40 protein-coding genes (1 of these 40 running past the window's edge) are annotated in these 43,941 nt (G+C 41.6%); 36 read left to right on the plus strand and 4 right to left on the minus strand.

Annotation, left to right across the window (positions count from 1 at the left end; genetic code table 11):
* The 27 genes from rplN to AC27G9_RS14870 form a co-directional block, all read left to right on the plus strand.
* Window positions 1–359, plus strand: the 3' portion of a protein-coding gene (rplN, locus tag AC27G9_RS14740; RefSeq protein WP_487075196.1) for a 50S ribosomal protein L14. The gene continues 10 nt to the left of window position 1, outside the view; only the last 359 of its 369 coding nucleotides appear in the window; its start codon lies beyond the left edge, outside the window; it ends in the stop codon at window positions 357–359.
* Between the two features lie 12 nt (window positions 360–371).
* Window positions 372–686, plus strand: a complete 315-nt coding sequence (gene rplX, locus AC27G9_RS14745; RefSeq protein WP_487075197.1) for a 50S ribosomal protein L24 — start codon at window positions 372–374, stop codon at window positions 684–686.
* Between the two features lie 16 nt (window positions 687–702).
* Window positions 703–1,242 (plus strand): 50S ribosomal protein L5, encoded by a 540-nt coding sequence (gene rplE / locus AC27G9_RS14750; RefSeq protein WP_487075198.1) that lies wholly within the window; start codon window positions 703–705, stop codon window positions 1,240–1,242.
* Window positions 1,243–1,253: 11 nt separating this feature from the next.
* A complete protein-coding gene (rpsN, locus tag AC27G9_RS14755; RefSeq protein ID WP_487075199.1) occupies window positions 1,254–1,559 on the plus strand; it encodes a 30S ribosomal protein S14 in 306 nt (101 codons plus the stop codon).
* A gap of 12 nt (window positions 1,560–1,571) precedes the next feature.
* Window positions 1,572–1,964 (plus strand): 30S ribosomal protein S8, encoded by a 393-nt coding sequence (gene rpsH, locus AC27G9_RS14760; protein ID WP_487075200.1) that lies wholly within the window; start codon window positions 1,572–1,574, stop codon window positions 1,962–1,964.
* A gap of 13 nt (window positions 1,965–1,977) precedes the next feature.
* Complete coding sequence (gene rplF / locus AC27G9_RS14765; RefSeq protein ID WP_487075201.1) at window positions 1,978–2,511, plus strand: 50S ribosomal protein L6; 534 nt, start codon at window positions 1,978–1,980, stop codon at window positions 2,509–2,511.
* 12 nt (window positions 2,512–2,523) lie between these two features.
* Window positions 2,524–2,877 carry a 50S ribosomal protein L18 gene (gene rplR / locus AC27G9_RS14770; RefSeq protein ID WP_487075202.1) on the plus strand — a complete coding sequence of 118 codons (354 nt, stop codon included), beginning with the start codon at window positions 2,524–2,526 and terminating at the stop codon, window positions 2,875–2,877.
* A gap of 12 nt (window positions 2,878–2,889) precedes the next feature.
* A complete protein-coding gene (gene rpsE / locus AC27G9_RS14775; protein WP_487075203.1) occupies window positions 2,890–3,390 on the plus strand; it encodes a 30S ribosomal protein S5 in 501 nt (166 codons plus the stop codon).
* Window positions 3,391–3,396: 6 nt separating this feature from the next.
* Window positions 3,397–3,576, plus strand: a complete 180-nt coding sequence (rpmD, locus tag AC27G9_RS14780; protein ID WP_487075204.1) for a 50S ribosomal protein L30 — start codon at window positions 3,397–3,399, stop codon at window positions 3,574–3,576.
* Between the two features lie 3 nt (window positions 3,577–3,579).
* The gene (gene rplO, locus AC27G9_RS14785) at window positions 3,580–4,014 is read left to right on the plus strand and encodes a 50S ribosomal protein L15 (protein WP_487075205.1); all 435 of its coding nucleotides are present in this window, start codon (window positions 3,580–3,582) and stop codon (window positions 4,012–4,014) included.
* A gap of 5 nt (window positions 4,015–4,019) precedes the next feature.
* Entirely contained in the window at window positions 4,020–5,339 is a 1,320-nt protein-coding gene (secY, locus tag AC27G9_RS14790) for a preprotein translocase subunit SecY (RefSeq protein ID WP_487075206.1), read from the plus strand.
* Window positions 5,340–5,363: 24 nt separating this feature from the next.
* Window positions 5,364–5,480 carry a 50S ribosomal protein L36 gene (rpmJ, locus tag AC27G9_RS14795; protein ID WP_487075207.1) on the plus strand — a complete coding sequence of 39 codons (117 nt, stop codon included), beginning with the start codon at window positions 5,364–5,366 and terminating at the stop codon, window positions 5,478–5,480.
* Between the two features lie 162 nt (window positions 5,481–5,642).
* Window positions 5,643–5,999, plus strand: coding sequence for a 30S ribosomal protein S13 (gene rpsM / locus AC27G9_RS14800; RefSeq protein ID WP_487075208.1), 357 nt, complete (start codon window positions 5,643–5,645; stop codon window positions 5,997–5,999).
* Window positions 6,000–6,015: 16 nt separating this feature from the next.
* Window positions 6,016–6,405, plus strand: coding sequence for a 30S ribosomal protein S11 (gene rpsK, locus AC27G9_RS14805; RefSeq protein ID WP_487075209.1), 390 nt, complete (start codon window positions 6,016–6,018; stop codon window positions 6,403–6,405).
* A gap of 24 nt (window positions 6,406–6,429) precedes the next feature.
* Window positions 6,430–7,050 (plus strand): 30S ribosomal protein S4, encoded by a 621-nt coding sequence (gene rpsD / locus AC27G9_RS14810; protein WP_124029296.1) that lies wholly within the window; start codon window positions 6,430–6,432, stop codon window positions 7,048–7,050.
* A 19-nt stretch (window positions 7,051–7,069) separates the two neighbouring features.
* Window positions 7,070–8,059 carry a DNA-directed RNA polymerase subunit alpha gene (locus tag AC27G9_RS14815; RefSeq protein WP_487075248.1) on the plus strand — a complete coding sequence of 330 codons (990 nt, stop codon included), beginning with the start codon at window positions 7,070–7,072 and terminating at the stop codon, window positions 8,057–8,059.
* 41 nt (window positions 8,060–8,100) lie between these two features.
* The gene (rplQ, locus tag AC27G9_RS14820) at window positions 8,101–8,502 is read left to right on the plus strand and encodes a 50S ribosomal protein L17 (protein WP_487075210.1); all 402 of its coding nucleotides are present in this window, start codon (window positions 8,101–8,103) and stop codon (window positions 8,500–8,502) included.
* A 251-nt stretch (window positions 8,503–8,753) separates the two neighbouring features.
* A complete protein-coding gene (locus AC27G9_RS14825) occupies window positions 8,754–10,310 on the plus strand; it encodes a hypothetical protein (RefSeq protein WP_487075211.1) in 1,557 nt (518 codons plus the stop codon).
* 2 nt (window positions 10,311–10,312) lie between these two features.
* Window positions 10,313–12,568: a hypothetical protein gene (locus AC27G9_RS14830; RefSeq protein WP_487075212.1), complete on the plus strand. Its 2,256-nt coding sequence runs from the start codon at window positions 10,313–10,315 to the stop codon at window positions 12,566–12,568.
* 105 nt (window positions 12,569–12,673) lie between these two features.
* On the plus strand, window positions 12,674–12,991 hold the full coding sequence (locus tag AC27G9_RS14835; RefSeq protein WP_487075213.1) for a hypothetical protein: 318 nt from the start codon (window positions 12,674–12,676) through the stop codon (window positions 12,989–12,991).
* Window positions 12,988–14,118, plus strand: a complete 1,131-nt coding sequence (gene wecB / locus AC27G9_RS14840; protein ID WP_487075214.1) for a non-hydrolyzing UDP-N-acetylglucosamine 2-epimerase — start codon at window positions 12,988–12,990, stop codon at window positions 14,116–14,118. Before AC27G9_RS14835 ends, wecB begins: the two co-directional genes overlap by 4 nt.
* Window positions 14,108–15,328 carry a UDP-N-acetyl-D-mannosamine dehydrogenase gene (gene wecC, locus AC27G9_RS14845; protein ID WP_487075215.1) on the plus strand — a complete coding sequence of 407 codons (1,221 nt, stop codon included), beginning with the start codon at window positions 14,108–14,110 and terminating at the stop codon, window positions 15,326–15,328. Before wecB ends, wecC begins: the two co-directional genes overlap by 11 nt.
* 100 nt (window positions 15,329–15,428) lie before the next feature.
* A complete protein-coding gene (locus tag AC27G9_RS14850) occupies window positions 15,429–18,869 on the plus strand; it encodes a glycosyltransferase family protein (protein WP_487075216.1) in 3,441 nt (1,146 codons plus the stop codon).
* A gap of 2 nt (window positions 18,870–18,871) precedes the next feature.
* A complete protein-coding gene (locus tag AC27G9_RS14855; protein ID WP_487075217.1) occupies window positions 18,872–20,956 on the plus strand; it encodes a glycosyltransferase family 4 protein in 2,085 nt (694 codons plus the stop codon).
* Window positions 20,956–22,551, plus strand: coding sequence for a heparinase II/III domain-containing protein (locus AC27G9_RS14860; RefSeq protein WP_487075218.1), 1,596 nt, complete (start codon window positions 20,956–20,958; stop codon window positions 22,549–22,551). The genes AC27G9_RS14855 and AC27G9_RS14860 overlap by 1 nt, the downstream gene beginning before the upstream one ends.
* A gap of 50 nt (window positions 22,552–22,601) precedes the next feature.
* A complete protein-coding gene (locus AC27G9_RS14865; protein WP_487075219.1) occupies window positions 22,602–23,423 on the plus strand; it encodes a class I SAM-dependent methyltransferase in 822 nt (273 codons plus the stop codon).
* A 12-nt stretch (window positions 23,424–23,435) separates the two neighbouring features.
* Window positions 23,436–26,015 carry an asparagine synthase-related protein gene (locus AC27G9_RS14870; protein ID WP_487075220.1) on the plus strand — a complete coding sequence of 860 codons (2,580 nt, stop codon included), beginning with the start codon at window positions 23,436–23,438 and terminating at the stop codon, window positions 26,013–26,015.
* Window positions 26,016–26,386: 371 nt separating this feature from the next.
* On the opposite strand, the gene AC27G9_RS14875 is transcribed toward AC27G9_RS14870, so the two are convergent.
* From AC27G9_RS14875 to AC27G9_RS14885, 3 genes are all read right to left on the minus strand, one after another.
* The gene (locus tag AC27G9_RS14875) at window positions 26,387–27,073 is read right to left on the minus strand and encodes an acyltransferase (RefSeq protein WP_487075221.1); all 687 of its coding nucleotides are present in this window, start codon (window positions 27,071–27,073) and stop codon (window positions 26,387–26,389) included.
* Between the two features lie 15 nt (window positions 27,074–27,088).
* Window positions 27,089–27,994 carry a glycosyltransferase gene (locus AC27G9_RS14880; RefSeq protein WP_487075222.1) on the minus strand — a complete coding sequence of 302 codons (906 nt, stop codon included), beginning with the start codon at window positions 27,992–27,994 and terminating at the stop codon, window positions 27,089–27,091.
* 220 nt (window positions 27,995–28,214) lie between these two features.
* The gene (locus tag AC27G9_RS14885) at window positions 28,215–29,303 is read right to left on the minus strand and encodes an alginate lyase family protein (protein WP_487075223.1); all 1,089 of its coding nucleotides are present in this window, start codon (window positions 29,301–29,303) and stop codon (window positions 28,215–28,217) included.
* 382 nt (window positions 29,304–29,685) lie between these two features.
* Between AC27G9_RS14885 and AC27G9_RS14890 the strand changes: the two genes are divergently transcribed.
* The 9 genes from AC27G9_RS14890 (at window position 29,686) to AC27G9_RS14930 (ending at window position 42,852) form a co-directional block, all read left to right on the plus strand.
* Entirely contained in the window at window positions 29,686–31,476 is a 1,791-nt protein-coding gene (locus AC27G9_RS14890; protein WP_487075224.1) for a glycosyltransferase family 2 protein, read from the plus strand.
* A 17-nt stretch (window positions 31,477–31,493) separates the two neighbouring features.
* Window positions 31,494–34,325, plus strand: a complete 2,832-nt coding sequence (locus AC27G9_RS14895; protein WP_487075225.1) for a glycosyltransferase — start codon at window positions 31,494–31,496, stop codon at window positions 34,323–34,325.
* On the plus strand, window positions 34,325–36,157 hold the full coding sequence (locus tag AC27G9_RS14900; RefSeq protein WP_487075226.1) for a hypothetical protein: 1,833 nt from the start codon (window positions 34,325–34,327) through the stop codon (window positions 36,155–36,157). The genes AC27G9_RS14895 and AC27G9_RS14900 overlap by 1 nt, the downstream gene beginning before the upstream one ends.
* A 121-nt stretch (window positions 36,158–36,278) precedes the next feature.
* The gene (gene rfbA / locus AC27G9_RS14905) at window positions 36,279–37,160 is read left to right on the plus strand and encodes a glucose-1-phosphate thymidylyltransferase RfbA (RefSeq protein WP_487075227.1); all 882 of its coding nucleotides are present in this window, start codon (window positions 36,279–36,281) and stop codon (window positions 37,158–37,160) included.
* Window positions 37,161–37,235: 75 nt separating this feature from the next.
* Window positions 37,236–37,781: a dTDP-4-dehydrorhamnose 3,5-epimerase gene (gene rfbC / locus AC27G9_RS14910; RefSeq protein ID WP_487075228.1), complete on the plus strand. Its 546-nt coding sequence runs from the start codon at window positions 37,236–37,238 to the stop codon at window positions 37,779–37,781.
* 22 nt (window positions 37,782–37,803) lie between these two features.
* The gene (rfbD, locus tag AC27G9_RS14915; RefSeq protein WP_487075229.1) at window positions 37,804–38,673 is read left to right on the plus strand and encodes a dTDP-4-dehydrorhamnose reductase; all 870 of its coding nucleotides are present in this window, start codon (window positions 37,804–37,806) and stop codon (window positions 38,671–38,673) included.
* Between the two features lie 35 nt (window positions 38,674–38,708).
* A complete protein-coding gene (gene rfbB, locus AC27G9_RS14920; protein WP_487075230.1) occupies window positions 38,709–39,791 on the plus strand; it encodes a dTDP-glucose 4,6-dehydratase in 1,083 nt (360 codons plus the stop codon).
* A 74-nt stretch (window positions 39,792–39,865) separates the two neighbouring features.
* The gene (locus tag AC27G9_RS14925; protein ID WP_487075231.1) at window positions 39,866–41,584 is read left to right on the plus strand and encodes a glycosyltransferase family 2 protein; all 1,719 of its coding nucleotides are present in this window, start codon (window positions 39,866–39,868) and stop codon (window positions 41,582–41,584) included.
* Between the two features lie 80 nt (window positions 41,585–41,664).
* The gene (locus AC27G9_RS14930; protein WP_487075232.1) at window positions 41,665–42,852 is read left to right on the plus strand and encodes a nucleotide sugar dehydrogenase; all 1,188 of its coding nucleotides are present in this window, start codon (window positions 41,665–41,667) and stop codon (window positions 42,850–42,852) included.
* 34 nt (window positions 42,853–42,886) lie between these two features.
* Here AC27G9_RS14930 and AC27G9_RS14935 read toward each other — a convergent pair whose 3' ends face one another.
* Complete coding sequence (locus tag AC27G9_RS14935; protein ID WP_487075233.1) at window positions 42,887–43,651, minus strand: hypothetical protein; 765 nt, start codon at window positions 43,649–43,651, stop codon at window positions 42,887–42,889.
* Window positions 43,652–43,941: the final 290 nt, after the last annotated feature.

Below are 43,941 nucleotides of genomic sequence, written 5' to 3' on the forward strand. Positions count from 1 at the left end.
TGCAAACTAACCTGGATGTAGCCGACAACAGCGGCGCTCGCAGGGTTCAGTGTATTAAGGTTCTTGGTGGCTCGCATCGCCGTTATGCACATATCGGTGACATCATCAAAGTTACTGTGAAAGAAGCAATTCCTCGCGGTAAAGTTAAAAAAGGTGACGTACTGAATGCAGTGGTGGTGCGTACTAGAAAAGGCGTTCGTCGTGCAGATGGTTCTACTATCCGTTTCGATAACAACGCAGCGGTCTTGTTGAACAGCAACAAGCAACCTATTGGTACGCGTATCTTTGGCCCGGTTACACGTGAGCTTCGTGGAGACAACTTCATGAAGATTATCTCGTTGGCCCCAGAGGTACTATAAGGAGTCACGATAATGGCTAGAAAAATTCGTCGTGATGATGAAGTAGTCGTATTGGCGGGCAAAGACAAAGGTAAGCAAGGCAAAGTTCTTAGCGTACTAACGTCTGAAGACCGTGTAGTAGTTGAAGGTGTAAACCTTGTCAAGAAACATCAGAAGCCTAACCCTCAGTTGGGTGTTGCTGGTGGCATCGTTGAGAAGGAAGCATCAATTCACGTTTCTAATATTGCGATTGTTAACCCAGCTACTGGGAAAGCAGATCGCGTTGGTTTCCGTGTTGAAGGCGAGAAGAAAGTTCGTTTCTTCAAGTCTAACGGCGAACTTGTTTAATTAATTGGAGAGTACGATGGCGAAACTGCATGATTTCTATAAAGAAACAGTAGTAGCTGAACTTGCTAAGCAGTTCGGATACAAAAGCGTCATGCAAGTCCCTCGGATTGAAAAAATCACTCTAAACATGGGTTTAGGTGAAGCAGTTGCTGACAAGAAGGTTCTTGAAGCAGCGACAGCCGATATGGCTGCTATCGCTGGTCAAAAGCCTATTGTTACAGTTGCACGCAAATCTGTCGCGGGTTTCAAAATCCGTGAAGGTTATCCGATTGGCTGTAAAGTAACCCTGCGTGGCGAGCGTATGTGGGAATTCTTTGAGCGTTTAATCTCAATTGCAATTCCACGTATCCGTGACTTCCGTGGCTTGAATGCTAAGTCATTCGACGGCCGTGGTAACTATAGCATGGGTATCCGTGAGCAAATCATTTTCCCTGAAATCGATTTCGATAAAGTGGATAAGGTTCGCGGTATGGATATCACAATCACTACCAGTGCTAACACGAATGATGAAGCTAAAGCGCTTTTAGACGCTTTCAACTTCCCATTCAAAAAATAAGGTGTAGGGTTATGGCAAAAGAATCAATGAAAGCCCGCGAAGCTAAGCGTTCTAAGCTAGTTGCTAAGTACGCACAAAAGCGCGCGGCTCTAAAAGCGATTATCAGCGATGTTAACGCCTCTGAAGAAGAGCGTTGGGATGCTGTGCTTAAGCTACAACAACTACCACGTGACTCTGCTAAGTCTCGTCAACAAAACCGTTGTCGTATTACTGGCCGTCCACATGGTTACCTACGTAAGTTCGGTCTAAGCCGTATCAAGTTGCGTGAAGCAGCGATGCGCGGTGAAGTCCCTGGCTTGAAAAAAGCCAGCTGGTAAGGAGTAGCTGATATGAGCATGCAAGATCCTATCGCGGATATGTTTACCCGCATCCGTAACGGCCAGATGGCACAGAAAGTTGCGGTTACTATGCCTTCTTCAAAACTTCGCGTTGCAATCGCTGAAGTATTGAAAGCAGAAGGTTACGTGGCTGACTACGCTGTATCTGGTGACGTTAAGCCTGTACTTGAAGTAACACTTAAGTACTTTGAAGGCAAACAAGTAATTGACACTATTGAGCGTGTAAGCCGCCCTGGTCTGCGCATCTATAAGAAAAAAGATGAGCTTCCAAAGGTTATGGGTGGTTTGGGTATCGCTATCGTGTCAACTTCTAAAGGTGTGATGACTGACCGTGCTGCGCGTAAAGCAGGCATGGGCGGTGAGATCATCGGTTATGTAGCGTAACGGAGGAGTTGAAATGTCACGAGTAGCAAAAGCCCCCGTCGCTGTCGCTTCAGGCGTAGAAGTTTCTATCGCTGGTCAAGAAGTCACAGTTAAAGGCAAAAACGGTACACTAACTCGCGTTTTTAACGACGCTGTTGAAGTTGTTCAAGAAGAAGGTCAACTAAAAACTCTACCTCGTGAAGGTTTTGTTGATGGTTGGGCTCAAGCTGGTACAGCTCGCGCGTTGCTAAATTCAATGGTTATCGGTGTTACTGCTGGTTTTGAAAAGAAACTACAACTAATCGGTGTTGGTTACCGTGCACAAGCACAAGGTAACAAGTTAAACCTAACTCTTGGTTTCTCTCACCCTGTTGTTGTTGAAATGCCTGCAGGAATCACAGTTGAAACTCCTAGCCAAACTGAAGTCGTCGTCAAAGGCGCTGACAAGCAGGTGGTAGGTCAAATTGCTGCGAACATCCGCGGCTGGCGTCCGCCAGAGCCTTACAAAGGCAAAGGTGTGCGTTATGCTGACGAAAATGTTCGTCGTAAAGAAGCTAAGAAAAAGTAGGTGGGTGATACGATGGATAAGAAAACAGCTCGCTTGCGCCGCGCTACCCGCGCTCGCGCAAAAATCCGTGAACTGGCCGCGCATCGCTTGGTTGTAAACCGCACACCTCGCCACATCTATGCTCAGTTAATCGCTCCAAGCGGTTCTGAAGTATTGGCAGCTGCTTCTACTGTTGAAGCGGATCTTAAGAAAGATCTTAAATCAACTGGTAATGCAGAAGCTGCTGCGGCAGTAGGTAAAGCAATCGCAGAGCGCGCGCTTGAGAAAGGCATTAAAGTAGTGGCTTTCGATCGTAGTGGTTTCCAATACCACGGTCGCGTTAAAGCATTAGCTGATGCAGCTCGCGAAGCTGGTCTTCAGTTCTAGGAGTGAAGAAAAATGGCTAAACAAGAAGCTCAAAACGGTGAATTTCTAGAAAAGTTAATCGCTGTTAACCGCGTATCAAAAGTGGTTAAAGGTGGTCGTATTTTCAGTTTCACTGCATTGACTGTAGTTGGTGATGGCAATGGCCGTGTAGGTTTCGGTTATGGTAAAGCACGTGAAGTGCCTGCAGCTATCCAAAAAGCGATGGAAAAAGCTCGTCGCAACATGGTAGACGTAGACCTAGCTGGCCACACGCTACAGCACCCAATTAAAGGTCGTCACTCTGGCTCTAAAGTTTACATGCAGCCTGCATCAGAAGGTACCGGTATTATCGCCGGTGGTGCGATGCGTGCAGTACTTGAAGTAGCTGGTGTACAGAACGTACTTTCAAAATGTTACGGTTCTACTAACCCAATCAACGTTGTTCGTGCAACTATCAATGCTTTGACTGAGATGAACTCTCCGTCAAAAGTTGCTGCGAAGCGTGGATTGTCTGTAGATGAAATTTTGGGGTAATCACACATGGCAACGATTAAAGTTAAGCAAACTAAAAGCTCAATTGGTCGTCTACCTAAGCACAAAGCTACGCTAGTAGGCTTGGGTCTTCGTAAAATCGGGCATGTTCGTGAGTTAGAAGATACCCCAGCCGTACGTGGCATGATCAACCGTGTAAATTACATGGTTGAGATCGTGGAGGAGTAAGAGATGCGTTTAAATACGATTGCTCCTGCACCAGGAGCTAAAAATTCTGGTAAGCGTCTAGGTCGTGGTATCGGCTCAGGTCTTGGTAAAACTGGTGGCCGTGGTCACAAAGGTCAGAAAAGCCGTTCAGGTGGATCTGTTAAGCCAGGATTTGAAGGTGGTCAAATGCCTATTCAGCGCCGTCTTCCTAAGTTTGGTTTCACGTCTCGTAAGAGCTTTGTTACTGACCAAGTAACATTGGCTGAAATCGCTAAGGTTGAAGGTGATACAGTTTCTCTTGAAACTTTAAAAGCAGCTGGTCTTGTTAAGAAAGAAATCCAGTTCGTTAAAGTTGTTAAGAGTGGCGAAGTATCACGTGCTGTTACAGTTAGCGGGTTGAAGGTTACAAAAGGCGCTAAAGAAGCTATTGAAGCTGCCGGTGGTAAAGTAGAGGAATAAGCTAGATGGCTAAACCAGGATTGGATTCGGGCGCAAAAAGCGGCTTGAGTGAGCTTAAAGCAAGGTTGTTGTTCGTATTCGGCGCGATCATAGTATTCAGATTAGGTTCTTATGTTCCTATCCCTGGTATTGATCCTGCGGTACTTGCTGATTTGTTCGAGCAACAAAAGGGCACCATTGTAGAAATGTTCAACATGTTCTCTGGTGGTGCACTTGAGCGAGCATCCGTTCTGGCTTTAGGGATTATGCCTTACATCACAGCATCGATTATTACGCAATTGCTATCGGTGGTTCATCCACCGATGATCGAGCTGAAGAAGGAAGGTGAAGCGGGTCGTCGTAAGATTAGCCAGTACACGCGTTATTTAACGCTAGTACTCGCTACGTTCCAATCTATTGGTATTGCGACTGGCCTTCCAAACTTGGTAACGGGTTTGGTTATTAATCCTGGCTTCGGATTTTACTTTACAGCGGTAGTGAGCTTAGTCACGGGAACTATGTTCTTGATGTGGCTAGGTGAGCAAATTACTGAAAGAGGTATCGGCAACGGTATTTCGATATTGATATTTGCAGGTATTGTTGCAGGTCTGCCAACAGCGATAGGTCAGACTGCAGAGCAAGCAAGACAAGGTGACATTAACATTCTGTTCTTGTTGATTGTCGGTGTAATTGTGATTGGTCTTACTTACCTTGTGGTTTTTGTTGAGCGCGCTCAACGCCGCATCGTAGTGAACTATGCTAAGCGCCAGCAAGGCCGTAAGGTTTTCCAAGCGCAAAGCTCACATTTACCACTGAAAGTTAACATTGCAGGTGTTATTCCACCAATTTTTGCTTCCAGTATCATACTGTTCCCTAGTACAATAGCTGGCTGGTTTGGAACAAACGAATCATTGGCTTGGCTTCAGGACGTGGCGCTTATGCTTTCTCCTGGTCAACCTTTGTACGTGATGTTGTACGCTGCTGCGATTATCTTCTTCTGCTTTTTCTACACGGCGTTGGTTTTCAACCCGCGTGACACTGCAGATAATTTGAAGAAATCTGGTGCTTTCATCCCGGGTATCCGCCCAGGTGAACAGACTTCACGTTATATCGATAAAGTAATGACTCGCCTAACCTTGGCTGGCGCACTTTACATAACCTTTATTTGTTTAGTGCCTGAATTTATGTTGATTGCTTGGAACGTTCCGTTCTATTTCGGCGGTACTTCACTGCTGATTATTGTTGTGGTCATCATGGACTTCATGGCACAGGTGCAGACACATTTGATGTCTAGTCAATATGAGTCTGTTCTGAAAAAAGCAAACCTTAAAGGCTACGGCCGATAAGAATTGCCTAAACGGAGTGATGTAATGAAAGTTCGTGCATCAGTAAAGAAGATTTGCCGTAGCTGTAAAATCATCAAGCGCAACGGTGTTGTGCGCGTGATTTGCAGCTCAGACCCTAAGCACAAGCAAAGGCAAGGCTAATCTGACGCGGTACATATAAAGTTTCGATTGTAAGCAGAACCTGACACCAGGTTCTGCTTTAAGCGTGGCTGAAATATGAACCTTTATTTGCAATTTAGTTGACGAGTAAGTATCCTATCGGGCTTTTTAGGTCGTCGACAATTAATTAGAGGAGTGCTGTTAATGGCCCGTATCGCTGGCATTAACATTCCTGAACACAAGCATGCCGTGATTGCTATCCAGTCAATCTTCGGTATCGGCCCTACACGTGCTAAAAGCATTTGTGCGGCTGCTGGTGTTGCAGAATCAACAAAAATCAAAGAGCTTGACGAAGCAACAATCGACAAGCTTCGTGATGAAGTAGCAAAGTTCACAGTTGAAGGTGACCTTCGCCGTGAAGTTTCAATGAGCATCAAACGTTTGATGGACCTGGGTTGCTTCCGTGGTATTCGCCACCGTCGTAGCTTGCCTCTACGTGGTCAGCGCACTAAAACAAATGCGCGTACACGTAAAGGTCCTCGTAAGCCAATTAAGAAGTAAGCGGGGAGCATAAGTTATGGCAAAAGCACCTACTCGTACGCGTAAACGCGCAAAACGTCAGGTCGCAGACGGTATGGCTCATATCCATGCGTCTTTCAACAACACTATTGTGACTATTACTGACCGCCAAGGTAACGCTCTAGCATGGGCAACTGCTGGTGGTTCTGGTTTCCGTGGTTCACGTAAATCAACTCCATTCGCTGCGCAGGTTGCTGCTGAGCGTGCTGGTGTTGCTGCACAAGAATACGGTCTAAAGAACCTAGAAGTATTCGTTAAAGGTCCAGGTCCAGGCCGTGAGTCTGCGATCCGTGCTCTTAACGCTACTGGTTACAAGATCACAAACATTACCGATGTGACGCCTATCCCTCACAACGGTTGTCGTCCACCGAAAAAACGTCGCGTTTAATCGACGGACAGTTGGAGAAAGAACATGGCAAGATATTTGGGTCCAAAACTCAAACTTAGCCGTCGCGAAGGTACAGATTTGTTCCTTAAGAGCGGCGTTCGCGCAATCGATTCAAAATGTAAAATCGAAACTGCGCCTGGTCAACATGGTGCCCGTCGTGGCCGTTTGTCTGACTACGGTGTTCAGTTGCGTGAGAAGCAAAAAGTACGTCGTATGTATGGCGTATTGGAAAAACAATTCCGCAACTACTATAAAGAAGCTGCACGTCTAAAAGGCAATACAGGTGAAAACTTGTTACAACTTTTAGAACAGCGTCTAGATAACGTAGTTTATCGTATGGGTTTCGCTAGCACTCGTGCTGAAGCACGTCAGCTAGTTAGCCACAAGGCGATCATGGTAAATGGTCAAGTGGTTAACATCCCATCATTTAACGTTACTGCCGAAGACGTGGTTTCTGTTCGTGAAAAAGCTAAAAAGCAAGCGCGTATCGTTGCTGCTTTGGAACTGGCTGACCAACGTGAGAAGCCAACCTGGATTGAAGTAGACAGCAACAAGATGGAAGGCACTTTCAAGCGTGTTCCTGAAAGAACTGACTTGTCTGCCGAAATTAACGAACAGTTGATCGTCGAACTTTACTCTAAGTAAAGCTAACTAAAGAGGAAGCATTGTGGGTTCTGTGACTGAATTCCTAAAACCAAGATTAGTTGAAATCGAAAACGTTTCAGCTACTCGTGCAAAAGTAACATTGGAACCTCTAGAGCGCGGCTTTGGCCACACTCTGGGTAACGCCCTTCGTCGTATCTTATTGTCATCCATGCCTGGATGTGCGGTAACAGAAGTCGAAATTGACGGCGTACTTCACGAGTACAGCACCAAAGAAGGTGTTCAAGAAGACGTTATTGAAATTCTGCTTAATCTAAAAGGTTTGGCAGTTCGCTTAGAAGGTAAATCTGAAGCGACACTGACGTTGGTGAAATCTGGCGCTGGCCCTGTTGTTGCTGGTGATATCCAGCATGACGGCGACGTTGAAATCGTAAACCCTGAGCACGTTATCTGTACTTTGACTGGCGAAGCTGACATCAGCATGCGCGTTAAAGTAGAAGAAGGACGTGGTTATGTGCCTGCGGCAACTCGTCGTTCCTCCGAAGAAGATGATCGTCCAATTGGTCGTTTGTTAGTAGATGCTTCATACAGCCCAGTTGAGCGTATTGCATACTCTGTTGAGTCAGCTCGTGTTGAACAACGCACTGACCTTGACAAATTAATCATCGACATGGAAACCAACGGAACGTTGGATCCAGAAGAAGCAATCCGTCGTTCTGCAACAATTCTTGCTGAGCAATTAGACGCGTTCGTAGATTTACGTGACGTATCTGAGCCAGTTCAGAAAGAAGAGAAGCCAGAGTTCGACCCGATTCTACTTCGTCCTGTAGATGATTTAGAGCTTACTGTACGTTCTGCAAACTGTTTGAAAGCAGAAGCTATCCAGTACATTGGTGACCTGGTTCAGCGTACTGAGGTTGAGTTGCTTAAAACTCCAAACCTAGGTAAGAAATCGCTAACTGAAATCAAAGATGTTCTAGCCTCTCGTGGCTTATCTCTGGGAATGCGCCTTGAAAATTGGCCACCAGAAAGCATCGCTGAAAAAGATTAATCAGGTTTATATCAAACTGATTTGTAGAGAAGGATAAAACTATGCGCCATCGTAAGAGTGGTCGTCAGTTGAATCGCAACAGCAGCCATCGTCAAGCTATGTTCCGCAACATGGCAGGTTCTTTGGTCAAGCACGAAGTGATCAAAACGACGTTACCAAAAGCGAAAGAGTTACGTCGCGTAATTGAGCCTCTAATCACACTAGCTAAGCAAGATAGCGTTGCAAACCGTCGTCTAGCTATGGCTCGTACAGGTGATAAAGAGGTAGTAGGTAAATTGTTCAACGAATTGGGTCCTCGTTATGAGACTCGTCCAGGTGGTTACATCCGCATCCTAAAATGTGGTTTCCGCGCTGGTGACAATGCACCTATGGCCTACGTAGAACTAGTAGACCGTCCAGTTGTTGAAGCTGAAGAAGAAGCAGTAGAAGCAACTGAAGAGTAAACAAAACTCGAATAAAAAAGGGCCTGAGTGAAAACTCAGGCCCTTTTTTTTTGTTCTTACGTTGAGATATGCTAAAAGCGCTTAATTAAATTTTATTTCGTAAATGAAATACCTGCTTAGTCAAGTGTTAACACAGATGCACTATGAATCATGGCGTAATCTGATAGTATTTATGCCATAAATGGATTATTGAAGACCGTGTCTGTTTTGTATAAATTACATCGTTTGCCGAGTTCTTCTAGGAGAGAAAGATGGTAGTTTTGTGCTCGTTGGATCCCTTTGATTTGTTCCATCGTATTTTTCATGAATCTTCTCTAAAGATTGTTACTACCTCTGATGAATTAAAGCGTCATGACAATAAAACTATCTTCTGTGCGAATAGTGAAGAAACTTTACTAGAATTGCTTCAAGCTGATAACGAAATCAGTTTGACTATTTTAATTCCTCCCACTGAGCTTCTGATATCTGAAGTGTTAAATTCCTCAGGTAGCCTGATGCTTGAACACGTATCTGAAACACTCAGTCGTGTTTTAAAGCTTCAAACTCAAAATAGATTAAGAATTTCGTTTATTCCTCTTTCAAGTATCTGTGATGAAGAAAGCGCAATCGAAGGCGTTGCCTTTCAGTTTGATATTACAGAGATCTTGGCGAACGTTGATAGCCAACAGCTACTGCTGTCCACCTATGTTTTAAGCACGAATACTGAAATAAAAAAGTTGGACAAACGTATTAAGGCTTCACTGCGCTTTTTATACAGAGATATCCTGCCGAAATTAGACGTTGTAGAAGTTATGCGGCGTTTAGAAGTGGAGCAAAACGAAAAAATTCAATTAGTCAACGACAACTCAAAGCTGGTTGACGAAATTCTAACCGTTCAAGAAGCCTTAGAAGTCACTGTCGCTAAATTGAAGGTTGAGGAAGACAGGTATAATGAGCTTAAGGGACAAAGTAATAGCGACGAAGCGTTACTCAAAGATGCACTTGGTGAACAATCTAAAGCGCTAGATTTTGCTATTGAATCATTGTTATCTACGCAAGAAGAGCTAGAGGTACAAGTTGTAGCAAGTCAAAACCTCACTTTTGATCTAGAACAAGTTAAAGAAGGGCATAAAACTACTAAAAAACAGTTGGTCAAACTACAAGAAGAGTTCGATGTACAAAAAGAACGGTACGATCGTGAATGCATAGCAAATGAAAAACTGAATGAAAAGCTCAAACAAGAAAGTTCTACATACGTAAAGAAAATTAAGGGGTTAGAGCAGCTACTAGATGTTAAAGCTAGAGAGATAAAGCAAAAGAGTCAAAGCCTTACTCTACTTGAAAAGCAAAAAGACAGAGAACTATTAAAGCTAGAATCAAAAATCAGTGAGCAAGAGGACGTTGCCCATGCACTCCGAACAGACTTGGCGAAATATAGAGTGGCAACAATGTCTCCTTATTGGCGTTTTTCCAAAAAAGTGGAAAAGCTAAGTCACGTATTTGATAGGAAAGCTACTGACCGCAATCAACAGTTGTTAGATGCAAGTCTTCTTTACACAAGCGATTTGTTTGACGCTAAGTGGTATTTAGAGACATACGAAGACGTAGCTGCGGTTGACATTGACCCCGTTCAGCATTATCTAAGCTATGGCGCATCTGAGGGCAGAAACCCTTCATTACGTTTTGATGGAAATTGGTACCTTCAAAGGTATCCCGATGTCAAACAAATGCAAATGAATCCGTTGCTACATTTTATCAAGCATGGGCGCGAGGAGGGACGTTCAATGTCTCCTCTTATGATTGCTCATGAAAGAAGGAAGTCGAAGTAGTCATGGGTAAAAGACTTTTATGGTTAGGGTGTGGAGAAGCAAATCACCTACCTGAAGAAACACTAGAATATGAACATTGTTATTTTTTCGAGGCCCGACAAGAAGCCCTTTACAACATCACGAGAAAATTTGAAGGATCTGTCGAACTCGTAAACGCTGCAGTTTCAGTAGATGGGGGGGCAGGTAACTTAGCAATTTATTCTATTGAAGAGCTAAGTTCTCTAAGAGTGCCAACCGGCCTGAAAAGCCTGTTTCCAAGCTTAGTAATCGAAGAGTCAAGGGAGGTGAAAAGATTAAGTCTTGCGGATTGCCTCTCACTGTGTGAACTATCAGGTCATGATAATACATTGATTGTCGATTTGCCGTGTATTGCAGGCGACATAATCGAGTCACTCTTGTCTTCACGTGCTATTGAGCTCTTTTCTAATATATACGTGTCATCAGGCATCGACACACTTTATGAGGGGGCAAAAACTGCAGACGAGCTTCAATTATTATTGAATTCAGCCTACTTCGAACTCAATTCAACTAATACCGATGACCCCGATATTCCATTGCTCAAATACATTTACGATGAACGTTTGGCTAACGTTAGTAAGTTGAGCACGCAGCTAGAAATTGCAGAAGACCAAGCAAAAGAACTACAAAGTACAGTGGTAGCGCTAGAAGCCCAATTGGCTTTGAAAGATTCTGAAATTGCGCAATACCTCACTCGTTCAAAAGAATATGAAACGGAGTTAACTGCCAAAGCTGATCTTCTCGAAGAGATTAATCAAGAGGTAAAAGACTTATCTTCAATTAATGATTCGTTAAAGAATTCGTTACAGGTTACAAGTAGAACATTAAAAGGTAACGAGGAAGCGTTTTCAGCCCTACAAAGCGACATCGAAAAGGTAAATTTAGAAGCCCAAAAACTAAAAATTGAAAATGAAGGACTAGTGATTAAGCTGCAAGAGTCAAATAGTAATGTTGACTCGTTAGCAAAAGAGGTTCAGACACTAAACGGTGTAAGTGTTTCTTTGAATACCCAACTAGAAACATCGAGTAGTGTTACTGAATCCCTGAAAGCCAAATTAACGGCCTGTAATAATGAAATTGAGTCACTCACCTCACAGCTTAAGGTTTCGGAAAGCGAAATTGAAAAGTTAAGCGCTGCTTTGGAAATGTCGGTTGAGGAAGTGTCACAACTTAATGGCAGTGCTGAAAAGGATGTTCAGAAAATTGAAGCATTAGAAGATGAGCTTAAAAAATCCAAGGATAAATGTGATGAGGTCTATTCTTGGTTTTCGAGCAGGAAAAAGCAGGTGGAAATCCTCGAATTAGAAATTAAATCACTAAAGCAGGAAAGAGAAAGCTTAGTGGCATCTCATGACACTCAAAAGTCTGTAAAAGACCTAGAAGCTAAGATAGACGCATTGTTCAAGAATCAAAGCAATGAAAGCGTTGAAATAGCAAACGCACTAGGTCGTCACATTACTACAAGTGAATTGAGTACTCGCAAGGAATTATTAGCGTCAAATAAACTTCAAGATTTACTAGATAACAAGCAACTCATTACTTACGGCTGTTCGCAGTCACTTAGTTCAGAAAGTCTCCTTTTCCTTACATCGCTTATCAGGCTCAATAGCTACGACGTTATCATTGAATTTGGGAGCGGTACCAGCACAGCAGTAATGGCGGATGTTGTGGCATCTAAGCTTATGAAAACCACAACATTGCATCTGGACGATGATTTAAAGGGGGCGAGTGAACAAAATATGTATACACATGTAGAAGGTGGTAATTTCAGAAGTTTACCTAATTACATCATTTCTTTTGAACAGTCGGAAACCTTCTTGGGAAATACATTAAATTTGTTAGATAACGCAAACTTAACGCAGTTTGTAGACCTTTGTCTCTCGCCATTAATTGATAGTAAATACGGTCTAACCGAGCCTGAACTGTTTTATGACTGTGAAGAGAAGCTTAAGGAAGTAAAACGCGTATTCGATGGCCGTGGTGCAAATATCCTTGTAATTGTTGATGGACCTTTCACGAAAAGTAAGTCAGCAGAGGGGCGCGGTGTTGCACTTCCGTCTATCTTGGACAAGCTTTCTATGCATGCAATTGATTTCTTTTTTGAATGCGGCAACGTTGACTCAAGGCAAACGCTCGTTACTGGTTGGCAGGTTGAAACAGAAAGAAGAGGACTTTCTTTTGATTTTGAACAGCTTAGCGATAGCGGCGAGGCTTTGTTAGTGAAAACCCGGCCAATCTGAGACTAACTCCCTAGACTAATGCAATCATAATCAGTTGTGATAATATACGGACGACTCAAATTGTATACCTTTGGGCATAATAGAAGAAAGATATAGAGCACGCAGATGAGTAGTGAAAAACATTTGTACATCAGAGAAGCGAACCTTCTGTTTCGAAAAGAGAAGTATCAAGAAGCCGCAGAAAAATATGAGCTCGCTGGGGCAGTTCTAGGTAAACACTTAGTTGAAGTTAATCTTTGGCTTTGTAAACAGCGTGCTGCCAGCAAAAAAAACTCAAAAGGCGTGTATGAATCTCATCTCATTTACTCCGAAGAAGCACTAAGTAACCAAAAGCAACTAGAGCAATCTCAAGCGCTTGTAGAAAAGTATTACAACCAAGTACAAGAGTTACGATTTAAACTGATGGATTTAGAGAAACAATGAAAATATTAACCGTGTTCGGTACACGCCCCGAAGCGATAAAAATGGCTCCTTTAGCTTTGAAACTGGCAGAAACAAAAGGGCTTGACGCTAGAGTATGTGTAACCGCGCAGCATAGGGAAATGCTTGACCAGGTATTAGAACTGTTCGATTTAAAGCCGGATTATGATCTAGATATCATGAAGCCTGGGCAAGACTTGACTGATGTTACTACTAACATACTGCACGGTATGAAGTCGGTACTAGCAGACTTTAAACCCGATGTGGTACTGGTGCATGGTGATACAGCCACTACTTTTGCTACAAGTCTAGCCGCGTATTATCAGCAGATAGCAGTGGGTCATGTTGAAGCTGGTCTCAGAACTGGAAATATTTATTCGCCGTGGCCGGAAGAGGCGAACCGTAAACTAACGGGGGCAATTACCTCCTATCATTTTGCGCCCACAGATATTTCAAAGCAAAACTTATTGAACGAAGCTGTGGCAGAGTCCGCTATTACAGTTACGGGAAATACGGTAATTGATGCGCTTCTCAGTGTCAGTGAAAAGTTAAAGACCGATACTGCATTAAACAGCCGAATGGCTGAAGAATTCAGTTTCTTAGACGAAAGCAAGAAGCTTATCCTCGTAACAGGCCATCGTAGAGAAAGTTTTGGTGGAGGTTTTGAGAGGATATGTCAAGCATTGGCAGCTACTGCCGAAGCGCACCCAGAGTGTCAAATTGTTTACCCAGTACACTTAAATCCGAATGTTCAAGAGCCCGTCAATAGGTTATTGAATGGTGTTGACAATATTACACTGATTAAACCGCAGGACTATTTACCTTTTGTTTATCTGATGAACAGGGCACATATCATCTTAACTGATTCTGGTGGTATCCAGGAAGAAGCGCCTTCTCTAGGCAAACCTGTACTTGTAATGCGTGATACAACAGAACGTCCTGAGGCGGTTAAAGCTGGGACTGTAAAGTTGGTCGGGACCGACGTTGAAGTGATAAAACAACAGCTTTCTTTGTTACTTACAAACGAAAAAGACTATAAAGACATGAGCTTTGCCCATAACCCTTATGGCGATGGAAAAGCTTGCGAAAAAATCATCGAAGTTTTGATGGAGAAATTAAATGGAAATTAATAAAACAGTTTGTGTTGTTGGTATGGGCTATATTGGTCTGCCAACCGCTGCACTTCTTGCAAATCGTGGCTTCCGCGTCCACGGTGTCGATGTAAACAAAAAAGCAGTTGATACAATCAATAAGGGTGAAATTCATATCGTTGAGCCCGAGTTGGATACATTTGTTAAATCAGCAGTAAACAGTAAGATGCTGTCCGCTCATTTGGAGCCATCCGAAGCTGATATTTTCTTAGTTGCGGTACCCACGCCTTTCCATCACGATAAGCTTAATACAGTAACAAATTCACCTATTCCAAACTTGGACTACGTCAAAAGTGCAACGCAAGCTATTGCACCATTTGTGAAACCAGGAAACTTGGTGTTGTTAGAGTCTACTTCACCCGTTGGCACTACTGAAATGATGGCCGCTGAGCTTGAATCTGCTGGGGTAGACCTGTCTGAAATTCATGTTGCTCATTCACCTGAGCGTGTACTGCCCGGGCAAATAATGCGCGAGCTAATTGAAAATGATCGCGTTGTTGGAGGGGTCAACCCTGCTTCAACTAAGGCCGCTGCTGAATTTTATCGTACCTTCGTTGAGGGGGAAGTGTTAGAAACGACAGCAAAAACAGCAGAGATGGCTAAACTAACGGAAAACGCATTCCGTGATGTAAATATTGCCTTCGCAAATGAGTTATCTATGTTATGTGACGACATGGGTATTGATGTTTACGAGTTGATAAGGCTTGCAAATCACCATCCTCGAGTCAATGTACTACAACCAGGTTGTGGTGTAGGGGGGCACTGTATATCTGTCGACCCATGGTTTATTGTGAACTCTGCTAACGGCAAAGCCAAGATGACCGAGCAAGCACGCAGAACGAATGATTACAAATCTGAATGGGTTGCAGAGAAAGTTAAGAATGCTGCACTAGAGTTTGAAAAAGCACATAATCGCGCCCCTATTATTGCGTGTATGGGGCTTGCTTTTAAACCCGATATTGATGATTTAAGAGAGTCACCTGCGCTTTACATTACTCAAAAGCTAAACGAAAGCCACAATGTTATTGCTGTCGAGCCAAACATCGATGAGTTTGATGGGCTTAAGTTAGTATCTGAGGAAGAAGCGAGTAACGCTGATATTCTTGTGTACTTAGTAGCTCATAGAGAATTCAAAGCACATGCATTTAGTGAGAAGTCTATCGATTTTGCGGGCCTGTTCAAACGATAGTCCAGCATGATATCTCAAAGCCGGCTAGACGTTTTCGTTTTGTCGGCTTTTTTGTCTTTCCCCAATATTCTTAACATCCCTTTGCACGGCACATGCAGTTATGAAAAAAGATAAAGTTGTTCAATTAGCACAAGAGCTTGCGTCCGAAAAGTCCTTTCAACTCTATTCCTCCATTAAAAATCGAATTGCTTACGTAGTAAGTCACGGCGCAAGTTATGCTAGTAATGGCTATGCCGTGCGTACACAACGAGTAGCGCGTTCTCTTGTGGACAATGGGAAAGACGTTTTTTGTTTCGTGCGACCAGGAAGGCCGTGGGAACTAGATGCTACAGCTGCAAAACCAGTCAAGCCTGTAGTCGACGTAAATGGAGTACGTTACATCCATTCTAGATGGGATAATGACAACTACAAGATAGGCGAGCAAGAACACTTAAAGCAATCTTTTACTCAGTTTTGCGAATTGTTTCAAATTTATAGACCTGAAAAAGTGATAGCAGCTTCAAATTGGAAAATTGCCTTGCCAGCTTGGGCTGCGGCTAAAGCACTAAATATTCCATTTGCTTATGAAATAAGAGGTTTTTGGGAATTATCTCGTATCGCTAGGGAGCCTGAATACCAAGACACTCCAAATTTCAAAAAGGAGAATGTGAGGGATACTTTTGTTGCCGACCAAGCGGATAAGGTTTTCACACTAAGTTATACCATGAAAGCAGAGCTTAGTCGGAGAGGAGTTAACCAAGAGAAAATTAATGTCATTCATAACGGATTAGATACGTTACCTCGTATCGAAATTGCCAATCGCCAATTAAGCAAAGAACTTGGTATCTCAGATTCTGACAGAGTGGTTGGCTATGTAGGAAGTATTAGTTCTTACGAAGGGCTTGAAACATTAATTGAGACTTGCCGTCAGTTGATTGAAGAAGGTGAGCGAATAAAATTGCTCTTAGTGGGCGATCATCAACCTGTGGATGGTGTTAAAGGTGGTGAGTTTGATTCGGATTCGTCTTGGCTGATTAGAACAGGCAGGGTATCTCAAGATAAGGTGTCGGACTATTTTGCACTAATTGATACGATAGTTATACCGAGAAGAAACTTGGACGTATGTCGTATTGTTCCTCCTATGAAAGCGATAGAAGCACTTTCATATGGAAAGAAACTTGTTATCTCCAATCTACCAGTATTGAAAGAGATCACTGAAAAGTTTAACACAGTGCATTATTTCGAGGCTGATAGTATCAATAGCCTAAAAGAAACCCTGCTACAAAGCTTACAAGCAAAGACAGTTAATCCTGATTGGCAGCTCTTAAAGAAAAGTCTGATTGATACTACTTCAATGGCGGAGAGTTTCTTTGGAGGGAAGTCACTTAGCTCTGCAACTGAAAGCGTCATTTCAGAAACAGGCGAGAGCGGCGAACAGTCAAATAAAAATATTACACTTAATTCACCTGAGGTCTCTTGGTTTACATATGATGTTGAGAGCCCATGTGAACTTCGTGTTCTCGGTCAAGTTGAGTACAAAAACACGACTCAGAAAGAAAGGAAAGCAGTATTACTTATAAAGGCTTTCGACGAGCAAGGTAACGATATCTCCAAAGCGTTAAATAAGCTTGCTTTTTCATCTCACCTACAATCTAAGTTCAAGTACATTGCTGATACTAGCAAGCATATTAAGCTACTTCATAAGTTAACGTTACCCCCAGAAGTTCGAAAAATTGAAGTTGGTTTGTGTGCATTCAATTGTGACAGTGCGGAGTTTGTCGAAGTAGAGAATTTCGATGTTGCGATGTCATCGGTAAACTGCGACGGGAGTGTAGAGCAGGCTCAGTCAGTTACCAAAGATCCTTTATGGACTTCTTTTTCTGTAAGAGAGTTTGTTCCGCATACGTTGACTGCCAAATTTAATTTTGAAAATCAAAAGGAACAGCGCAAGAAGTCGTTAATTGCAAGAGTTAAATTTCATGACAACGAAGGCAATGAATTAGAGGGTAAACATCAAGGTTTACTTCAGTCTAAGGCGGTAGGAAACTTTGTGTATTTAGAGGTTACTTGTGAAAAAGTAGCTAAAATAATTCCACCCAAAGGCGCAACAACACTCACGATTGGACTGCAAAAATGGGATGCTAAAGGGAATGTTTTTGTTGAGCGTCCTATGCAGTGCGCATCGGATGTTCAAAAAATTGCAGATACAAGTAAGGCTTCAGAACTAAGAAAAGCACTGCAAGTAACTCCTGCCCGACCATTAGCCAACGTAAAGGTTGCCGCTATTCTCGATGAGTTCACAATGGAATGCTTCAGAATGGAAGTAGACCTAGTGCCGATTTCACCAGAAAACTGGGAAAATCAGATGGAAGCATCTCGTCCCGATTTCTTTTTTGTTGAGAGCTGTTGGTTTGGCAACAAGAACCAATGGGGAGGCTTAATATACGGGTATACCTCAAATGGCTCAAATCAAATGGATTGCTTGGTAAACGTTATCAATTATTGTAATAGAAAAGGTATACCAACTGTTTTTTGGTCTAAAGAAGATCCCGTGCACTATAGTCGATTTGCACCCACTGCGAAACTGTTTGACTATGTTTACACCACCGATGCAAATATGTTGCAAAGCTACAAAAGCGAGTATGGCATAGATGCAGAGCCGCTTTCTTTCTTCTGTCAGCCTAAAGTGCATAATCCGGTTGAAGTTATATCTCGCTCGTCAAAAGCAGCTTTTGCGGGCTCTTACTATTCTGACAAGCAAGAGCGTTGCGACGACTTCCACACCATTTTGGGGGGCCTAGACGATGCTGGTGTACCTTACGACATTTATGACCGTTGTTTAAAGCGTGGCGTTTCACATCTTCAGTTTCCTGAATATTTTAAAAAACATGTTGTTGGTTACCTGGAGCCTGATGAAATGTGGAAGGCCTACAAAGGCTATCGTTATACGGTGAATATGAATACCGTTAAGCATAGTCCTACTATGTTCGCTCGTCGCGTATACGAGTCACTAGCGTCAGGAACACCAGTAATCAGTAACTACTCTGAAGGTGTTGTAACTCAATTTAGCGGAATTGTTTGTGCTAGCGATAACAAAAAAGACATCATTGACTTTGTAGAAATGCTGAAGGATGAGAAGGAATATAAGCGAATTGCTGAGCTGGGCGCTAGAGAGACACTTGGCAGGCATACTATTGCAGATAGACTAGAGCAAGTTTGTAAGCGCGTAGGAATTCCTGTCATACCTCATCTGCCTGTAGTGAATGCAGTTATTACAGCTGGTACGGTTGATATGGTAGAAAAGGCAAGGAAGCTTGTGAAATCACAGACGTATTTTGATAAGCGTCTGGTGATAAATTTAGAAAATAGCAATGAGCTTTATCCTTATCTCAACATGAATAGCGACAAAGAGATTTTTAGAGTGTTAACTGAATTCGCAAAACCGCTTGAGGGTGTGAGTGTAGATCTAGACTTGAATGACAATATTGCAGAAACACTAATGGAAGACGTGGCCATTAAAACGCAATACGACAATCTTCGCCCAGCGAAAAGCGAGAAATAATAATGAGAACAATCAAGTTACTTATCTACGCCGATGTAAACCTAAATATAATGGACGGCTCTTCCGTTTGGCTCGCTGAGCTTTTGGCCTTGATCGCTAAAGACCCAAGAGTGCAGCTCGACTTCTTGTCTAAGGCGCCCCATCAAGGTGGCCCATTGAATGGACAAGTAGATAAACTGGTCAATATTAACCGCATTGAAAAAAGTGCAAGACCATTGAAGCCAGAACAAGCGGCTGAAGCGATAGAGCAATTGGACAAAGAAAACAATTACGACCGAGTGCTTGTGCGCGGTAATATTGAAATGGGTAAGGCATTAGTTAAATTCCTTGCTGGCAGACTTGCTTATTATACGCTGGAGCCCTTTCAACGTCGCCATGAACTGTCGGTGAAAGAAAAGGTGGAAGTATCTGAGCTGCTAAATGCAACAGCATTTGCCATAGTGCAAAGCGAAAGAATGCGTGAAAGTTATAGCAGCGAGTTTGATTTGTCCAAAGAGCATATTTACATTTTACCCCCGCTAATACCGCCTATCATGAAGCGACCTAGCTTCCGTAATCAGCTTAATAGCGTTTGTTACACAGGCAAGTTCTCTGAAGAGTGGGGCACTCCAGACTTGGTAGATGTGTTTAAGTTACTAAAAGAGAAGCTCCCGTACGCTAAATTAAATATTGCAGGGAATAAGTTTCACGGAGAACTAGGAGGTAGGAAAGATGAAATTCAAACCTATTTCGAGTCTGAAGATGGTGTTAATTGGGTTGGCGTTGTCTCTAGAGAAGAGAGTATAGCCCTTTCTCGTCAATCTGATATTGGTTTCGCTCTTCGCTCGAAAAAAATTGACAATGACGAATCTCAAGAGTTATCAACTAAACTCTTTGAGTATATGAGTAGTGCGAAGCCCGTCATCTTAAGACCCACAAAAGTACACAAAGACTTACTCGGTAGTGATTACCCATTATTTGCGAAAGATAATACTGATGCAGCCAATAAAATTCATGATGCTTTGACAGATGTAGCGCTTTACAAAAAGGCATCTGAAATGTCTTATGAAGCATACAAGAATTTCGCTAAGTCGGTTGACCACAACGAAATCATCGAGCGTTTAATTTGTTACCAGAAAAAGACAGTATTATTCGCGGGGCACGATCTCAAATTTTTGCAAGATGTCATTTCTGCCTACGAAACAGACAGTAACTACAACGTGCTTATTGATCAATGGAATGGCCACACAAAGCACGATGAAAATGAAAGTAAGCAAAAGCTAGAAGCTGCTGACGTTATTTTCTGTGAATGGGGATTGGGTAATATCCGCTGGTATTCGGAAAACAAAAAGCCTGGGCAAAAACTTTTAGTAAGAATCCACTTACAAGAAAATCAGGTTCCTCAGTATCTTGAAGAAGGGAACTTAGACAATATCGATAAATTTATCTTTATCGCTCCATACAGGTATGAAGAGTTTGTTGAGATGCATAATTTGCCAAGGGAAAAATGTAACCTCATTTTCAATACGGTAGATTGTGAACGTTTTGCTTTAGATAAGAGCGACGATGCTAAGTTTACACTGGGATTCATCGGGATGGTGCCATGGCGCAAGCGTTTCGATTTAGCATTAGACATTTTTGAATCTTTATGGAGAACCGACAGTAGATATAAATTAAGGGTGAAAGGAAAAACGCCACATGATTATCCTTGGATGAAAGGGCCCAAGTTTGCTGACGAGTTTGTAAAGTATGAGGAGCAAGACGCTCGTATCGGTGCGGCTAAGTGGAAAGATAACATTATTTTTGATGGCCATGGTAACGATATGCCAGAATGGTTTCAAAATATAGGTTATATCTTGTCGACAAGCGATTTTGAAGGCAGTCACCAAGCTGTGGCTGAAGGAATGGCGTCTGGTGCGATTCCAATCATCTTGCCTTGGGCGGGGGCGGAAACTGTGTATCCCAACAAATATGTCTACGAAAACCTACCCGAAGACTTTGAAGCCCCGATTTTCGACATGGCAGAGTCGAAATCCATAAAGGAATACGCCAAACATCATTTTACTACAAGTCACATAGTGAGTCAGATAAGGGAACTAATTGGGTAATGGCTGTAACAACACAGAATAATTCGCTGAAAAATGTTTTTAAGAGCGTTAATGACGCTCAGGTTTCTTTTTTTTGCAGAGAAAACACGGGTAAAAATCTAGAAGCGAAAGATAATTTACTTGCAGCGATAAATGAAAGTAAAGTCAAAACTAATAGTTTCGAAGATGCCGATATTGACTTCCGAACTTTCGACTGGGCACCAACAGGTCAAGACCGAAATTGGTGGTGGCAAGTACAAGCACTTCCGTTTTTAGCTTGGTTCGTGGCGTGTAGGAATTTACTTTCCGGACCAGAACGAAAACTTGCAGCGAAGTTTTGCAAAGACAGTCTTATCAATTGGATTGAGATTATCCCAGAGGATAATGACACGACGCTAAGATGGCATGATCATGCAACGTCGTATCGATTGACCAACCTCTTTAGTTGGCTATTTTCTCTGTGGCTGGATGATGAATTGAATGAGTTTGCAGAAGAGCTTGATAGCCCCTATCTGATGGAAGATATCCTGAAAAGGCATATTGCTTGGCTTTCGGAAGACAAAAATTACTCAAAGCACACGAATCATGGTTTCGATCAAGCCACCGCTGTATTCATTATTGGGTTGTACACGAATCACTCTGTTTGGAAACCGTTTTTTGAATTGTCTGAAAATCGATTAATTGAAGAAATTGAATTCGCGTATACAGAAGAAGGCGTACATAAAGAAAACAGCCCGGGTTATCATATCTTTATGCTAAGAAGGTTAACTCGATTTAGCAAGCTAGGTGAGTTGTACGCTAACAAGGTATCTGAAAAAGCGGCGTTACTAGAAGAGCGTGCCTCAAATTTTAAAGAAGCCCTCACACTTGTTGATGGAACCTTGCCGATGGTCGGGGATACGCGAGGAGGTCATTTCGTTGAGCAATATGATTTCCCTAGCGAGTTGACCGTTTATGATTATTCAAAATCAGGTTATGTGATTGTTAAAGGGAAGGTTTTAGACAAGCCGTTGTATTTGATGGTTAAGAATTGTTTTGACTCGGTATATCACCGACATGATGACGACCTCCACATTTATCTGAGCTATGACAATATTGATTTGCTGTCAGATGGCGGACTTGGCGCTCATAATGAGAAAGACCCTCGCAGAATATCACTTCGAAGCAACGAATGTCATAATGTTCCTTTTATTATTGGCGAAAAAGCGAACAGAAATAGGAAGGCACTCGCTGGCGTTCCGACACTACGTGTAACTGAAGGCGTTATTGTGGCGGAAAGTTTTTCGTATGGCCAAAAAATAAAGCGCGCAATTAATATAAGTAAGTTAGCGTCTGGTAAGATTGAAATAACAGACGTTATTGAAGGGGCAGAAAAAGGAATGATGGAAAACCTTTACTTCCACCAGTTTGCTAATGTCTCTTTAGAAAATAGTCGAGCTACTATCAGTGTTGAGGAACAGCAACGAATGATTATTTCATATGGTAGCGAAAACATTAAGGTTGTATTAAAGGAACGGCCTTTTTCTAAACAGTATGGAGTTTATGAAAGTGCTCCTTCATTGGAAATAGATGCAAGTGAAAATAAGGAATTCAGCTTTAGTATTCAGTTGTTTTAAGCATGTTCTGCCGAGTAAAGATCGCGGAAACAGAAGGTATTATTTAATTTATGAATGAATCTGAGCCTCGTATTGAAAAGCTATTAGTTTCTTTGCAGCAAACTTTATTCAAACGTATCGAAAAGCAAGAGCGTACAAATCGGAATTTGATAAACCAAGTTTATTCACAATTGGAAAGCTTGTTTTGGCTAGAAAAAAAGTTATCACTGAAAAACCCACTTCCTCCACTTAGAGGGTGGGCGACGTCGCCTGATGTGCTTCTAAAGTTACACTCTTTTATTACCGAATCAAAGCCCAGCTGCGTTGTCGAATTTGGAAGTGGTGCATCGACAATTGTGATTGCTGACGCCTTAAAGAAAAATGGAAGCGGAAAACTTTACTCATTTGACGATAGCGTTGAGTTCGGCGGGAAAACTCAGTCTAATTTGAAAAAAGAAGGATTGGAGAGTGTTGTCAATCTGACAATTGCGCCCTTGGTACCTTGGTTGGGTAATCACCTTTCTCCTGAGGATGAAACGCCCTATTGGTATGATGCTAAAGCTTTGGATAATTTAAACACTGTCGATTTAGTCTGGGTTGATGGTCCGCCAGGAAAAACGTGCAAATTTAGTCGGTTTCCAGCAGTACCATCTGTGATTGATAAATTACATTCCTCTTCTCAGGTGTGGATGGACGACACGATTCGCGAAGAGGAGATGCAAATTTGCGAGGCATGGTCAGAGTTGACCAAAATGTCGTTGGAATTTTTCTCGCTTGAAAAGGGGTTAGGTATTCTTTCCCACAACGCAGTGGAGGCGACGCCGGAGAATGAGGCGACATCCGAAATTTCAGATCCACATGATTCAATTATTTCAAAACTTGACTTTAGTTAGCAGTGTGATGCCATGAGTAAACAAATCAATTGGGAAGCGTGGGCTAGCTATTTCTTTTTTGGTTACCCGCTGGGAAATGCTCGCTATTTAACAGATGTCGATACCACTGAGCCAACAGATTTAAATCTTCCTGTAGAGAGAGTGCATTTAGAACCTGTAGCCCAAGCAATTTCTAATTATGAATATGCTACTCAACACGCTGCGGATATGTTTCTTCACGTGCTTGAAACACAACTAGAGCAGAGAGCAGACTTTAACCCAGTAGTGTTTCTAAGTGGGGGATGGGATTCAAGAGCAATACTGGCCGGCATTAGAAAGGTTGCGCCTCAACGAAATGTAGAGGCTTACACGACGACTTATGATGGTGGGAACAACAAAGAACAAGTTTTTGCAGCGCAAGTCACCAACTATCTAAACGTACCTCATACTATAATCGAGTTATCTGATAACTACTATCAGTCACTCAGTGAACAAGCGCTAAGAGAGAGTGCTTTTTCTACTAACATGCATATTTGGATGCATGACTTTCTCACAAAAGCTCCGCTTACTAGAAACCATGTAAATTTTGATGGATATGCAGGCGATTTGCTTTTTAGAGGAATGAAGCAAGGTATCGATGATGACAAGCTGTCTCCAGACTCAGATGAATTCTTCCGTCGTTTCAGAGTGCAGATTCCGTCAACCGTGCTTTCAAAGCCCGTCTATAACACATTAGAGAAGTTAGCTAGAAAAGCGCTTGCAGATGAGTTAGATAAGTACCCAAGGGAAACACGGGCTTTAAACTTTCTTATTAACAATCGCGGTGCTCGAGCGGTAGGCTATTCAATTGCTGCGCAAAGGAAGCATATTGAGGTAGAACTACCTTTTATGGATAAAAGGCTACTTCAATTGGCCACAGAGATTGATCCCGCAATACGTCTAAGCCCTAGTTTTTATCCAGATGTTTTGAAGAAAATCAATGCCGAGGTTGCCGTACTTCCTTCAACGAATAGTCCCGAACTAGAACAGATAGGGTGGAAGGAAAAGCCAATAATTAAACACTCTGAAGCAAATCTTAAGTTCATGCTTGATGAAATAGTCGAGGTGGCAAAAGATTTTGGCAATGCAGGTGGAATTGTAGATTGGTTCACACTAGACCCCGCAAAAACTGTCAATAGCAAGCGCGAACAGCCATTCTTAAGACGTCACAATCAAACCCTTGAATCAGTCTATCTCTACACAAAATGGTTTAGACATCATCATAATCTGCTGGCTCCATGCAATGTGCTTAGTGATAGTTTTGCTGTAGATGAAGAAATCAACGCTTCTACAAAGCAACTTGTCACAGAGAATTTTGAGGAAATAAAAGCAAAATATAAATCTGAAATTGAGGCCTTAAATAGTAATCACAAGCTTCATTTTCATTTGTCTGTCGACGTTGAAGCATTTTCAATAAGTGATTATTACGCAAGTCAAACGGCTTATGAAAATGAAGTAAATAAGCTAATCTTTGCTGATTTTGGTGATGGCTCTGTGCTCGAGTCCGAGCTGCTATCAAAGGAAATCCCTTGTACGTATTTTATTGAGAGTTACTCACCACTTTTAAATAGTAGTGATGAATTCTCGCGAGTCGTGTCTTTCTTCAATCGTGAGCACACTGAAATTGGTTTGCATTGCCACGCATTCTCTATGGATGAAGGTATCAAGAAGCACCTTAATTTGCAGCACGAGTGGTATCGGGACGAAAAGAAACTTACAGAAGTACTGCGCTGGGGTAAACAACGCATTGAGTCAGCAATGCCTAAATCACAATTAATCACTTCTTTCCGCTCTGGTAGGCTGGACATTTACCCAAATATGGAGACTTGCATAAGTAACGCGGGCTTCAGTATTGATAGTTCACTAATGGATAATGTGGAAGAAAATTACTTTGAAACGCGGTCATCAATTATAGGTAACGGCGTTTTTGAAAGTACCTCGCTAACCGAAGTTCCGCTCACAAGTTATCGTATTGGAGATAAAGTTAGAGGGTTAAACTTTAATAGCACCTCATTCGAGCAGGTCTGCCATTTAATTTATCTTAGCATCAAGTTCAAGCTGCCCTGTTTAACGATGCTGCTTCATAGTTGGAGTTTTGGCAAAGGGGGGCATTCAACTTTATTGGGCAAAAATATCCAATACGAGCCTGATGAACACTTGATAGAAAAGTTTAGGCACTTAGTTAGTTTTGTCGAGCAGGTTTCGAATACTCAGTTTTCTACCATAAGTGAAACTGCAAAAGCGACTGAGCGCCAACCTAATGATGAAAAATGCCAGCAAGCTAATCGACTCAATCTAAAACCAGAATTAATTACTGTGATTTGCGAAGCAAACCGAGGTTCGTTAAGTGTTTCTACACACGTCAATCAAGACCATTTGGACGGGGTTTTCGTTTACGCTTTCTATTTAATTGTTGATGGAGAAGTGGTTGATAAGCATTTGTACAAAGCAGATAACCAGACAAAGTTTGATATTTCCACTTATGATGATAACGCGGAAGTCGCTGTTAGGGGCTTTATAAAACGGGAAGGGGAAACAAGGCCCCTTATTGCGAGAACACAAGTGGTTTTTTAGCTTTTGAGGTTTAAGTTTCTCTTTAATCAATAAAGTAATTAATGCTTTGAGATTTGAAAGTCAAAAACTGAAATAGACTGAGTTGTATTCTTAACCATACCGTTATCTACAAGTTATTGATAATCGCAACAAAGTACCATGAGAGAAAACAGAATTTCATACGGCCCTTAAACACTTTTGAGTGCTTTGGCGAGGTTTAGAAAACCTATTTTTTGTTTTATGACTGGATAATTATTGAGTTGTATGAGAGTTACACCTTTAATCAAAGTGGGTAACTCTCATCCTTTTATAAAGAATTGCCAGATGAAATTTTGACTAATTCAAGTTGAGTCTGACGTTACACTCTAAACTGTCTAATTTGTGCTCACAAACTAGCCAACTAGGCTATTTGAACTATATTCGTCTAGTTGAAGCTTATCGCGACTCCAAGTAACGTTGGTCTTTACAATTCGAGCGGGAGAACCCACCACTATTACGTTTTCAGGCACTTCACCAGTGGCAATAGAAGCTGTGCCTACTATTGAACCATTAGCAATTCTAGCCCCCGCCACTACCGTACTACGTCTACCCAACCAAACATGTTCCCCGAGCTTTACTTCGCTGTAACTCTGATTAATGATGTCACCAGTCGCGAGATCTACTATTCCGTGTTGATCGGAGCTTTGTATTAAAACATCACTGGAAAACATGCAGTCTTTTCCACAGCTAAAACCTGTATCGTGAGTGTAAATTGTGCAACCGTTAGATGTAGTCTGCTCACCTACCACAACACTACTTTCCCCTGTCATCCTCAATACGAAGTACCCTTTTGAGCCATCGCCAAAGTTAACAGTTTGACCGTTGCCGCCGGTAGATATATTTAGTTCGCCTGAGGTGGCGCCTATATAGGCACTAAAGCGTTTTCTTGGACGACCTTTGCCATGAACTTTGAGCTTTACAACCAGCGAATTATTCTCAATCGCTGACAAAGCCGCTTGACTTAGCTCGATATACGAATCCTCGCAAAATTCCCCCTTCACTTTTACAAATTCTTTTGCTTTTTCTATATTTAATTTCATAGTAAGTCCTTTTAATTACAAAATCTTAGCAGCGAGTTTTTTGTAATGATGCCAAATTTTAATGCTTGAAAGGTTTTCAACTGGCTTTGAAGCATCTAACCAAGGCTTTACTCCGCCGGCATAGTGAATAACTGAGATATCTGCCAAGATGTCTTTGTATACGGAATCGCTTGCAAGACGAAGGTAGCTGTCTTGATAGTTATAACGAGATGAAGCCATACCTAGCATACTCTTGTTACAAGCGAAGTACTCGCTGAGAAGGCCTTGTTCGTGAATTGAGATTCTCTCTGAAGCGAACTGTGTGATTTCATTAAAAAAATCATTGCTTAATAGTTCGTTATTTACAAGCATTACGCCAGAATTTATTCGACTTTTGTGCTTATTGTCGAACTCACCTTTAAGCATGTTCAGAAGTTGTACATCAGTATTTTCTGTGCGGATAGATTGTTGAAACTGAGGGCATGTGACTAGAGGTTTGTCTGGAAATGCATTTAAAAGCCCATCCAATGAATTCAGAGTAAGCATGTCTACATCTAAGAACAGGAGTTTACTTGTTTCTTGCTCTTCAAAAATACACCACTTCAGAAAGGTCCCTCTATTCCAATCTGCTCGTTCAGGCCGTTTTACATTGTCTTTAGCCAGAGTGTAAAGGCGCTTTTTTCTATCCCCTGAAAGTACGCTTATTCTGTCGGCAGCCGCCGCTACAATAGGATCGTCCGGTAACTGTTCATCATCGGTATATATTACAATCGGGTTTTGGCACAGCACGCCGTTTTCAGCCATACTCGTAAGCATAACTTTAAAACACTCCGCGTAACCTCTGTCAAATGCAAACGCGAGTGTTACATCTGGCGAAATTGTTGAACTTTCATTGTTCTTGATATCAAGAAGACCTTTCTCCTGAAGGGAGTTTATTGACATACTATCCTACTTTTAAAATCACAGTTAGAGACTCCCTACACCTAGCGAATGCTCAGCTTGGGTTAGAGAGAGAATTTTTTGCAATTTATCACTATCATCAGTGTTTTTCCAACGTTAGCCATACGAAATTATCCGTTTACAAAAATCCAATCAATGAGCCTAACTTATTAGTTGTTCATTACCTCAAAAAAATAATATTCTGATTTGGCTGACTAAGGATTTAATTTGTCTGCTGAATATCAACTACTTGTATAACTTCCGGTGAGTGAGTGACCCTATCCCACATCATGAACAAAGGCGAAGTGTCACTTGGGTTCCAATTCTTTCTGAACGATTCAGTCCAAGTTTTACTACCGGGGAGTTTGTCATAATAAGATAGCGCGATTTGATAACTTTGCTTATTGTTGTGCGCACCTCTATAGTTTCCTTTTTTGAGACCCGTAGGGTTGTTTATTTCACCTAAAAATAGGCTTTTGAAGTGCATTAGAATCGCTTCTAGTCTCGGTATTTGCTCGTCGCCAATAACCACGTTAAAAAGGTTATCCCCCTGATTTGAAGCTATCTCTGCAGTGTGTATTAGTCCGATGATAGTGTATTGTGGGTGCCATGGGTCAGATAAGTAGTCAGCTTTTAATGAGCCATCTTCATTTGACAGTGTTTTCAGGTAATAAGTGAACTTTTTGAGCTGCTCTGTGTAAAGCTTTTCATCTTCAAAATACACTGCGACGGACATCTCGGCTAGCATAGCTGATGTTCCCCAGTTATTGTCTCTGTGGGCTTTTTGGGCATATGAATGTAGTTTCTTAATAAAAGCTCTAAACTGCCTTTCGTCTTTCGATGTCCAATCAGTAAGATCACCCTTAATCATATCCATTGAAGAAATCCATATGGGTAAAATCCACGCGCTTTCGAGATACATTTGTGGTTTGTAACCTTTTATAATCTTGAAGTCCTTAAACGTAGAAGCCCAAGCCCTAATTATTTCGGCACTTCTCTTTTTGTGTGCGGGATTTCGCGTAATGTGCCACATGATGGCATGCGCTCTTGCAGCCGCTGCATCGCCCTTAAACTGTTCTTCATGTTGTGTACTTTCTCTGGCAGCAATTTCGACAGTTCTAATGGCACTAAAATTACGTTGGAAGTCTACATATTCAGAGTTAAATAGTTGGCTTAACGCTTTATTGGTAAGTTTAGAGGTCGAACTATTTAATGTATGAAAAAGCTGAAGTTCTTCTTCGGTATTTAAAATTGATGGGCTCACAAAGACATGAGCTCCGCACTTGTTGGAAAAAACCAGTGCAGCAGTCATCAGTGTCACTATGCATAGAAAAAATAAGTTCTTCATAATTTATTGAACATCTAGAGTCGAAGTCATGAACTTGGTAATATTACAAGAAATTAGTAAGCGATATAGATAAATGGCATTTCACACACTTTTAAGGACGCTGAAGCAAAAGTTCAGGTCAAATAGGCAACTAAGACAACACGAGGTCCTGATAAGGCGCAGCGGGAAATTTGATGAGGCGTTTTACATCAAAAATTACCCGCAAATTGGAAGTGAAGGCGTTAAAAATCCGGTTAGGCATTATCTCGTGGAAGGTGCGTCTCTAGGATACAACCCCGTTAAATGGTTTGACTCCAATTGGTATGTACAACAGTACGAAGATGTAAAAGAGCGCCAGTTCAATCCGTTGGTTCACTACATTGTACATGGAAGACGTGAAGGCCGGAAACCAAACCCAAATCAGTTTGAATCAACATTGGAAAGGAAGATCGAGCAGTTAAAGAGTGGAATTATAGAAAATTTATGGGGTGGATATTCGTCTCCGGCGCTTGAAAAACTTGAAGACATTTATGCCGACAAGGACGCCGACGTAGATCTCAGGTTTTTTGCCGCATGGCACGCCGCTAGGTGGTATTACTTTGTAGCTGATTTTGAAAAAGCGCTAAGTATATCTGAATTAGTAAGGGCACTGAGCAGTGAATATCAGCTAGATAAAACAGCTGTGCTAATGCACTCTTTTTGTTTGATGAAATTAGGTGAAGCTGAAAAGGCAAAATTACATCTTTACGATTTCTCAGAGATTACACCAGACGATGCAGATGTGCTTTTATCTATTTCTAATTTGTGTGAAGAGCCAAGTGAACGCCTAGCTTGGATAAATAAAGCATTTGAACGAAATGGCTTTGCACCTATTAGTTTTAACGACACGTCATCAAACATAGGTTTTGAAAGTCTTGTTGCGCATGTTCCGCCCATTGAAGATGCTCGCCTGGTAAGTGTAATCATTCCTACATTTAATGCCGGCGCTAGGCTAGCTATAGCGATAAAGTCCCTTTTGAATCAAAGCTGGCGAAATATTGAAGTCATCGTAGTCGATGACTGCAGCACAGACGACACGCCAGAACTTGTTGAGCGCCTATCTTTGGAAGACAGTAGGGTTAAACTAGTTCAACAGGAGCAAAATGGAGGGGCGTACAGAGCAAGAAATGCTGGGTTAGAAATCGCTGAAGGTGATTTTATTACGACTCATGATGGAGATGACTGGTCTCACCCTCAAAAAATTGCATCTCAAATTGCTTACTTAGATTCAAAACCCAAAGTTAAAGGCGTTGCAACTCATTGGATTCGGGCCACTAGCGACCTCCGCTTTCAGCACAATTGGCGATTAAACCCTAGGTTGATTCATTGGTCACACTCTTCTTTCTTGTTCCGAAAGGAAGTGCTCAGTGAGTTGGGGCCTTGGGATAACGTAATTGCGGGTGGCGATACAGAGTTTATTTGGCGTGTTCAGGCACGATTTGGTAAGTGGGCATTTAAAAAAATACATAAAGAAGTACCTATGGCATTTGCGTTAGATGACGACGGCTCCTTAACAAGGAACAAAGCGACGCACATTAAAACAATGCACAACGGTCTTCGTCATATCTATCGAAGCGCATGTCAGTGGTGGCATAAAAATAACGCGGACTCCTTATTTAATGGTAATACAGCACTCAGAAATTTCCCTGCTCCCAAATCGATGGTAGTAAGGGGGGATAATACCGCGAGTGCAGATATAATTTTTATTTCAGATTTTAGCCGTAATAGGTTCAAAAATAGTGAAGTTGAGGCTATTCAAACTCTCATTGAAGAAGACCGTCAAATTGTACTCTATCACATACCAGAGTTTGGTAAGTCGACTCGACCACTATGTGATAAGTTTTTTGAATTACTCATGAATAAAAATGTATCTGTATGCGTCTATGGTATGGAGGTGACGTCTAAATACGCTGTTTTCCTAAACCATAGAAACTTGGATTTTGTTCCGGAGCAGTTAGCAGAAGTAGATGCAGAGAATGTATTCGTTAAAACTCAAGACAACGAGCAGCCAACATTATCAAATGTGAACATGTTCATAAGGGCGAAAGCGGAAACGACAACCTCTGTGGTTGATAAAGCGCTGTTACTTACGACTCTTACTAGTTTTTCCTTCAAATAGACAAATAATGGAATGAAGTGAGTAAGCTAAATTACTTTGACCCGCTATGGTATCTTGCTCAATATCCTGATGTTGCAGCTGCGGGTGTAGACCCTAGAGAGCATTTTGAAAAACATGGCAGAGCTGAAGGCCGATTACCCTGTTTTCTGCCTTCTTTGGCTCTAGAAAAATCCCTTTGGAGCGATGCTTTCTCTTCTGATTCAACCTTATCTATTTTACTGAACGATGTAGATAAAAACACAGTCAACGGAATCTATGCCGCCAAAGTAATTGCTGAGTTTCAATTGTTCAGGGGGGAGTATACACAGGCATGCAATGCGATTAATTTGTTATTTGAGAATCTTGCCCTAGCGCAGGATGTCTTTGATGTTAGTGAAATCTACTTACTTAAATTTACAATTTTGTTTCATGCGGGTCTGAAAACAGATGCATCAACGCTGCTCGAAGATAATTCGTGGTCCGAATGTTCTTCTAAGAGGCTGGCAAGAGTGATGGTCGTGGAACAAAGTCAAATTCTAAAAGAGCTCAACGAGCTTTTTGCTAGAGAAAAACTGCATACTCTCAGGTCAACAAGTAGCATAGTGAGTTTAGACTCACTGAACGCCACTCAAAGTAGTCTTGGATTTTTTGGGAAACTGCTCTCCAAAATCAAACCTGCTAGTGTTTCGATTATTGTTCCATGTTACAACGCGGGTAAAACTATCGAGACCAGTATTAAGTCTATATTGGCTCAAACTTGGAATAAGATTGAGATTGTCGCAGTCGATGATTGTTCTACAGATAATACGTTAGCAGTTCTGACCCAACTCTCCCAAGTTCATAGTTCATTAACAGTAATTCGAAACGAAGTTAATTTGGGAGCATATGCATCACGAAATATTGGTATGAAAAAGTCTTCCGGTCAGTATCTTACCGTCATGGATGCAGATGACTGGGCCCACCCTCAAAAAATAGAAAAGCAAGTTATTCCTCTGCTTCTAAGTCCTTCGTTTAAAGGTACTGTCTCTCATTGGGCAAGATGCACTGAAGATCTAATTTTTTCGAAATTAAGGGCTGGAACGTCTTGGGTTCATCGAAATGTATCATCTTTAATGGTTCGAAGAGAAGTTTTCGACACGATTGGTGCATGGGACGAAGTAAAAGTGAATGCAGATACGGAATATTATGAGCGACTGCTATCGTACTTCGGTCAAGAAGCTATTTTGGAGGTTTTGCCCGATACTCCATTGTCATTTGGGCGAAGTCAAGATGGCTCACTTACACAAGATCAATCAACGCATTTGGTTACCCAGTATGGTGGTGTACGAAAGAGTTACATAGACTTCGCTCGTGTATGGCACAAAAACACAATGAATCCATCGTTTTATCCCAGTTCACGTATACGTGCTTTCCCTGTCCCCCCGAAGATTTTAATGACTAAGGATGTGAAACTTGAGGAGTGCAATAGAAAAGAGTTCTTACGCTGGGAATCCGCATTAGATGATGGTTGGTATCAGAGTGCATATAATGATGTGACGAAGATGGGACTGGATATTCACGGCCATTTTTGGCAATTGGGCGAATCTGAAAGTCGCTATCCTTCTCCATTATTTTGTCCAGATGCATACAAGTACCTTTTCAATGTGGAAAAAGAATCACCAACCTGGCATGCGCTTCAAAATGATTGGGATTTTAGTAAACCCGTAAAAATGGATGGGAAAGCCAAGTACGCTGGAGATGATGTCAGTCGTATCGCTATTTTTGGTCACGCCGTCTCAAGTCAAAATTACGGAGCTGAGCGAAGCTTACTAGATATGGTAAAGGCGGGCTATTCTGCAGGATATGCGGTTACCGTATTCTTACCAGCTTTCGGTAATAGTAAATATATTGAAGAACTGAAGCAGTTCTCTGAGACTATTTGTTTTATTGCATTGCCATGGAACCATGGTAACAGAGGAGTACATCATCAAATAGTAAGTTATTTGGAAGAGCAAATTCGAATTTCAAATTTTGAATTCGTTTATGTGAATACTATTACCCTAAAAGAGCCTTATTGGGCAGCTAGAAACGCAGGTGTACCCAGCATTACTCACGTCAGAGAATTAGTCGAATACGATCCTGATTTATGTGAGATTTTAAAGGAAACACCTTCAGAGTGTTTAAAAAGGCTAAAGAAGTCGTCTGACTATTTCGTTGCGAATTCCAGGGAGACAGCTTCCTGGATAAACTGTCCATCTAGAAGTGTCGTCGTGCACAACTGTGTTGATCTACCAGTTGGGCTAGAAGTTGTGCAATCAAGGAATAGCAAGAAGCTAAGTATATGCATGCTGAGTAGCAATCTTTCTAAAAAGGGAGTTGAGGATTTTTTCGAGGTAGCATATCGATCCAGAACTATCTCGAATATTGAGTTTGTGCTCTATGGACCAATAACGGCTGATGTTCGAGCTTCGCAGTCTCGATTTGGCAAGAAATTGGTTACTATTGAAGGTTATACTGACAATCCGCTTGAAGCAATTTCCAAACATGACGTAGTACTTTCATTGTCCCATTTCAAGGAATCGTTTGGTCGTACACTGGCAGAATCAATGATGCTTGGGAAAGTTGTTGTGGCTTATAAATGGGGGGCGGCTACTGAAGTGATTAGTACAGATTGTGGATTCTTAGTTGAATATAGAAATATAAAACAAGTTGTGGCTACTTTAGAGCAGATAAAAAACGATATAGCGATGGTGAAAGTCCTTGGGGAGAACGCCAAGAAAAGGGCTAAAGCCATGTTTTCAAGAGATAAATATGAATTGAAATTGTCCGCTGCATTGCGGGATTTTCGGGATCTATATAGATCTGAGCAGTACACGGACTTAGATAATTAATGCAATTTTTTATACATATTGGCCCGCCAAAGACCGGTACATCTGCAATTCAAAACTGGTGTAATAATAATCGACAAAGCCTTCTAGAAAGAGGAGTTTTCTATCCTGCTCATGACTTGGATTCTAACGGGATAAGTTCTGGTAATTTATTGAGTGTGTTTCATCGAGAAAGTGAGACGAATGAGCTAACGTTTTCAATACAAAAGCTCAATAAAATACGTGAAGAAGCACTTCGTTGTAAGGCAAACGTAATTTTACTTTCATCAGAGTTCTTCTTTAAAAAGTTAAGTGATATCCTTCCTCATATCCCCAATGCTCGAATTATAGCTTACATTAGATTTGAGCTCGAAGTATTGGAGTCTAACTACAATCAATCGGTTAAACGTCACGGTAGAACTGATACATTTAGGGTGCCAAATGTACCGCGCTCACAGTCTATTAAGCTACTAAAACGTTATATTGAAACTCATACCGAAAACCAATTTATACTTAGGCCTTATTGCAATGAATTGTTTGAGCGCGGCAATATTATCAGTGATTGCCTATGTCAAATTTCAGCAAGCCTTTCAGACTTACCCGGTACGACCGACGACAGGATTAATAAGCGTTATTCGTTAAATGGTATAGAATTGAAGCGCTGGTTTAATCGGTTCCATATTGAATCAGTTCAAAAAAATTTAGATTTGTTCTTACAAGAAGAAGGAGATAACTCTCCTCAATATTCACTCATGAGTCGAAGTACTTATGAGAAAATAAAGAGCTATTACATTAACGAAATGTCTACTTTTTTTGATAATGCTTTGATGGAAAGAAGCGAAGAGTTTTTGACTATATGCAATGATCTTGTGCAACCTCAAATTTGCTTTCAAAACATAAGTCTTTCGAGTTTCCGAACCTTGCTCAAAGAATTTGCGTTGCATCGAAGAGAAAATATTGGTCTTCTAGGGGATTTTTACGAATCTGCACTAAGGCAAGAGTTAAATGAATTAGACAAGTTGCGCTTGCGAGAGATTCAAAAGTTAATACCTAGTTACTATAAAATTAAAAATAAATTTAGGCTCTCAGAACATAATTTTTTGTCTACTGCTACGAGTATAATCACCCAACCTTTAATACAAAAAGCAAAGCAGTCTTTTTTTATCCCTAAGACTATTACACCTGCCAGTGAACACCACGAATCTGGTAGGGTTTACCCTCATGTAAAAGTTGTTTCACATCATATCCCGAAAACAGGTGGACGGACTTTTGCCCATTTATTGGAGAAGGCTTTCGGTCGGGGGAGTGTTTTTACATTGAGTAAAAATACCGGAGCGCAAGATATAAAAAATGGAAAAAGCATCTGGATACCCGAGTCAGCAAAAGTGTTGCATGGCCATTTTGCATTTCATGCAAAGCAACGCGAATTGTTTCCCAATGCCATTCATGTTTGCTGGATCAGAGACCCTATAGAGAGACTTTGGGCTCATTTTCATTATATTTTACAAATGGAACAACCAACAAAATTTAATAATCAATTACTTGAAATAGCCAGTCAAAAAGGTATCTCTTCAGTCGAAGAGCTTTTCGACGAATTTCTAGTCTCTGAGAAGTTTAAGGACATCACGCAAATCTATCGTTCGTACATTACAAACGAGGGGCGCGATGAGTTTCGGTTCATTGGTTCCGTTCACAGATATCAAGAAGATTTAAACAAGCTTGGACGCATTCTTGATCTAAACCTTTCTTTAGCTCAGCATGAGGAAGTGAAATCTAGTTTGGATTTACCTAATGTTCGGAAGGAACATAAAGCTTTACTTCAGCAAGAATATACATTTATAGACGGTTACTTGTAACTTATTCCTCCTTTTGGGATCATCTAGATAAAAGTAGGGCTGACTTGTTAACGCTATAGATGTTTAAGTTCACGGATGCTTCATACTCTGGTTGCTCTTGCTTCGCAATGAAAAGGTAATTATGCGTAAAGGAATTATATTGGCCGGCGGATCCGGCACACGATTGCATCCACTGACTAAAGTGGTAAGTAAGCAGCTTATGCCTGTTTATGACAAGCCGATGATATATTATCCCTTGGCTACACTTATGATGTCGGGAATAAGGGACATCCTGATTGTCACAACGCCAGAAGAGCAAAGCCGTTTCATTGAGCTTTTTGGTGACGGTTGTGGGCTAGGCATAAACATTCAATATGCTATTCAGCCCTCTCCTGACGGTTTAGCACAAGCTTTTCTTATCGGCGAGAACTTTATAGGTAAAGACTGCTGTACACTCATTCTTGGTGATAATATTTACTATGGTCACGACTTGAAGTTGTCTTTGCAGAATGCGTTCAAACAAGAGCACGGAGCTACTGTTTTTGGTTATCATGTTAACGATCCTGAACGCTATGGCGTGGTCGATTTCGATGATGATTGGAATGCACTCTCTATTGAAGAAAAGCCTGCGGTTGCTAAATCAAACTATGCTATAACTGGCCTCTACTACTATGATAATCGCGTAGTGGATTTCGCTAAAGAAGTAAAACCTTCGCCCCGTGGCGAGTTTGAAATTACAGATTTAAACAACCTCTATCTCAAAGATGGCTCTCTTAAGGTTGAATTGATGGGGCGGGGCTCCGCCTGGCTTGACACTGGAACTATCGACTCACTCCTTGACGCGGCGACTTTCGTGGCAGCAATTGAAAAACGTCAAGGCTTAAAAGTATGTTGCCCAGAAGAAGTTGCCTACAGAATGGGGTACATCAACGCAGAGGAACTTGAAACATTAGCGGCTCAGCTCAAGAAAAATGGTTACGGTGACTATCTCTTGAAAGTACTCAAAGACAGAGTAAAAGTGTAATCTGCACTCAATTTTAAGAGGTGGCATTGCCACCTTTCTTTTTATCTTCATTTGTACATTTTTTCCGGAAAGTAAATGCAAGTAGTTAAAACAGACATCCCTGACGTTAAAATTATTGAGCCACAAGTTTTTGGCGATGAACGTGGTTTTTTTCTAGAGACCTTTCGTACCGACTGGTTTAAGAAGGAGTGTGAAGATGTCGATTTTGTTCAAGATAATCATTCGAAATCTAGCCAAGGTATTCTGCGCGGTCTTCATTATCAATTGGAGCAAACCCAAGGTAAGCTCGTGCGCGTAGTTAGCGGTGAAGTGTACGATGTTGCCGTAGATATGCGCAAAAACTCACCAACTTTCAGTAAATGGGTTGGGATATTACTTTCGGCCGAAAACAAACGTCAACTTTGGGTACCGGCCGGTTTTGCCCACGGTTTTTACGTAACCAGTGAGTCTGCGGAATTTGTGTACAAGTGTACAGACTATTATCACCCAGATTCTGAAGTATCTGTGAAGTATGACGATCCCACATTAAAAATTGACTGGCCTCTAGTTAATGGTGAGAGACCTTCTTTGTCTGGCAAAGATGAAGCTGGGATATTATTTGAAGACGCGCCTACCTTTTAATTGTTATTGGATAGAGTGACTTATGAATATTGTAATTATAGGCAAGTCTGGTCAACTTGCAGTTGAGCTCTTTCGCGAGCTAAAAAATAGCGAGCACCAGGTTACATTATTAGGACGTGATGATATCGATATCACAAGCAGTGATAGTGTTAATGCTACTTTAGCGCCTCTATCAGTTGATGTTTTGATAAACGCCGCCGCTTACACCGCGGTCGATAAAGCTGAAGAAGATACTGAAGCGTGCAATGCCATTAACTCGGTTGCTGTTAGGCATATAGCTAATTTCTGCAAAATTAGTGGCGTATTTATGGTACATGTATCTACCGACTATGTATTCAATGGTCAAAAAGGCTCACCGTATTTAGCTGAAGATCCCATCCAGCCGCAAGGCGCGTATGGTGAGTCGAAAGCGAAAGGCGAGAAAGCGTTGCTTGAAATACTGCCAGAAGCAAGCTGCTTGATTCGCACTGCCTGGGTGTACTCTGCTCACGGCAACAATTTCGTAAAAACTATGCTACGTCTAATGGCTGATAAACCAAAGCTTAACGTTATCGACGACCAAATTGGTACACCTACGTGGGCTAAAGGTTTGGCGAAAGCTTGTATATATGCCGCTGTGAATAAAACGGCAGGCGTACATCATTGGACAGACGAAGGTGTTGCCAGTTGGTATGATTTTGCGGTAGCCATTCAAGAACTTGGCATTGAAAAGGGACTGTTAGATAGCGCAATTCCCTTATTACCAATACCTTCTAGCCAGTACCCAACGCCAGCGAAGCGACCATATTACAGCGTATTGGACAAGCAAACTGCGAGAGAGGTTTTTGCTTTGTGTAAGTTCATACACTGGCGTAAGCAGTTGGCGAACATGCTTGATGAATTAAAAGCATAAATGGTTCGAATAGACTTACATTTTGGTAAAAGAAAATGAGCAAAACAATTTTAGTAACAGGTGGTGCCGGGTTTATTGGTTCTGCAGTAATTCGCCACCTTATTAACGATACCAATCACACAGTAGTTAACTTAGATAAATTGACCTACGCGGGCAATTTGGAATCGTTAACGTCGGTATCAGCGAATGAACGCTATAGCTTCGAGCAGGTTGACATTTGCGACGCAGAAGAAGTAAAGCGCGTATTTAACATACATAAGCCAGATATCATTATGCACTTGGCGGCAGAATCACACGTAGATCGCTCAATTGATGGTCCCGGCGAGTTCATTCAAACCAATGTTGTGGGCACGTACATTTTACTTGAGCAAGCAAGAGCGTATTGGTCTACGCTTAATGGCAATAAAAAAGCGGCGTTTAAGTTTCATCATATCTCGACCGATGAAGTCTATGGAGACCTACTTCACCCAGATGAAGTTGAAGCGGGCACAAAGCTTCCTTTGTTTACTGAAACGACACCCTATGCGCCAAGTTCGCCATATTCAGCGAGTAAAGCCAGTTCGGATCAGTTGGTACGTTCTTGGTTGCGCACATACGGGTTGCCCACACTAGTCACAAACTGTTCAAATAATTATGGCCCTTATCATTTCCCAGAAAAACTAATTCCTTTGGTTATATTGAACGCTGTAGATGGTAAACCATTGCCTGTATATGGCGAGGGCAATCAGATTCGCGATTGGCTTTATGTCGAGGACCATGCAAAAGCGTTAGTACTTGTTGCATTGAATGGTAAAATTGGTGAAACCTATAACATCGGTGGTCACAACGAGAAGCAAAACCTAGAAGTTGTCCAAACTATTTGCGCAATTCTTGATGAAATTAGGCCCAAAGCTAGTCGTTATTGTGAGCAAATAACTTTTGTTGCAGACCGCCCGGGTCATGATAGACGTTATGCCATTGATGCTTCTAAAATTCATCGTGAATTAGGGTGGTTACCTCGAGAAACGTTCGAAAGTGGCATTCGCAAGACGGTGGAGTGGTATCTAAGCAATGATGCATGGTGGAAAGCCGTTCAAAATGCTTCGTACAGAGGAAAAAGGCTAGGAAAGCTAATGTGATGGAGTAGTCTTAGTTATACTAAGCTTACAACAGAAAATTCCAATCACCTGCATGTTTTTAGCAGACATTAAATATGAAAAAAATTCTAATGCACATGGTGCATCTAGCCTTAAAACTTGTCCCTACAAAGGCCAAACATTGGTTGAGAAAAAACGAAACCCTTGCAAACCTGTATTCTTCCCAAATAAGAAAAAATGGGCTTTTTTATCAGTACCCTTCTGAAAAAAAAATACAGAAGCTATACGACAATCTCCTGGCGGCTAATCGTAATTTAAGCGATGGGGATCAGACTGTAAATGGAACACAAATACAGGCTATTGTTTTCCCCGGCGAGGGCCAAGACCATACGGTTAGCAATCTACAAAAGAACGGGTGTAAGACTATAAGCGTCATATCCGATACGACCGCGGCAAGTGCTAACAACGACACACTTACAAACGTAATTTCCCAACTGGATGATAAACTTCCAACATTGCTCTTAAATGCTGGTGATACCGTCTGTCCGAATGCCATTGGTTTGTTTTTGGAGAAAATTGAAAGCGCGAGTCTGATTTATTGCGATATTGACGAATTAAATAATGCAGGAAAGCCATCAAAGCCTAAATTTTTTCCTGATTGGAGCCCAGAGTTTCAGTTAAGTACTGCGTATGTCAATACAGGAGTGCTAGTTGATAGTGGATTGTTGAAGACTCTAAACCTAGACGGTGTCTCTACTATTCCGAGTTTGGTTACTACCATTTGGTTAAATAATTCCTCGACACAAATCTCTCACATTCCTCAAGTACTTGTGCATACTGATAGCGCCACAAATAGTGTAATGAGCGGCTTAAGTGAAATCAAAAAATGTCTCGAAAAAGACCACAGAGTGAGTGTTGAAACGAGTCAAAGTGATGAAATCAACGAAATCACTTGGGACAATAGTCAGCCTTTAGTTTCTTTGATAATTCCTACCAAGAACGCTAAGTCTTTAGTAAAAGCCTGTATTGATTCGATATTTGCTAGAACAACATATAGTAACTTTGAGATTCTGTTAATTGACAACAGCTCTGATGAGCCTGAAAGTCTTGAATACTTTGAATACCTAAAGTCGCTAGACAAGGTGAGAGTGTTTAAATATCCCGCTCCTTTCAATTACTCTGCAATCAATAATTTTGGTGTCTCGAAGGCCAGAGGATCGGTCATTGGATTGATCAATAATGATATCGAAGTTATTTCTCCAAAATGGCTAACTCAAATGGTTGGATATGTCTCACGTAGTGATATTGGCTGCGTTGGTGCACGTTTGTACTATTCCGACGATTACATTCAACATGCAGGTGTGGTTTTAGGGTATGGTGGGGGAGCTGGTCATGCCCACAAATATTTTCCAAGGGCCCATCCCGGATATTTGAAGCGTCTATCTGCAACTAACAATTACAGTGCTGTCACTGCAGCATGTCTACTCGTCAAAAAGAAGCATTTTGAGGAAGTTGGCGGGTTAAATGAAAAGGACTTGGCGGTTGCATTTAATGACGTCGATTTTTGTTTAAAAGTGAAAAAGCTTGGTGTTAGAAATGTTTATTGTGCGGAAGCTGAATTGTACCATCATGAGTCCGTCAGCCGAGGGTTAGACACAAGCCCGGAAAAAGCAGCGAGATTTGCGAAAGAACTCAAATACCTCAAGCGCAAATGGGCGTCGACTATAGAGCATGATCCCGCATACAATCCCAACCTTACTCTCAAGCGCGAGAATTTTGCTATCAAGAGTGAACTTGAGCTTAGAGAAACTCTTAAGTTGTATTCCGAACAGTAGATAGTGATAATAGCCTTATACATGCGGGTCTATCTGTAGGCGCAGCAAGCAACTATTTAAAGAATTTGGAGAAACCGTAAATGGAATCTGTGGTAAACCAGCCCAAAATTGCCGTTGCTGGCACTGGTTATGTTGGCCTTTCGAATGCAGTCTTACTAGCGCAACACAATCAAGTTGTAGCCGTAGACCTCGTTGAGGCAAAAGTCGAACTACTTAATAACAACAAATCGCCGATCGAAGATAAAGAAATTTCTGAATATCTTGAGACTAAGTCGCTCAATCTATCAGCGACTTTAGATGCTGAAGAGGCATACAAAGGAGCAGATTTTGTTGTCATTGCTACACCGACGGATTATGACCCACAAACGAATTACTTCAACACGAGTAGCGTTGATGCCGTGATTTCAAAAGTGCTGGAAGTGAACCCAGATGCAGTGATGATAATTAAGTCGACTGTCCCAGTGGGTTTTACTAAAGAAGCGCAAGCGCGACACGGTTCAAACAACATCATCTTCTCTCCAGAGTTTTTAAGAGAGGGCAGAGCATTATACGATAACTTGTACCCCAGCCGCATTATTGTGGGTGAGCGAAGCGAACGTGCAGAAACATTTGCTGGACTTCTCGCTCAGGGGGCAATTAAAGAGGACAATGAGATTCTCTTTACTGATAGTACTGAAGCAGAAGCAATTAAATTGTTTGCCAATACCTACCTTGCTATGCGTGTCGCATACTTTAATGAACTAGATAGCTATGCTGAACGCAATGGTCTGGATACGAAGCAAATCATTGAAGGTGTGGGTTTAGATCCGCGTATTGGTAAACACTATAATAACCCAAGCTTCGGTTATGGTGGTTATTGTCTACCTAAAGATACCAAACAGCTGTTAGCTAACTACAGTGAAGTACCGAATAACATGATTCAGGCCATTGTTGATGCTAACCGTACTCGTAAAGACTTTATTGCTGATTCGATTGTTAGCCGTCAGCCCAAGATTGTCGGTATATACCGTCTAATCATGAAAGCAGGGTCTGATAATTTCAGAGCGAGTGCGATTCAAGGCATCATGAAGCGTATTAAAGCGAAAGGTATTGAAGTGGTTGTATACGAACCCGTTCTTAAAGAAGCTGATTTTTTCCACTCTCGTGTCATTAATGATATTGAAGAATTCAAAAAGGTTTCGGACGTTATCGTTGCAAACCGTGTAACGGAGGACATAGAAGATGTACTTGATAAAGTCTATAGCCGAGACCTATTCGGTGCAGACTAACTTAACGAGTTAAAAAGGAGGCGAATGCCTCCTTTTATTTTTCTAACGCTTTTTCAATTTCTTGTGAAGTTGCACCACCTTCCAACGCGTACTGTTCTAGCTCCTTTCTATTAACACCAGCATGTTGAGCGGTTTCCAATATTTTTAGTACTTGTTCCCTTTGTTGAGAGGACTCTCTAACTGCAGTAACGACGACATCTTCCGCTTCATTTGGAAAAACGGCCAATAATGCATCTACCATGTATTCGCCAACAAAAGGAACTGCATTAATTGCTGTTGAGAGAATATCGACAAGCTTATTAGGGTGTTCCTGAGACAACGTTCGTACAATACTATCTGCCGAATCAGGCTCAGTGAGTACAGCTATTCTTACTATCTCATCCAATTCTTCAGGTGTAGTATTAGCGGCGGCTTCAACGACAAAATCAACATAAGATGGTTCTGCCTTGATTGCTAACTCAACGATATCGGTACATTCCCCTACTTCTTTTGTTAGCGCCAGCTTTACTATGTCTTCTGTAGAGGCTGGCTGTGCAGAAATGGCGGCGTGTATAATTTCTTTATATTTTTCCGGGTAAGTGTCCAGTGCAACGTCTACGATTTCCACGACTTGTTCTGGGTAGTGACTAGCTATTGAACGGATCGCCCGACCTACGGACATACTTTGACTGACTTGTCTTTTCAAAAACGACGTTTTGACTTGTTCGTTCTTTGAGTTACTGTTTTGTTCTTGAGCAACACTGGCAAAACTCAACCCTATACAAAGGCCCACCACGGTTACTTGCTTTTTTATTATCATTACTTCTACCTCTGGGGTATGAAAGCTTGCTTCTTATTAGAGACGTTATCGCCCAAATTTGGACTACCTGTAGTGGCAATAAGTTCAAATTCGGTCAAAAATCGCTGCATTTGTCCAGAAATTAGCCGTTCGGTTCGAAAATATCAACTTTTTTAGGTATGGGTGTTGACGTATAGATATAAATCCCTAAAATGCGCATCCGCTTCGACAGGAAAGCACAACAGCTTCCCAGTTAAAAGCGAGTCACTACTAACTGTATAAGTCAATAGTGGCGAGGTTTTCAGCGAAAC

The organism is Alteromonas sp. 5NS40-0096 (genome assembly GCF_057544385.1).

What these genes read in the sequence shown, in the direction of transcription:
- AC27G9_RS14935 (WP_487075233.1), bottom strand. Translation starts at nt 43,651, where the DNA reads ATGATAATAAAAAAGCAAGTAACCGTGGTGGGCCTTTGTATAGGGTTG.
- rpsE (WP_487075203.1), top strand. Translation starts at nt 2,890, where the DNA reads ATGGCTAAACAAGAAGCTCAAAACGGTGAATTTCTAGAAAAGTTAATC.
- rplO (WP_487075205.1), top strand. Translation starts at nt 3,580, where the DNA reads ATGCGTTTAAATACGATTGCTCCTGCACCAGGAGCTAAAAATTCTGGT.
- AC27G9_RS14870 (WP_487075220.1), top strand. Translation starts at nt 23,436, where the DNA reads ATGAGTAAACAAATCAATTGGGAAGCGTGGGCTAGCTATTTCTTTTTT.
- AC27G9_RS14865 (WP_487075219.1), top strand. Translation starts at nt 22,602, where the DNA reads ATGAATGAATCTGAGCCTCGTATTGAAAAGCTATTAGTTTCTTTGCAG.
- wecC (WP_487075215.1), top strand. Translation starts at nt 14,108, where the DNA reads ATGGAAATTAATAAAACAGTTTGTGTTGTTGGTATGGGCTATATTGGT.
- AC27G9_RS14825 (WP_487075211.1), top strand. Translation starts at nt 8,754, where the DNA reads ATGGTAGTTTTGTGCTCGTTGGATCCCTTTGATTTGTTCCATCGTATT.
- AC27G9_RS14880 (WP_487075222.1), bottom strand. Translation starts at nt 27,994, where the DNA reads ATGTCAATAAACTCCCTTCAGGAGAAAGGTCTTCTTGATATCAAGAAC.
- rpsM (WP_487075208.1), top strand. Translation starts at nt 5,643, where the DNA reads ATGGCCCGTATCGCTGGCATTAACATTCCTGAACACAAGCATGCCGTG.
- rpsH (WP_487075200.1), top strand. Translation starts at nt 1,572, where the DNA reads ATGAGCATGCAAGATCCTATCGCGGATATGTTTACCCGCATCCGTAAC.
- secY (WP_487075206.1), top strand. Translation starts at nt 4,020, where the DNA reads ATGGCTAAACCAGGATTGGATTCGGGCGCAAAAAGCGGCTTGAGTGAG.
- rplQ (WP_487075210.1), top strand. Translation starts at nt 8,101, where the DNA reads ATGCGCCATCGTAAGAGTGGTCGTCAGTTGAATCGCAACAGCAGCCAT.
- AC27G9_RS14830 (WP_487075212.1), top strand. Translation starts at nt 10,313, where the DNA reads ATGGGTAAAAGACTTTTATGGTTAGGGTGTGGAGAAGCAAATCACCTA.
- AC27G9_RS14900 (WP_487075226.1), top strand. Translation starts at nt 34,325, where the DNA reads ATGCAATTTTTTATACATATTGGCCCGCCAAAGACCGGTACATCTGCA.
- rfbB (WP_487075230.1), top strand. Translation starts at nt 38,709, where the DNA reads ATGAGCAAAACAATTTTAGTAACAGGTGGTGCCGGGTTTATTGGTTCT.
- AC27G9_RS14930 (WP_487075232.1), top strand. Translation starts at nt 41,665, where the DNA reads ATGGAATCTGTGGTAAACCAGCCCAAAATTGCCGTTGCTGGCACTGGT.
- rplF (WP_487075201.1), top strand. Translation starts at nt 1,978, where the DNA reads ATGTCACGAGTAGCAAAAGCCCCCGTCGCTGTCGCTTCAGGCGTAGAA.
- AC27G9_RS14835 (WP_487075213.1), top strand. Translation starts at nt 12,674, where the DNA reads ATGAGTAGTGAAAAACATTTGTACATCAGAGAAGCGAACCTTCTGTTT.
- rpsD (WP_124029296.1), top strand. Translation starts at nt 6,430, where the DNA reads ATGGCAAGATATTTGGGTCCAAAACTCAAACTTAGCCGTCGCGAAGGT.
- rpsN (WP_487075199.1), top strand. Translation starts at nt 1,254, where the DNA reads ATGGCAAAAGAATCAATGAAAGCCCGCGAAGCTAAGCGTTCTAAGCTA.
- AC27G9_RS14885 (WP_487075223.1), bottom strand. Translation starts at nt 29,303, where the DNA reads ATGACTGCTGCACTGGTTTTTTCCAACAAGTGCGGAGCTCATGTCTTT.
- rfbC (WP_487075228.1), top strand. Translation starts at nt 37,236, where the DNA reads ATGCAAGTAGTTAAAACAGACATCCCTGACGTTAAAATTATTGAGCCA.
- wecB (WP_487075214.1), top strand. Translation starts at nt 12,988, where the DNA reads ATGAAAATATTAACCGTGTTCGGTACACGCCCCGAAGCGATAAAAATG.
- rpmJ (WP_487075207.1), top strand. Translation starts at nt 5,364, where the DNA reads ATGAAAGTTCGTGCATCAGTAAAGAAGATTTGCCGTAGCTGTAAAATC.
- rplR (WP_487075202.1), top strand. Translation starts at nt 2,524, where the DNA reads ATGGATAAGAAAACAGCTCGCTTGCGCCGCGCTACCCGCGCTCGCGCA.
- rfbA (WP_487075227.1), top strand. Translation starts at nt 36,279, where the DNA reads ATGCGTAAAGGAATTATATTGGCCGGCGGATCCGGCACACGATTGCAT.
- rpmD (WP_487075204.1), top strand. Translation starts at nt 3,397, where the DNA reads ATGGCAACGATTAAAGTTAAGCAAACTAAAAGCTCAATTGGTCGTCTA.
- AC27G9_RS14925 (WP_487075231.1), top strand. Translation starts at nt 39,866, where the DNA reads ATGAAAAAAATTCTAATGCACATGGTGCATCTAGCCTTAAAACTTGTC.
- AC27G9_RS14855 (WP_487075217.1), top strand. Translation starts at nt 18,872, where the DNA reads ATGAGAACAATCAAGTTACTTATCTACGCCGATGTAAACCTAAATATA.
- AC27G9_RS14860 (WP_487075218.1), top strand. Translation starts at nt 20,956, where the DNA reads ATGGCTGTAACAACACAGAATAATTCGCTGAAAAATGTTTTTAAGAGC.
- rfbD (WP_487075229.1), top strand. Translation starts at nt 37,804, where the DNA reads ATGAATATTGTAATTATAGGCAAGTCTGGTCAACTTGCAGTTGAGCTC.
- AC27G9_RS14850 (WP_487075216.1), top strand. Translation starts at nt 15,429, where the DNA reads ATGAAAAAAGATAAAGTTGTTCAATTAGCACAAGAGCTTGCGTCCGAA.
- rpsK (WP_487075209.1), top strand. Translation starts at nt 6,016, where the DNA reads ATGGCAAAAGCACCTACTCGTACGCGTAAACGCGCAAAACGTCAGGTC.
- AC27G9_RS14875 (WP_487075221.1), bottom strand. Translation starts at nt 27,073, where the DNA reads ATGAAATTAAATATAGAAAAAGCAAAAGAATTTGTAAAAGTGAAGGGG.
- rplE (WP_487075198.1), top strand. Translation starts at nt 703, where the DNA reads ATGGCGAAACTGCATGATTTCTATAAAGAAACAGTAGTAGCTGAACTT.
- rplX (WP_487075197.1), top strand. Translation starts at nt 372, where the DNA reads ATGGCTAGAAAAATTCGTCGTGATGATGAAGTAGTCGTATTGGCGGGC.